Origin of the sequence: Paraburkholderia sp. RL18-085-BIA-A, assembly GCF_046027075.1 — a bacterium.
Lineage (GTDB): Bacteria > Pseudomonadota > Gammaproteobacteria > Burkholderiales > Burkholderiaceae > Paraburkholderia.
In genome coordinates this window covers 1-55,169 of record NZ_JARESU010000053.1, presented here as the reverse complement: position 1 = coordinate 55,169, position 55,169 = coordinate 1, and the positions used below count along the sequence as shown (strand labels likewise).

General features: G+C 63.3%; 58 protein-coding genes and 4 pseudogenes (1 of these 62 running past the window's edge). 34 read left to right on the top strand and 28 right to left on the bottom strand.

Annotated elements, in window-relative coordinates:
• On the top strand, positions 1-219 hold the final stretch of the coding sequence (locus P0D89_RS29050; protein ID WP_408362463.1) for a 2-aminoethylphosphonate aminotransferase. Its footprint begins 849 nt before the window's first position; only the last 219 of its 1,068 coding nucleotides appear in the window; its start codon lies beyond the left edge, outside the window; it ends in the stop codon at positions 217-219.
• Between the two features lie 44 nt (positions 220-263).
• Here the strand turns inward: P0D89_RS29050 and P0D89_RS29045 are convergent, their stop codons facing one another.
• The 7 genes from P0D89_RS29045 to P0D89_RS29015 all read right to left on the bottom strand — a co-directional run bounded on the left by P0D89_RS29045 (position 264) and on the right by P0D89_RS29015 (position 6,720).
• On the bottom strand, positions 264-404 hold the full coding sequence (locus P0D89_RS29045) for a hypothetical protein (RefSeq protein ID WP_167335679.1): 141 nt from the start codon (positions 402-404) through the stop codon (positions 264-266).
• Positions 405-519: 115 nt separating this feature from the next.
• The gene (locus P0D89_RS29040; RefSeq protein WP_408362464.1) at positions 520-1,224 is read right to left on the bottom strand and encodes a PIG-L family deacetylase; all 705 of its coding nucleotides are present in this window, start codon (positions 1,222-1,224) and stop codon (positions 520-522) included.
• A 274-nt stretch (positions 1,225-1,498) separates the two neighbouring features.
• Positions 1,499-1,798, bottom strand: coding sequence for a hypothetical protein (locus P0D89_RS29035; protein WP_408362465.1), 300 nt, complete (start codon positions 1,796-1,798; stop codon positions 1,499-1,501).
• Between the two features lie 92 nt (positions 1,799-1,890).
• Positions 1,891-2,478, bottom strand: coding sequence for a nucleotidyltransferase family protein (locus tag P0D89_RS29030; protein WP_408362466.1), 588 nt, complete (start codon positions 2,476-2,478; stop codon positions 1,891-1,893).
• A gap of 214 nt (positions 2,479-2,692) precedes the next feature.
• Complete coding sequence (locus P0D89_RS29025) at positions 2,693-4,915, bottom strand: xanthine dehydrogenase family protein molybdopterin-binding subunit (protein WP_408377562.1); 2,223 nt, start codon at positions 4,913-4,915, stop codon at positions 2,693-2,695.
• The gene (locus tag P0D89_RS29020) at positions 4,912-5,913 is read right to left on the bottom strand and encodes an FAD binding domain-containing protein (RefSeq protein WP_408362468.1); all 1,002 of its coding nucleotides are present in this window, start codon (positions 5,911-5,913) and stop codon (positions 4,912-4,914) included. Before P0D89_RS29020 ends, P0D89_RS29025 begins: the two co-directional genes overlap by 4 nt.
• A gap of 12 nt (positions 5,914-5,925) precedes the next feature.
• Entirely contained in the window at positions 5,926-6,720 is a 795-nt protein-coding gene (locus tag P0D89_RS29015; RefSeq protein ID WP_408377561.1) for a 2Fe-2S iron-sulfur cluster-binding protein, read from the bottom strand.
• Positions 6,721-6,939: 219 nt separating this feature from the next.
• On the opposite strand from P0D89_RS29015, the gene P0D89_RS29010 reads away from it, so the two are divergent.
• The 3 genes from P0D89_RS29010 to P0D89_RS29000 all read left to right on the top strand — a co-directional run bounded on the left by P0D89_RS29010 (position 6,940) and on the right by P0D89_RS29000 (position 10,194).
• Entirely contained in the window at positions 6,940-9,000 is a 2,061-nt protein-coding gene (locus P0D89_RS29010; protein WP_408362513.1) for a D-(-)-3-hydroxybutyrate oligomer hydrolase, read from the top strand.
• Positions 9,001-9,142: 142 nt separating this feature from the next.
• A complete protein-coding gene (locus P0D89_RS29005) occupies positions 9,143-9,361 on the top strand; it encodes a hypothetical protein (RefSeq protein ID WP_408362470.1) in 219 nt (72 codons plus the stop codon).
• Between the two features lie 23 nt (positions 9,362-9,384).
• The gene (locus P0D89_RS29000; protein WP_408362471.1) at positions 9,385-10,194 is read left to right on the top strand and encodes an exodeoxyribonuclease III; all 810 of its coding nucleotides are present in this window, start codon (positions 9,385-9,387) and stop codon (positions 10,192-10,194) included.
• Positions 10,195-10,347: 153 nt separating this feature from the next.
• Here the strand turns inward: P0D89_RS29000 and P0D89_RS28995 are convergent, their stop codons facing one another.
• Both P0D89_RS28995 and P0D89_RS28990 read right to left on the bottom strand, forming a co-directional pair.
• Positions 10,348-10,623, bottom strand: coding sequence for a CsbD family protein (locus P0D89_RS28995; protein WP_408362472.1), 276 nt, complete (start codon positions 10,621-10,623; stop codon positions 10,348-10,350).
• A 165-nt stretch (positions 10,624-10,788) separates the two neighbouring features.
• On the bottom strand, positions 10,789-11,481 hold the full coding sequence (locus P0D89_RS28990) for a Pr6Pr family membrane protein (protein ID WP_408362514.1): 693 nt from the start codon (positions 11,479-11,481) through the stop codon (positions 10,789-10,791).
• Positions 11,482-11,580: 99 nt separating this feature from the next.
• On the opposite strand from P0D89_RS28990, the pseudogene P0D89_RS28985 reads away from it, so the two are divergent.
• Positions 11,581-11,775 (top strand): annotated as a pseudogene (locus P0D89_RS28985) (DUF2252 domain-containing protein); the annotation flags it as partial.
• A gap of 45 nt (positions 11,776-11,820) precedes the next feature.
• On the opposite strand, the gene P0D89_RS28980 reads toward P0D89_RS28985, so the two are convergent.
• Complete coding sequence (locus tag P0D89_RS28980; protein WP_408362473.1) at positions 11,821-12,678, bottom strand: polysaccharide deacetylase family protein; 858 nt, start codon at positions 12,676-12,678, stop codon at positions 11,821-11,823.
• Between the two features lie 309 nt (positions 12,679-12,987).
• Here P0D89_RS28980 and P0D89_RS28975 point away from each other — a divergent pair, with 309 nt between their 5' ends.
• From P0D89_RS28975 to P0D89_RS28945, 7 genes are all read left to right on the top strand, one after another.
• Complete coding sequence (locus P0D89_RS28975) at positions 12,988-13,752, top strand: SDR family oxidoreductase (RefSeq protein WP_408362474.1); 765 nt, start codon at positions 12,988-12,990, stop codon at positions 13,750-13,752.
• Between the two features lie 110 nt (positions 13,753-13,862).
• A complete protein-coding gene (locus P0D89_RS28970) occupies positions 13,863-14,066 on the top strand; it encodes an oxidoreductase-like domain-containing protein (protein WP_408362475.1) in 204 nt (67 codons plus the stop codon).
• Between the two features lie 53 nt (positions 14,067-14,119).
• Complete coding sequence (locus tag P0D89_RS28965; protein ID WP_408362476.1) at positions 14,120-14,989, top strand: NAD-dependent protein deacetylase; 870 nt, start codon at positions 14,120-14,122, stop codon at positions 14,987-14,989.
• A 119-nt stretch (positions 14,990-15,108) separates the two neighbouring features.
• Positions 15,109-15,714, top strand: coding sequence for a pyridoxamine 5'-phosphate oxidase family protein (locus tag P0D89_RS28960; protein ID WP_408362477.1), 606 nt, complete (start codon positions 15,109-15,111; stop codon positions 15,712-15,714).
• Positions 15,715-15,728: 14 nt separating this feature from the next.
• Positions 15,729-16,361: a DUF938 domain-containing protein gene (locus P0D89_RS28955; RefSeq protein WP_408362478.1), complete on the top strand. Its 633-nt coding sequence runs from the start codon at positions 15,729-15,731 to the stop codon at positions 16,359-16,361.
• A gap of 246 nt (positions 16,362-16,607) precedes the next feature.
• Complete coding sequence (gene gnd / locus P0D89_RS28950; protein WP_408362479.1) at positions 16,608-18,017, top strand: NADP-dependent phosphogluconate dehydrogenase; 1,410 nt, start codon at positions 16,608-16,610, stop codon at positions 18,015-18,017.
• Between the two features lie 267 nt (positions 18,018-18,284).
• Positions 18,285-18,605 (top strand): DUF4148 domain-containing protein, encoded by a 321-nt coding sequence (locus P0D89_RS28945; protein ID WP_408362480.1) that lies wholly within the window; start codon positions 18,285-18,287, stop codon positions 18,603-18,605.
• Positions 18,606-18,728: 123 nt separating this feature from the next.
• Here P0D89_RS28945 and P0D89_RS28940 read toward each other — a convergent pair whose 3' ends face one another.
• Complete coding sequence (locus P0D89_RS28940; protein WP_408362481.1) at positions 18,729-19,049, bottom strand: hypothetical protein; 321 nt, start codon at positions 19,047-19,049, stop codon at positions 18,729-18,731.
• Positions 19,050-19,317: 268 nt separating this feature from the next.
• Here P0D89_RS28940 and P0D89_RS28935 point away from each other — a divergent pair, with 268 nt between their 5' ends.
• From P0D89_RS28935 to P0D89_RS28910, 6 genes and pseudogenes are all read left to right on the top strand, one after another.
• Positions 19,318-19,629 carry a cupin domain-containing protein gene (locus tag P0D89_RS28935; RefSeq protein WP_408362515.1) on the top strand — a complete coding sequence of 104 codons (312 nt, stop codon included), beginning with the start codon at positions 19,318-19,320 and terminating at the stop codon, positions 19,627-19,629.
• A gap of 166 nt (positions 19,630-19,795) precedes the next feature.
• Positions 19,796-20,566, top strand: coding sequence for a peptidoglycan DD-metalloendopeptidase family protein (locus tag P0D89_RS28930; RefSeq protein WP_408362482.1), 771 nt, complete (start codon positions 19,796-19,798; stop codon positions 20,564-20,566).
• 292 nt (positions 20,567-20,858) lie between these two features.
• Positions 20,859-21,392 carry a DUF4142 domain-containing protein gene (locus tag P0D89_RS28925; protein WP_408362483.1) on the top strand — a complete coding sequence of 178 codons (534 nt, stop codon included), beginning with the start codon at positions 20,859-20,861 and terminating at the stop codon, positions 21,390-21,392.
• Positions 21,385-21,762: a cupredoxin domain-containing protein gene (locus P0D89_RS28920; RefSeq protein WP_408362484.1), complete on the top strand. Its 378-nt coding sequence runs from the start codon at positions 21,385-21,387 to the stop codon at positions 21,760-21,762. The genes P0D89_RS28925 and P0D89_RS28920 overlap by 8 nt, the downstream gene beginning before the upstream one ends.
• 20 nt (positions 21,763-21,782) lie before the next feature.
• Positions 21,783-22,488, top strand: a pseudogene (locus P0D89_RS28915) (RNA polymerase sigma factor).
• Positions 22,489-22,649: 161 nt separating this feature from the next.
• Positions 22,650-22,940 (top strand): hypothetical protein, encoded by a 291-nt coding sequence (locus P0D89_RS28910; protein WP_408362485.1) that lies wholly within the window; start codon positions 22,650-22,652, stop codon positions 22,938-22,940.
• A 70-nt stretch (positions 22,941-23,010) separates the two neighbouring features.
• Here the strand turns inward: P0D89_RS28910 and P0D89_RS28905 are convergent, their stop codons facing one another.
• From P0D89_RS28905 to P0D89_RS28895, 3 genes are all read right to left on the bottom strand, one after another.
• Positions 23,011-24,810 carry a chloride channel protein gene (locus P0D89_RS28905; protein ID WP_408362486.1) on the bottom strand — a complete coding sequence of 600 codons (1,800 nt, stop codon included), beginning with the start codon at positions 24,808-24,810 and terminating at the stop codon, positions 23,011-23,013.
• Positions 24,811-24,812: 2 nt separating this feature from the next.
• Entirely contained in the window at positions 24,813-25,229 is a 417-nt protein-coding gene (locus P0D89_RS28900) for a MarR family winged helix-turn-helix transcriptional regulator (RefSeq protein WP_408362487.1), read from the bottom strand.
• An 87-nt stretch (positions 25,230-25,316) separates the two neighbouring features.
• Positions 25,317-26,483, bottom strand: a complete 1,167-nt coding sequence (locus P0D89_RS28895) for an HPP family protein (protein ID WP_408362488.1) — start codon at positions 26,481-26,483, stop codon at positions 25,317-25,319.
• A 358-nt stretch (positions 26,484-26,841) separates the two neighbouring features.
• Here P0D89_RS28895 and P0D89_RS28890 point away from each other — a divergent pair, with 358 nt between their 5' ends.
• Positions 26,842-27,159 (top strand): DUF1840 domain-containing protein, encoded by a 318-nt coding sequence (locus P0D89_RS28890; RefSeq protein ID WP_408362489.1) that lies wholly within the window; start codon positions 26,842-26,844, stop codon positions 27,157-27,159.
• A gap of 527 nt (positions 27,160-27,686) precedes the next feature.
• On the opposite strand, the gene P0D89_RS28885 is transcribed toward P0D89_RS28890, so the two are convergent.
• From P0D89_RS28885 to P0D89_RS28875, 3 genes are read right to left on the bottom strand one after another with little or no spacing between them, the layout of a single operon-like run.
• On the bottom strand, positions 27,687-27,845 hold the full coding sequence (locus P0D89_RS28885; protein WP_408362490.1) for a hypothetical protein: 159 nt from the start codon (positions 27,843-27,845) through the stop codon (positions 27,687-27,689).
• A gap of 38 nt (positions 27,846-27,883) precedes the next feature.
• Positions 27,884-28,321 (bottom strand): universal stress protein, encoded by a 438-nt coding sequence (locus P0D89_RS28880; protein WP_408362491.1) that lies wholly within the window; start codon positions 28,319-28,321, stop codon positions 27,884-27,886.
• Positions 28,322-28,371: 50 nt separating this feature from the next.
• Positions 28,372-28,557 carry a hypothetical protein gene (locus P0D89_RS28875; protein WP_408362492.1) on the bottom strand — a complete coding sequence of 62 codons (186 nt, stop codon included), beginning with the start codon at positions 28,555-28,557 and terminating at the stop codon, positions 28,372-28,374.
• A 537-nt stretch (positions 28,558-29,094) separates the two neighbouring features.
• Between P0D89_RS28875 and P0D89_RS28870 the strand changes: the two genes are divergently transcribed.
• Positions 29,095-29,586 (top strand): universal stress protein, encoded by a 492-nt coding sequence (locus P0D89_RS28870; protein ID WP_408362493.1) that lies wholly within the window; start codon positions 29,095-29,097, stop codon positions 29,584-29,586.
• Here the strand turns inward: P0D89_RS28870 and P0D89_RS28865 are convergent.
• Positions 29,563-30,072, bottom strand: a complete 510-nt coding sequence (locus tag P0D89_RS28865) for a hypothetical protein (protein ID WP_408362494.1) — start codon at positions 30,070-30,072, stop codon at positions 29,563-29,565. The two genes, P0D89_RS28870 and P0D89_RS28865, sit on opposite strands and share 24 nt — an antisense overlap.
• 162 nt (positions 30,073-30,234) lie before the next feature.
• Positions 30,235-30,579: a DUF1840 domain-containing protein gene (locus P0D89_RS28860; protein WP_408362495.1), complete on the bottom strand. Its 345-nt coding sequence runs from the start codon at positions 30,577-30,579 to the stop codon at positions 30,235-30,237.
• A 489-nt stretch (positions 30,580-31,068) separates the two neighbouring features.
• Between P0D89_RS28860 and ltaE the strand changes: the two genes are divergently transcribed.
• Complete coding sequence (ltaE, locus tag P0D89_RS28855; RefSeq protein WP_408362496.1) at positions 31,069-32,076, top strand: low-specificity L-threonine aldolase; 1,008 nt, start codon at positions 31,069-31,071, stop codon at positions 32,074-32,076.
• Positions 32,077-32,139: 63 nt separating this feature from the next.
• On the opposite strand, the gene P0D89_RS28850 is transcribed toward ltaE, so the two are convergent.
• The gene (locus tag P0D89_RS28850) at positions 32,140-33,507 is read right to left on the bottom strand and encodes an MFS transporter (protein ID WP_408362516.1); all 1,368 of its coding nucleotides are present in this window, start codon (positions 33,505-33,507) and stop codon (positions 32,140-32,142) included.
• A 778-nt stretch (positions 33,508-34,285) separates the two neighbouring features.
• Here P0D89_RS28850 and P0D89_RS28845 point away from each other — a divergent pair.
• Entirely contained in the window at positions 34,286-36,739 is a 2,454-nt protein-coding gene (locus P0D89_RS28845; protein WP_408362497.1) for a glycogen/starch/alpha-glucan phosphorylase, read from the top strand.
• A 104-nt stretch (positions 36,740-36,843) separates the two neighbouring features.
• On the opposite strand, the gene P0D89_RS28840 is transcribed toward P0D89_RS28845, so the two are convergent.
• The 7 genes from P0D89_RS28840 to P0D89_RS28810 all read right to left on the bottom strand — a co-directional run bounded on the left by P0D89_RS28840 (position 36,844) and on the right by P0D89_RS28810 (position 43,817).
• Complete coding sequence (locus P0D89_RS28840) at positions 36,844-37,971, bottom strand: hypothetical protein (protein ID WP_408362498.1); 1,128 nt, start codon at positions 37,969-37,971, stop codon at positions 36,844-36,846.
• A 285-nt stretch (positions 37,972-38,256) separates the two neighbouring features.
• Positions 38,257-38,601, bottom strand: a complete 345-nt coding sequence (locus P0D89_RS28835; RefSeq protein ID WP_408362499.1) for a hypothetical protein — start codon at positions 38,599-38,601, stop codon at positions 38,257-38,259.
• 205 nt (positions 38,602-38,806) lie between these two features.
• Positions 38,807-39,202: a DUF6232 family protein gene (locus P0D89_RS28830; protein ID WP_408362500.1), complete on the bottom strand. Its 396-nt coding sequence runs from the start codon at positions 39,200-39,202 to the stop codon at positions 38,807-38,809.
• 131 nt (positions 39,203-39,333) lie between these two features.
• Positions 39,334-39,699, bottom strand: coding sequence for a hypothetical protein (locus tag P0D89_RS28825; RefSeq protein ID WP_408362501.1), 366 nt, complete (start codon positions 39,697-39,699; stop codon positions 39,334-39,336).
• A 552-nt stretch (positions 39,700-40,251) separates the two neighbouring features.
• On the bottom strand, positions 40,252-41,244 hold the full coding sequence (locus P0D89_RS28820; protein WP_408362502.1) for an asparaginase: 993 nt from the start codon (positions 41,242-41,244) through the stop codon (positions 40,252-40,254).
• 57 nt (positions 41,245-41,301) lie between these two features.
• Positions 41,302-42,552 carry a D-amino acid dehydrogenase gene (locus tag P0D89_RS28815; protein ID WP_408362503.1) on the bottom strand — a complete coding sequence of 417 codons (1,251 nt, stop codon included), beginning with the start codon at positions 42,550-42,552 and terminating at the stop codon, positions 41,302-41,304.
• 185 nt (positions 42,553-42,737) lie between these two features.
• Positions 42,738-43,817 carry a GlxA family transcriptional regulator gene (locus P0D89_RS28810; RefSeq protein WP_408362504.1) on the bottom strand — a complete coding sequence of 360 codons (1,080 nt, stop codon included), beginning with the start codon at positions 43,815-43,817 and terminating at the stop codon, positions 42,738-42,740.
• Between the two features lie 323 nt (positions 43,818-44,140).
• Between P0D89_RS28810 and P0D89_RS28805 the strand changes: the two genes are divergently transcribed.
• From P0D89_RS28805 to P0D89_RS28750, 12 genes and pseudogenes are all read left to right on the top strand, one after another.
• Positions 44,141-45,265, top strand: coding sequence for a branched-chain amino acid ABC transporter substrate-binding protein (locus tag P0D89_RS28805; RefSeq protein WP_408362517.1), 1,125 nt, complete (start codon positions 44,141-44,143; stop codon positions 45,263-45,265).
• Positions 45,266-45,453: 188 nt separating this feature from the next.
• Positions 45,454-45,744: pseudogene (locus P0D89_RS28800) on the top strand (ATP-binding cassette domain-containing protein); the annotation flags it as partial.
• 454 nt (positions 45,745-46,198) lie between these two features.
• The gene (locus P0D89_RS28795) at positions 46,199-46,831 is read left to right on the top strand and encodes an isochorismatase family protein (protein WP_408362505.1); all 633 of its coding nucleotides are present in this window, start codon (positions 46,199-46,201) and stop codon (positions 46,829-46,831) included.
• A gap of 464 nt (positions 46,832-47,295) precedes the next feature.
• Entirely contained in the window at positions 47,296-48,018 is a 723-nt protein-coding gene (locus tag P0D89_RS28790) for a sulfite exporter TauE/SafE family protein (protein ID WP_408362506.1), read from the top strand.
• A gap of 328 nt (positions 48,019-48,346) precedes the next feature.
• Positions 48,347-48,769, top strand: coding sequence for an NUDIX hydrolase (locus P0D89_RS28785; RefSeq protein WP_408362507.1), 423 nt, complete (start codon positions 48,347-48,349; stop codon positions 48,767-48,769).
• Positions 48,766-49,029, top strand: a complete 264-nt coding sequence (locus tag P0D89_RS28780; RefSeq protein ID WP_408362508.1) for a hypothetical protein — start codon at positions 48,766-48,768, stop codon at positions 49,027-49,029. The genes P0D89_RS28785 and P0D89_RS28780 overlap by 4 nt, the downstream gene beginning before the upstream one ends.
• A 313-nt stretch (positions 49,030-49,342) precedes the next feature.
• Entirely contained in the window at positions 49,343-49,972 is a 630-nt protein-coding gene (locus P0D89_RS28775) for an MEDS domain-containing protein (RefSeq protein WP_408362509.1), read from the top strand.
• Positions 49,899-50,186 (top strand): annotated as a pseudogene (locus P0D89_RS28770) (glycerophosphodiester phosphodiesterase family protein); the annotation flags it as partial. The gene P0D89_RS28775 and the pseudogene P0D89_RS28770, both read left to right, overlap by 74 nt.
• Positions 50,187-50,290: 104 nt before the next feature.
• Entirely contained in the window at positions 50,291-51,403 is a 1,113-nt protein-coding gene (locus P0D89_RS28765) for an ABC transporter substrate-binding protein (protein WP_408362510.1), read from the top strand.
• Positions 51,404-51,539: 136 nt separating this feature from the next.
• Positions 51,540-52,478: an ABC transporter permease gene (locus tag P0D89_RS28760; RefSeq protein ID WP_408362511.1), complete on the top strand. Its 939-nt coding sequence runs from the start codon at positions 51,540-51,542 to the stop codon at positions 52,476-52,478.
• On the top strand, positions 52,475-53,266 hold the full coding sequence (locus P0D89_RS28755; protein ID WP_149676576.1) for an ABC transporter permease: 792 nt from the start codon (positions 52,475-52,477) through the stop codon (positions 53,264-53,266). The genes P0D89_RS28760 and P0D89_RS28755 overlap by 4 nt, the downstream gene beginning before the upstream one ends.
• 33 nt (positions 53,267-53,299) lie before the next feature.
• Positions 53,300-54,370, top strand: coding sequence for an ABC transporter ATP-binding protein (locus P0D89_RS28750; RefSeq protein WP_408362512.1), 1,071 nt, complete (start codon positions 53,300-53,302; stop codon positions 54,368-54,370).
• On the opposite strand, the gene P0D89_RS28745 is transcribed toward P0D89_RS28750, so the two are convergent.
• Entirely contained in the window at positions 54,367-54,570 is a 204-nt protein-coding gene (locus P0D89_RS28745) for a hypothetical protein (RefSeq protein WP_459252675.1), read from the bottom strand. The two genes, P0D89_RS28750 and P0D89_RS28745, sit on opposite strands and share 4 nt — an antisense overlap.
• Between the last annotated feature and the right edge of the window lie 599 nt (positions 54,571-55,169).

Below are 55,169 nucleotides of genomic sequence, written 5' to 3'. Positions count from 1 at the left end.
TTGCCGGCGGAGCAGTCGTCAGTGGTGCTGCGCGCCTACCGGCTGCCGGCCGGCATCGCGTATCCGCAACTGCACGACGCGCTGAAGACGCGCGGCTTCGTCATCTATGCGGGCCAAGGCGGCTTGTCGGCCGAACTGTTCCGCATCTCGACGATGGGCAATATTCACGCCGCCGATATCGACCGTCTGCTGCAGGGATTTAGCGAACTGACGCGTTGATTCACGAGTCTTCAGTGCCGGATGAACCGCTCGGCGCGAAACGCTCACACGGGGTCTTTGTCCGGCGGTCCATCGGGCCGCTGCGGCTCCTCGACGTGATGGCCCGGCGACGGCGGCACCAGCGGGTCGGCCTCCGGATCGCGGTTCGGATCGGCGTTAGGGTCGGGAATTGGACTGGTATGCATGTCGTAGCTCATCGCATCCCCCTGTAGTTGAACCGCGCCTGGTGCGGGCGATGCTGCTCGAACCGGGCGCCGGCAATTCACTTCTAGCGTAGGCGTTTCCGCCGCGCTTCGCCGCTTACTTTTTCGCGCGACGGCCCACGCTCAGCTGCCAGTAACGCTCGGTGGCGAAGACGTCGTCGTAGTTGCCCGCGCCGAACGCACGCAACTGGCTGGCATACGCATTCACCGCTTCACGCTTGAGTTGCGCGCGGCGTTGCACGTCGATCGTATGGCCCGCGCTCGGATTAGCCGGCGTCGCCACGATGCCGCGCTGCGCGAGATCGGCGAGCCGTGCCTGCACCACGCCGGGCGTGCGCCGGTGAATCGCTTCCTCGTAGCCGAACCATTCCAGATGCGAGAGCCGCGGCAGGATTTCGCAGCAGGCTTCGAAGACGCGCGCGTGATCGTCGTGATGCAGGCCGAGCGGCATCAGCAGGGTGTTCGCGGTGGTGCGATAAATCGTTTCCTCGAGCGCCGCCGCCATTTTGCTGATCGAGGGCGAATCGGCGTACTGGCTGTCGCTAAACGGCATGCGTAGCGGAATCGCGTCGAGCATCTCGAGCGCGCGGTTGTCCTCCAGCGTGCGTTCGTGGACCGCCTCGCGGGCGCTCGCGAAGCCTGATTTTGTATCCCACTCGGTATGCATTTCGTGCTCGGGCGGCGCGGCGAACACCGTGCAGACCGCCGCGTCGGGATGCGCAGCGAGCAGCGCGCCGCAACTGAATACGGCGTCGTCGAAATGGGGCGAGACAATGAACAGGCGTGGGCTGGTTTCGCTCATGGGCGTGTAGGCATTCGATGCATGGCCGGCTGCGTGGGACGCGTCGGCTCGCGTGGGAAAAACACGGCGTCACCTCAGCTTAGGCGCAATCGGGGCGGATTGCGCGCGGTTGTGGCCTGCGCAAGCGGCGTGCCTGGGGAAGGCCTCTGTTGTTCCTGTTGGCTCTGGTTGGCTCCTGTAAACCCTCACCTTCATATGGGAAAGGCTCCCGGATTGCCTCACCGTTTGCGGCACGAAGCGAAGCAGCCTCGAACGGGAGAGCAGCCGCTACTCGTTACTGACTCCCAGTCATCTTTGCCAGCGTCGCCGCACGGCCGAACGCCGTCACGAGGTTCTGGACGAGGTCCTCGCGCAGCGTGGCGTCGGCCGTTCTCAGCCCGTACGACGGATGCCGCGTGGGCACGATCAGACGTTCGCGATGAGCGATGGTCTGCCCCAAATACCCGGACAGGTTGACGTGCGCGCCGCGATCCGCGTCAGCTCCTGTTCCAGCCAGTACTGGGCCGCCTCGACTTCGCGATTCGCGGGCGCGATGGATGCACGCGGTGTGATAAGCGCCAGTCCATGCGGACAAAAGACTGTATGAATATGCAGTATTCGCCCAAACATCCGCTTCGATCAAGCCCGCGCAGCACTCCGCGGTCCCGGCGTTGCGCACCGCCGCCGTTACACCTCGCGCAGATCCTCCGGCGTATCCACATCGCGCAAAATCCCCGGATCGCGGACATCCACCCGCGTCACGGTTTGCGACATCAGCAGCGATTTCGCGCCGGTGTCGCCGTCGAGCGCCAGCAGCGCGTCGCGATGCGCGACGCCGAAGCCGACCGGATGCCCGCGCTGGCCGTCGTAATACGGCGCGACCAGCGACGCGCCGTCGTCGAGTGCGCGCGCCACCGCTTCGATCGTCGTGGTGGCGATGCGCGGCATGTCCGCGAGGGCGACGATCCAGCCTTCGGCGTCGTCGCTCGCCTCGATGCCGGCGGCGAGGCTCGCGCCCATGCCACGGTTGGCGTCGGCGGTGAACACCACGTCGCAACCGGCGTCGTTCAAAAGACGCGCGAGCGCGTCCGAGCCCGGCCGCACCACGGCCAGCACCCGCGTCACGACCCGCAGCAGCCGATGCGCGGACTCATGCGCGACCGGCGTGCCGTCAGGCATCCGCGCGAGCAGTTTGTTGTGCAGACCTTCCGGATCGAAGCGCGAACCGAAGCCGGCGGCGAGCAACACGCCAGTAGCGAGCGAGGCGTAGGGCATGGGCGGACACAGGTGGGGAACAATGAGACCGATTGTGCGATGCAACGCGGGCCCAGGCAAGTGCGAATGCAGGTGCATGACGGAGGGCGAGGTGTCGCGGTGAAAATGCGAGCGCGATGGACGACCGTCAGCGGCAGATGCCACCAACGACCGCCACCGGAAAACGCAGCCGGAAAACCGGCCCGGAAAACCCGCCCCGCAACCACCAGCCGGGTCAAACCATCGTCGCTCCCATCACCTTATCCAGCGTAAGCGGCAAATCCCGCACCCTTACCCCGGTTGCGTGATACACCGCATTCGCGATAGCCGCCGGCACGCCGGTAATCCCGATCTCCCCGATCCCCCGCACCCCCAGCGAGTTGATATACGGATCCGGCCGATCGATGAACGTAATATCGAGCGACCCAATATCCGCATTAACCGGCACGTGATACTCCGCGAGGTTCGAGTTAGTGAAGCGCCCATAACGCGTATCGAGAGAGCTCTCCTCCTGCAGCGCCGCCCCCACACCCCACACGATGCCGCCCATCATCTGGCTGCGCGCGGTCTTCTGGTTGAGCACGCGCCCCACGTCATACACGGCGACCACGCGCGGCACGCGGATCGTGCCGAGCTCGGCGTCGACATGCACTTCGACGAACACCGCGCCGAACGAGTGAAACGAGTATTTCTGTTTCTCGTCGCCGGGCTTTACCGTCGAGGTCGCCTCGATCGGCTTGCCGCCCGAGCGCGCGATGATCGCCGCGGCCGGATCACGCCTCGCCGGTTGGGTGCGGCTCACCACCCAGCCGTTATCCACGGTGATGTCGTCGAGCGCGATGCCGTGCACCGGCGAAGCCGGATCGGCGAGCGCCAGCGCGATCAACTGACTGCGCGCCTGGCTGGCCGCATCGCGCACGGCCGGCGACACGCTGGCCGCCGACTGCGATCCGCCCGACCCCGGCGCGCGCGGCAGCGTCGAATCGCCGAGCGCGAAGTGGATCTTCTCCGGCGCGAAGCCGAGCGCGTCGGCGGCCACCTGGGTCATCACGGTGTAGGTGCCGGTGCCGAGATCCTGGGTGCCCGAAGCGACCATCGCGGTGCCGTCCGGCAAAATCCGCGCGATGGCCGAGGCTTCGCTGCGATTGGCCGGATACGCGGCGGTCGCCATGCCCATGCCGATCAGCGTGCGGCCGTCGTGCATCGAACGCGGCGCGGCAGTGCGCCGCGACCAGCCGAATTTCTGCGCGCCGATCTGATAGCACTCGCGCAGCGACTTGCCCGACCACGGCTTGTTTTCCTGCGGGTCGGCCTCGGCGTAGTTCTTCAGACGCAGCGCGAGCGGGTCCATTTTCAATGCAGCCGCGAGTTCGTCCATCGCCGATTCGAGCGCGAACGAACCGGTGGTTTCGCCCGGCGCGCGCGTGAAGGTCGGCGTGCCGAGATTGAGCGGCACGAGCCGGTGCGTGGTCACCTGATTGCGCACCGCATACAGCATGCGCGTGACCATGCAGCAGGTCTCGGTCCAGTCCTCGATCGTCGACGTGTTGGAGAAGCTGTCGTGGCGCATCGCCGTCAGCGTGCCGTCATGACGGGCGGCGATCGTGAAGTGCTGCTCGGTGCGCGGACGCGCGCCGACCGGACCGAACATCTGCGGCCGTTCGAGCACGAGCCGCACCGGACGTCCGGTCTGCTTCGCCGCCATCGCGCACAGCGACACATGCGACCACGACGAGCCCTTGCAGCCAAAGCCGCCGCCGATGAACGGCGAGATCACGCGCACGTCGCCGGGCGCGATGCCGAACGTTTTGGCGACGGCCTGCGCCGCGCCGCTCACGCCTTGCGTCGAATCGTAGAGCGTGAGGTGCGGGCCGTCCCAGCGCGCCATCGTGGCGTGCGGTTCCATCGGGTTGTGATGCTCGATCGGCGTGGTGTAGGTTGCATTCACGTGGACCGTGCCGCTTTGCATGCCGTCTTCGAAGCTGCCGCGCTGCGTGTCGGTTTGTCGGCCTTGCGGCTTGTCCGGCGCGTGCGCGTTCGGTTTGGCCTGCGCGAAGTCGACGGTCGCGGCGCTGCTCTGATAGACGATGCGCAACTGACGCGCGGCATCGGTCGCATGTTCGAGCGTGTCGGCGACCACCACCGCGACCGGCTCGTTGCTGTAGTGAACCTCGTTGTCCTGTAGTAGCGACAGCCGCCTGCCCGCCGGCGGCGCCAGCGCGGGCTTGCCGCCGTTCGGCAGGCGCGGCGCGTTCTGATACGTCATCACCAGCAGCACGCCGGGCACTGCTTGCGCGCGGCTCGCGTCGATCGATGCGATGGTGCCGCACGCAATCGTGCTGGTGACGAGCACCGCATGCGCGAGACGGGCTTCGGGGAATTCGGCGGCATAGCGTGCTTCGCCGGTGACTTTGAGCAGACCGTCGATGCGGTCGACCGGTTGACCGATCAGGTTCATGCCACACCTCCATCGCGGCCGGCGGCCTGGTTGACGGCGCGCACGATCGCGCGTTGCGCGAGCTGCACCTTGAAGCGATTCTCGTGCTGCGGCCGTGCGTCGCGCAACGCGGCGGCGGCAGCGTTGTTCAGCGTCGCCTGCGAGAGCGGCTGACCGTTGAGCATCTGTTCGGCGGCGCTCGCACGCCACGGTTTGTGCGCGACGCCGCCCAGCGCGATACGCGCGGTCTGCACGCGCTCGCCGTCCATCTGCAACGCGGCGGCCACCGACACCAGCGCAAATGCGTAACTGGCGCGGTCACGCACTTTCAGATAGTGGGAGTGCGCGCTGAAGAGCGGCGGCGGCAGATCGACCGCGGTAATCAGTTCGCCGGGCTGCAAGGTGGTATCCACATCGGGCCGGTCGGCAGGCAGGCGGTGGAAGTCGGCGAACGCAATGGTGCGCTCGCCGACGGGGCCGCTCACGCGCACGACCGCGTCGAGCGCGGCGAGCGCCACGCTCATATCCGACGGATTCACGGCGATGCATTGCGGACTAGCGCCGAGAATCGCGTGCGTGCGGTTACGGCCGTCGAGCGCCGCGCAGCCGCTGCCCGGCGTGCGCTTGTTGCACTGTGTGAAGGCCGTGTCGTAGAAGTAGCCGCAGCGGGTACGTTGCAGCAGATTGCCGCCGACCGTTGCCATGTTGCGCAATTGCGCGGACGCGCCCGCCAGCAGCGCTTGCGACAGCAACGGGTATTGCTCGCGAACCAGCGCGTGATTCGCCGCATCGCTATTGCGCACCAGCGCGCCGATACGGATGCCGCCATCGGGCAGCGTCGTCACCGTGTCGAGTCCGTTGATATGCGTGATGTCGATGAGCCGCACCGGCCGCGCCACGCCGCCCTTCATCAGATCGAGCAGATTGGTGCCGCCGCCGATGAAGACGGTGCCCGGTTGCTGCGCCGCGCGCACCGCGCTGGCGATGTCGCCGGCACGTTCGTAGGAGATCGCATCCATGTTGGTCGCTCCTTATGCGATGCCGTGGCTCGCGCGGCCATCGCGAAGCTCGTCGCCACGCCCGTCGCCTATCGCACCGACACCGATCGCGTTATGCATGCCGGCGCTGCCGGTCTGGCTGCCGCCGTCGTGCACCGCGCGCACCGCGGCCACAATGTTCGCATACGCGCCGCAGCGGCAAATGTTGCCGCTCATCCGTTCGCGGATCTCGTCGTCGGAAAGTTGAGCGGGACGGGCACGCACATCGGCCGTCGCGGTGCTCGCCGCGCCATTGCGGAATTCATTGAGCAAAGCCGTCGCGGAACACAACTGGCCCGGCGTACAGTAGCCGCACTGAAACGCATCGTGCTCGATGAACGCGCGTTGCATCGGGCTCAGTGCATCGTTCGTCGCGAGCCCTTCGACGGTCGTGATGTTCTCGCCTTCGTGCATCACCGCAAGTGTCAGACACGAGTTGATGCGGCGGCCGTCGGCGAGCACCGTGCAGGCGCCGCATCGGCCGCGGTCGCAGCCTTTTTTCGTGCCCATCAAGCCGGCGTATTCGCGCAGCGCGTCGAGCAAGGTTACGCGCGGTTCGAGTTGTAGCGTATAGGCGCGGCCGTTGATGGTCAGCGTGACCGGACGCGGCGGCACGGCCTGGTCGATCGGGGCCGGCGGCGCGGCGGGCGTTTGGGTCTGCGCGCGCAGATGCGGCGCTGCGCCGACCGTTGCGGCCGCAGCCGCGGACTGCAGAAAGCGCCGACGTGAGGGTTGCTCTGGGAGGGCGGCTTCGTCCTCCGGATTCTGACATTCGTTATGCGTGGACATGACGATCTGTTGACTCCATTGAAAGGTCGATGCAGGCTAGCGATGCATCGGTATCCGAAGCGTCGCGTTCAAACAAACAATGACGCAGCAATTTCGGTGCCGTTGCAAATACAACGGTATTTAATAATAACGGAGATAGCAAAGATGACATTAGCGATCAGAGTCTGGCGGGCTACGCGTATTGCATCGGGGATTGGATGGCCACTGCGTACCGTGGCCATGGTGACGGCGGCGGCAACCGTGCTGACTGCCTGCAGCGGCAACGACGACAATCTGACTCCACCGCAAAGCAACGTGCTGCCGGGGTTTATCAAAGGCACGGTGACCACGCGGTCCTACGACGGCAACAGTGACGACCTGCTGACCGCGGGCCTCGGCAAAACCGGCCTCGCGTCGGCCACGGCTCCCGCCATTGCCAACCCCGCGCAACCCACCGCTGCCGAGTTGCGGCGGCTGGCGATCTGGTCGAACTATCGCGCGCTGGTCGACATGAGCGCGAACGGCGGCTATGGACGCTTCTGGGGTCCCAATGTCGACCTGAACGGCAACGACACGCTGGGCGAAGGCAAGATCTCGGGCAAGGAATACCTCGCCTTCGCCGACGACGGCTCTGGCGCGCAGAACGTCAGCATGCTGGTGCAGATTCCGGCGAGCTTCAATCCGGATCAGCCGTGCATCGTCACGGCGACATCGTCCGGTTCGCGCGGCGTGTACGGCGCGATTTCCGCGGCCGGCGAGTGGGGCCTCAAGCGGGGTTGTGCGGTGGCCTACACCGACAAGGGTAGCGGCAACGGCGCGCACGAACTGTCGACCAATCGGGTCACGCTGATCGACGGCACGTTGCAGGATGCGTCCGCCGCCGGTAAGGCGAGTCTTTTCACGGCGAATCTGAGCGGCGGCGCGCTCGCGTCGTTCAATACGCAGTTCCCGAATCGCTACGCGTTCAAGCACGCGCACTCGCGGCAGAATCCGGAGCAGGACTGGGGCAAGAATACGCTGCAGGCGATCCAGTTCGCATACTGGGCGCTCAACGATTCGTACGGCGCGCTGAATGGCTCGGCACGTACTGTGCGCTATGCGAGCGGCAAGATCACCACAATCGCGGCGTCCGTGAGCAATGGCGGTGGCGCGGCGCTCGCGGCGGCGGAACAGGATACGTCCGGGTTGATTACCGCGGTAGTCGTCGGCGAGCCGCAGATCAATTTGCGGCTCCCGGCACAGGTGTCGGTGGCTCAAGGCGGCGTGCCGGTCGGCGCGTTCGGCAAACCGCTTGCCGACTACACGACGCTCGCGAACCTGCTGCAGCCGTGCGCCGCGCTCGCGCCCGCCGCAACCGGCGCGCCGTATCTGACCGCGTTGCCGCTCGCGATCACCGCGGCGCTTCGCACCGCGCGATGCGCGTCGCTCGCGGCGAGCGGTGTGATCGCGGGAACGGACGTGACGACCCAGGCGGTCAACGCGCTCGCGCTGTTGCACCAGAACGGCTACCAGACCGACTCGGACCTCCTGCAAGCGCCGATGTGGGACTCGCAGGCCGTGCCGGCGGTCGCCGTGACGTATGCGAATGCGTATGCGCGCGCGAGTGTCGCTGACAACCTCTGCAATTTCAGCTTCGGCACCACGAGCGCGGCCGGTGCGGCCGGCGTGACGCCGGCGGTGTCGCCGATGCTCACGGTGTTCGGCAACGGCAACGGCGTGCCGCCGACCAACGGCATCAATCTGGTCTACAACGCGGGCGCGTTGGGCGCGTTGGATCATCGGCTGGCGACCGCCGATGCCAGTTTTGCGGGGGCCGCCTGCTTGCGCGCACTGTGGACCAACGGCACGCTGACCGCCAGCGTCGACGCGATTCGCATGAACGCGAATCTGCACGGCAAGCCGACCATCATCGTGCAGGGCCGCGCGGATGCACTAGTGCCGATCAACCACGCGTCGCGGCCGTATCTCGGGATGAATCAGGTGGCCGAGGGCGGCGCGAGCCAGCTGTCGCTTTACGAAGTGACGAACGGTCAGCACTTTGACGCGTTTCTCAGCGTGGCCGGCTTCGATACGCGCTTCGTGCCGCTGCATTACTACAATCTGCAGGCGCTCAATCTGATGTGGAGCCATCTGAAGAGCGGCACGCCGCTGCCGCCGTCACAGGTGATTCACACGACACCGCGCGGTGGGGTGCCCGGCGCCGCGCCGGCGCTGACCGTCGCGAACTTGCCGGCGATCGCGGCGAGTCCGGGGAGCAATGCGATTACGGCGGCCAATGGCGTGGTGAATGTGCCGAATTGACGGGCGGTAGTTCGGGGCAGGGGATACGCGCGCGCTCGTTGGCGTGCGTGCGCGTGTCGCTGCGCTGCGGCGTTTCGTTGCGTTGGATCAGGTATAAGCCCTGCTGCCGCCGAACAGGCATAGCGCGTTTACAGGAGAGCCCATGCAGTTCGATTACAGGCATTTCCACATCGATTGCCGCGCGCGCCATGCGGAAGACGGCCTCTATTACGCCAGAGCGAAAATCGTCCACGCGCCGCAGAATAACCGGCACCCGCAGTCGCACGATTCAGGCGACATCGATTCCTTTTCCAACGAAGCCGATGCCATTTCTTGCGCGAAGTCCTGGGCGATGGAGTGGTGCGACGCCGCGGCGGAGTAAGCCGCCTGACAGGAGGACACATCGTGACGAAGCTGCGGATTGCGACCTTCAACATCAACGGCATCCGCTCGCGGCTGCCGGCTCTGCTGCAATGGCTGGAGCGCGAAGCGCCGGATATCGTGTGTCTGCAGGAACTCAAGGCCGTGGATAGCGCCTTTCCCGTCGAGCAATTGCGCGATGCGGGCTACGGCTCGATCTGGCAAGGTCAGAGCGCATGGAACGGCGTGGCGATTCTGGCGAAGGGCGAGGCGCCGCTCGAAAGCCGCCGGGGCTTGCCCGGCTTCGAGGACGACACGCACAGCCGTTATCTCGAAGCGGCGGCGGGCGGTGTGCTGGTGGCGTGTCTGTATCTGCCGAACGGCAATCCGCAGCCGGGTCCGAAATTCGACTACAAACTCGCGTGGTTCGATCATCTGATCGCGCATGCGGCGAAGCTGTTCAAAAGTGGCCATTCGGTGGTGCTGGCGGGCGACTTCAACGTCGTGCCCACGGACGAGGATATTTACAACCCGCGTTCATGGCTGAAGGACGCCCTGTTGCAGCCTGAGAGTCGCGAGCGTTATCGGCGGCTGCTGACGCAGGGTTGGACCGACGCGCTGCGAACGCGTTTCGGCGACGAGCGGGTCTACACGTTCTGGGATTATTTCCGCCGGCATTGGGACACGAATTCCGGCTTGCGGATCGACCACCTGCTGCTGAGCGCCGATCTCGCGCCGCGCTTGCGCGATGCGGGCGTCGACCGCTGGGTGCGCGGCGAACCGCATGCAAGCGATCACGCGCCGACCTGGGTGGAACTGGATATGGGTTCGGGACGCCGGAAGAAAAACGGCTAGCGGCGACGTGTATGCAAAATAGCGGGCAACATGGCTGTATGCAAAATAGCGGGCAACATGGCTTCGGCCCAGCGCGAAACGGGCGACCGCCCTTGGCGGATCGCCCGTTAGTCTTTTTGTTCAACCCCCGTTAGCCGGCTTTTGCCCGATGCTCTAGCGCCGATCACCGCGATTCGCCGCGCCATGCGACCACAGCGCACCAGCGACAAAACCCGCCAGGGCTACCACCGCAATGGCGGTGAAAGGACTTTCGGCTGTGGTGTCGCGCACGAGGCTCGTCGTGCTCGCGCACAGCTGCTGGGCTTTGCCGCTGAGTTCTTTCGCCTTGCCGGCCAGTTGCGTGCCGGTGTCGCCCAGTGCTTCGCCAACGGCGCCTTGAACCTTGCCCGCGACTTCCTTGACCGCGCCTTCCGCTGAATTGGTGTCCATACGAATTTGCTCCCGTTGTCATATTTACGTGTGAGGGCGCCGTAGTGCCACGCCGCCACACCAAGGTGTCGCGCAGAACCCCGCATCGCGCGGTCCTGCGTCCACATACCTCGTGCAAGAAGCGCGCCCGTACCGCAGAGGGTTTTGGACAGCGGAAAGAAAGCGTCAGGAACGTCCGCGCCGGCGCCGGAAATTAATGCCGACGAACACCGCCATCAACATCAGAAAGCCGCCGAACAGCAGCGCGGAATTGATCATCACGTGCCTGAGGCCGAGCGTGTCGACGTCGATGAACGGGTACGGATAAAAGTCCGAGAGACTGCCGCGCCAGAACGTGACGCCGAGGTATGTCAACGGATAAACCAGCCACAGCAGACCGTGACGCAGCCGCAAATGAAAACGCGGCACGAACAGCACCCAATAGAGTGTGGCCAGCATCGGCAGCACGCTGTGCAGCGATTCGGTGAGCAGCCGCCTGAGCGGTGCGGGCGACCACCAGCCACGCAGCAACAGGTTATACGCGAGCCCGACGAAAACCATGTACACGACCACCGCGGTCACGACGGTAGGCTGCCGGAAAAAACGCACGAGCGGTGACCGGTGCGTGCGCAGCGCCACGCAGGTAAAGCAGATCGCGCAGCCCAGCACCGTCAGGTTGGTGAGATAGCTGCTCATGCGAGCGAGGCCGTCGAACACGGTCAGACCGCGGGCAAGCGTGCGATCGATGGTGACATCGGCTTGCGCGACGAGCGAAATCCATGCGATGACGGCGATGACCGCCGCCAGCGTCACCGACGAAACACTGGGTGTATGCAGCGGCAGCTCGGGCTCCCGCTGCTGAGGAAGGGTAGGGCGCATGCGCACGATTCTATACATACGCCATGTGCTTCGCAGCGTGTCCAATACTGACTCGACGAGCCTGCGGCTTTCGTTTCGTCAAATACCGTGCCGGCCACGAAATGTCTCGGCGTGGCATGCGAGCCGCTCACCGGCGGCAGGCGTCCGACCCAGTTCTCGGAAGCGCTGACCGGCTATACGACGAGCTACGCGGATCAGGTGGAACGCGACTATGACGTGTTTTTGAAGGCGTGCCGCACTGGTGAGCTACAAGTGCGCTCGGATGAAGATATGGCGGCGGATTTTCGGGTGTAGGGGTGGCGGAAGTGGTTGTGGCGTGGTTTGACCCGCATCCTCACCTCACACATCGACCCTTGCTTCCCGCAACGTCACGAAACGCAACTGCCGCGCACGAGCCGCCTCGATCACGCGCGGCAGCACCGCGAGAATCAACGGCTTTCCGTCGACCGTCAGCGCCGCGTTCGCGTCGTGCAACAGCAGAATATCCCGCGCCGCAAGCCCGTCGAGCAGCCGTCTCGCGACCACGTCAGGGTCGCGCTCGCGCGTGTCATAGCCGCGCCGCGTCCACGCCGCGAGCCGCAAGTCGAGCTTGCGCAGCACAGGTTCGAGAAACAGATTGCGCAGGCCCGCGGGCGCGCGGAAGAACATAGGCCGCTCACCGCTCACCTGTTCGAGCGTGCGTTGCGCGGCATCGATCTCGCGCGTGAGCGCGCCCGGCAAGGTCACCGAAAACGTATGCACGTGAACCTGCGAATGGTTTTCGAGCGCATGGCCGCGCGCGACGATCTCGCGCGCGAGCGCCGGATAGCGCTCTACGTTCGCGCCGATGCAGAAGAAGGTGGCGCGCACGTCGAAGCTGTCGAGCAGATCGAGCACTTGTGGCGTGACCACGGGGTCGGGCCCGTCGTCGATGGTCAGCGCGATGGCGTCCGCGTTGCGCGAGGCGGCGGGCAGGCGCGTCCAGTTCGGCCCCAGCAGCGAGGTGCGCGGCAACAGGCCGGCCACGGTGAAAACGGCGTGGTTCACGAAGATCGCGGCCAGCCACCACGGCCACGCGGCGGGCGCCAGCAGCCAGCCGGCCAGCACGAAGACGTGCCATGCGGCGGTCGCGGGGAGTATCGCGGGATAGCGGGTTTGCGGCCAGCGGCGCGGCGGCGCGGGCTGGGCGCGAGGCGTCGTTGTGAAGAATTCGTTCATCAAGCGTGCTTGCTGTCGGCGTTCCTTCGTCGCGGGAAGGTCATGAATCGCGCGTGATGCGCAGCAGCCGCAAAAGATACCACCGATGCACGGCTCGACGTGGCGCGATCAGGAATGGTTGCAAATGAAAGCACGCTGAAAGACGCTGGGGCGCTCAACGCGACGCCGTGCGCGGGCTTGCCCCCGGCGCATTTGTGATCGACAACCCGCTGTTGTATGGTGCTGGGGGCAAACGAAGGCGGGCGTGCATGCGTGGCGGCTGAAACCGGTACGATTGCGCGCAGCCAGTCAATCAACAGGAGAGGTGCAGTGACGGGAACGGAAATCAGAAAGGTTGCGCTTGTGACGGGCGCGGGCAGCGGCATCGGCCGCGCATGTGCACTCACGCTGCTGGAGCACGGCTACGATGTCGTGCTGGCCGGGCGTCGTCAGGCGGCGCTCGACGCGGTGGTTCAGCAGGCGCAGGGTCTGGCCGGCGGCGCGCTGGCCGTCGCGTGCGACGTGACGGACGCAGGCAGCGTCGCCGCGCTGTTCAATACGGTCCGCGAGCGCTTCGGCCGGCTCGACGTACTGTTCAACAATGCGGGGCGCAACGGCTCGCCCGTCGATATCGATGAACTCGATATCGACGAATGGCGCGCGGTGGTCGATACCAATCTCACCGGCGTGTTCCTGTGCACGCGCGCGGCCTTCGGGCTGATGAAAACGCAGAGCCCGCGTGGCGGCCGCATCATCAACAACGGCTCGATCTCGGCGCATGCGCCGCGACCCAACAGCATTGCGTACACGGCGACCAAGCACGCGATCACCGGCCTCACGAAAGCCGTGTCGCTCGACGGCCGCAAATACGACATCGTGTGCGGACAGATCGACATCGGCAATGCGGAAACGGAAATGGCAGCGCGGATGGCGCGCGGCGTGCGGCAGGCCAACGGCGAGATCGCAGTCGAACCGCTGATGGACGTGCAGCACGTCGCCGACGCGGTGCTGCATATGGCCGGCCTGCCGCTGTCGGCGAACGTGCAGTTCATGACCATCATGGCGAGCAAGATGCCGTTCGTCGGCCGAGGCTAGTCGGCGCGCGCGGCACGGCGGACCGACGCACACTCGCGGCACCGCGCAGCACGCCGCGCGCGATCAACTTATACTGAGCGCTTCCCGCCTTTACGGAACGCGTTTTCGCCGTGCCCCGAGCTACACCCAGCGACGACCCGCAGCCGCAGCCGCCCGTGCAGCCCGATCTCGACGACTGTTGTCATAGCGGCTGCAATCCCTGTGTTTTCGATCTCTATGACGAAGCGCTCGAGCGTTATCAGACCGCGCTCGCCGAATGGCAGGCGCGGCACGTGGCGCACACGCGGCGGAGCAAACCGCGCGCGCGTCGTTGAACGGCGTTCGAGGTTGTACGTTCAGGCCGCGCAGTTTTTACCCCGTGCCAGTCATGACCGACCTTCAGTCCGCGCCTCTTGACCCCTTGCTCGAATCGCACACGCTCGACGACCTGCATCGCTTCGTGCAGCGCTATCCGCGTCTGTTCGTGCTGACCGGCGCGGGCATCAGCACCGACTCGGGCATTCCCGGTTATCGCGACGACAACGGCGCATGGAAGCGCTCGCCGCCGATCACCTTGCAGGAGTTTCTCGGCACGCTCGCGATGCGTCAGCGCTACTGGGCGCGCAGCATGGTCGGCTGGCCGGTGGTCGCGCACGCGCAGCCGAACGCCGCGCATACCGCGCTCGCCAGGCTCGAAGCGGCGGGCCATGCGCCGACGCTGGTGACGCAGAACGTCGATGGCCTGCATCAGCGAGCCGGCAGTCGCGAGGTGATCGAGCTGCATGGCGGCATTGATGGCGTGACGTGTCTTGATTGCGGAATGCAGCATGCGCGCGCGTCGATTCAGGAAACGCTGGAGGCGAACAATCCCGCGCTGCTGGACGTAACCGCCGAAGCCGCCGCCGATGGCGACGCGCATCTGGAGTGGCACGATCTCGGCGGCTTTCGCATTCCGTCGTGTTCGAATTGCGGCGGCCTGTTGAAGCCCGCAGTCGTGTTCTTCGGCGAAAGCGTGCCGAAGGAGCGCGTCGAAGCGGCCTCGCATGCGCTCGACGCAGCGGACGCGGTGCTGGTGGTCGGCTCGTCGCTGATGGTCTATTCCGGTTATCGCTTTTGCGTGTGGGCGCACAAGCAGGCTAAGCCGATCGCCGCGATCAATCTGGGGCGCACGCGCGCCGATCCGTTGCTGTCGCTGAAGATCGCGGCGCCATGCGCCGACACGCTGAGCGCGCTGGCCGGGCGCCTCGCGCTGGATTGAGCGAGGCATTCACGAACCGCCGGCGCGCACTATGATTCGCCGATTGTGATTCACCAATCAGCAGGCCCGCTCACGCTGCGCGCCGCTCGAACAAAGAACGCACCTCGAAAGGAACACCGATGTTGACGACCATCGAACAGCTCGAAGCGCACTACAGTCAGCCGCACGAGCGTGCGCTGCGCAAGGAGATTCCGTACATCAACGTGGACTATCGCGCGTTCATCGAAGTCTCGCCGTTCGTCGTGCTGGCCACCGCCGGGCCGGAAGGCCTCGACTGTTCGCCGCGCGGCGACGCGCCTGGCTTCGTGCGGATCGTCGACGAACGCACGCTCGCGTTGCCGGACCGCATCGGCAACAATCGGCTAGACAGTCTGCGCAATATCATCGTCGAGCCGCGTCTCGCGCTGCTGTTCATGATCCCCGGCGTCGGCGAAAGTTTGCGCGTGAACGGCCGTGGCCGGATCACCAACGACCCGCAATGGCTGGACAGTTTCGCCGTCGAAGGTAAACTGCCGCGCACCGTGCTGCTGATCGACGTCGACTCGGTGTATTTCCACTGCTCGAAGGCGCTGGTGCGTTCGAAACTGTGGGACCCGGCGCAACACGTCGAACGGTCGCGGCTGCCGAGCGCGGGCGAGATCCATCGGCGCATCAACGGCACCGGCTTCGACGCCGCCACCTACGACCGTGAACTCGCCGAACGCGTGCGCACGACCCTGTACTGACCCAGAAGCTCAACATGACTGAATCCCATCCGGCGTTGCGGCAACATTCGCCTTCCGCGGAGCGCAACCGCGAACCGATCCTCGCCGTGCTGCGCGACGCGCTACCCGCAACTGGCCGCGTGCTCGAAATCGCGAGCGGCACCGGCCAGCACGCGATGTGCTTCGCCGGCGCGCTTCCCGGACTCGACTGGCAACCGAGCGACGCGGATGCCGACGCGCGCGCGTCGATTGCCGCGTGGATCGCGCACGACGGCCTGCCGAACGTGCGCGCGCCGCTCGCCCTCGACGTGCATCAGCCGGACTGGGGCGTCGATTCGCTCGACGCGGTGGTCTGCATCAACATGATTCACATCTCGCCTTGGAGCGCGGCCGAGGCGCTTTTCGCCGGCGCGAGCCGCCGTCTCGCCGATGGCGGTGTACTGTATCTGTACGGTCCGTATAAACGCGGCGGCGCGCATACGTCGCCCAGCAACGACGCGTTCGATCAGCAGTTGCGCAGCCGCGACCCGGCGTGGGGTGTGCGCGACATGGAAGCAGTCATCGCGCTCGGTGCGTCGGTCGGGTTCGTGTGCGACGAGCCGATCGCGATGCCGGCCAACAATTTCAGCCTGGTGTTCAGGAAACGTCCGGGCGCGGCACAGGTCTGACAGACGGTTTTTGAGGACGCAAGCCGGCATGTTTCATGGGTTGCCGCGCACATGGAGCGCGTTATAGAACGCGTCGCCGGGCGCGCGATGAAGCAACGCCGCCCCGCCCGCACGCAGTGAAACGGTCCGCCCGTTGCCCGCCAGCGAGCGGCAAGCGCGCATTTCTTTTATTCTTTCACCCTCGACGTCCCGCCGACGTTCCTTCCGGCGCGGCGTCACGACATTTTTGGACTCTGGAGAATTCACATGGGCAAACAGGCAATCGGCGTGGTGGGGCTGGCAGTCATGGGCCGCAATCTGGCGCTCAACATCGAGAGCCGCGGCCACGCGGTGTCGGTGTACAACCGAAGCCGCGTGAAAACCGACGAACTCATCGCCGAATATCCGGACCGGAAGCTGGTGCCGGCCTTCACGCTGGAAGAGTTCGTGGAGTCGCTGGAAAAGCCGCGCCGCATTCTGCTGATGGTCAAGGCCGGCGAGCCGACCGACGCCACCATCGCGCAACTCAAGCCGCTGCTGGACAAGGGCGACATTCTGATCGACGGCGGCAACACGCATTTCACCGACACGATCCGCCGCAACCAGGAACTGGCGAAGGCAGGTTTGCATTTCATCGGCACGGGCGTGTCGGGCGGTGAAGAGGGCGCGTTGAAAGGCCCGTCGATCATGCCCGGCGGCCAGCGCGACGCGTACGACCTCGTTGCGCCGATTCTTACCGAGATCGCCGCCAAGGCGCCGGACGGCGAGCCGTGCGTCGCGTACATGGGACCGGACGGCGCGGGCCACTTCGTGAAGATGGTGCACAACGGCATCGAATACGGCGACATGCAACTGATCGCGGAAAGCTACGCGGTGCTCAAGCAGGTCGCCGGGCTGTCGAACGCAGAACTGGGCAAGGTCTACACCGAGTGGAATCAGGGCGAGCTCGACAGCTATCTGATCGAAATCACCTCGAAGATCTTCAGCAAGAAGGACGAGGAAACCGGCAAGGACCTGGTCGACGTGATTCTCGACCGCGCCGCGCAGAAGGGCACCGGCAAGTGGACCAGCCAGAATGCGCTCGATCTCGGCGCACCGCTGCCGCTGATCACCGAAGCTGTGTTCGCGCGCGTGCTTTCGTCGCTGAAGGACCAACGCGTGGCCGCCAGCAAGGTGCTCGACGGGCCGCAGGCCAAGCCGCTCGGCCAGGCGCGCGACGCGTTCATCGAATCGGTGCGTCGCGCGCTGTACTTCAGCAAGGTGATTTCGTACGCGCAAGGCTTCGCGCAACTGCGCGCCGCGTCGCAAGAGTACAAGTGGGATCTGGATTTCGGCACGATCGCGAAGATTTTCCGCGCCGGCTGTATCATCCGCGCCCGCTTCCTGCAGAAGATCACGGACGCCTACACGAAGGACAAGGCGATCGCGAACCTGCTGCTCGATCCGTATTTCCGCGACATCGCGAAGAATTACCAGACTGCGTTGCGCGAGGTCGTGGTGGCCGCGATCAATGCGGGCGTGCCGGTGCCGGCTTTCGCGTCGGCGGTCGCGTATTTCGACGCATATCGCTCGGAACGTCTGCCGGCGAACCTGGTGCAGGCGCAGCGCGACTTCTTCGGCGCGCATACGTTCGAACGCACCGACAAGCCGGGCAGCTTCCACGCGAACTGGAGCTGAGTGTTTGAATGACGACCCGTCACGCGCTTCCCATAAGGCGTGGCGGACTGTCCCCCTGTTTGAAAACCGGGTGTGGCAATTGTTGCCGAATTATGTATTTTTAGTTGCCTTGACGGCTGATCGAGCCGCCGGCTGTTGCGAAAATCGAAATAGAGTTTCGTTGTTTTAAGTATTTACCCTAGATGTCGACGCTCCTAAACTTCTCATCAAGCGCTACGGAGAACCAACCCAAAGCGCACTACAAAGCAAGTTATGGAGGTTTACATCATGAAGACCCTGATCTCTGCAATTGTCGTCGCCGCCGCCCTGGTTGCTCCGGTCGCTTCGTTTGCTCAATCGAATCAGCCGGTGACCCGCGCTCAAGTGCGCGCTGAACTGGTCCAGCTGGAAAAAGCTGGTTACAACCCCGAGGGCGATCATGTCGATTACCCGGCGAATCTTCAGGCTGCGCAAGCGCGTGTCGATGCTCAAACCGGCACCACCGCTCAAGCCGTGAATAGCGGTTATGGCGCACCGATCGCCGGCAGCTCGCAAGCTGGCCGTCCGATCACCGGTAACGACCGTAACTCGGTCTACTTCGGTAACTAAGTCCCACCGAAGCTGCTGAAAGCGCCGCCTGGCCGACAGGCGGCGAGCAAGAAAAAACGCCATCCGGTTTCCCGGGTGGCGTTTTGTCGTTTACGGCGCCGCGGTAATCCGCAAGCGCAATGGCTAATGCAGCGTGCGGTGCCGGCGGCTGATGTCGTCGAAGAGCGCGCGGCTCGGTTCGAGCGCGAGCAGCCAGGATTCGTCGTAGCCGCTCAGATTGTCCAGCGCTTCGCGCAGCCGCTCGATCGCCAGCGCGGGAATCTCCACGCTCGCCTCGACACCGCTCGACAGCCCCGCGATGCTGGCCAGTTGCACCAGTGCGTCGGCTGCTTCGGCCACGTCGGCGGCGAAAACGAGGTGCGTGTTCAGCAACTCGACCAGACCGGGTGACGCCGCAATGTCGTCGACATTGAGTTGCACAGCCAGAAAGGTGGCTTTGTTCATGCCCAAACTCCTCGCAGGATCCAGCGTTTTCGGACGCGCTTCGGACGCGTTTTCAGACGGTACGTTCCGCGCAGCATGCCTGAGTATAGGCGAGGCCTCAAAGGTTTCAATAATCACACAAATCATTCCTGCTGCCCCTTTTTGCGGAAGGCGCGCGGCCCTGCAGACCTATAATGGGGCCAGCCGGAATGCCGGTCGCGCCCGCTGGCGCGGCCCGCGCGTGATGCAAATGGCCCGACGGCTCTGTGTTTTCCAACTGCCTTTCACCATGAAGATCATTCGCAGCAAGACTTTTACCGCGACGCATCCCTGGGGCGCGCTCGATATCGCCAACATGGGTGGCATCACCACGCGTTTGCATTGGACCGATCAGCCGTACAAGTGGCACGTCAACGACGGCGAGGAAGTGTTCGCGGTCCTCGATGGCCGTGTCGAGATGCGCTATCGAGAGGACGGTGTCGAACGGTCGGCGGTTCTTGAAACAGGCGATGTGTTCTACGCTTCGGTGGGCACCGAGCATGTGGCTCATCCGATCGGCGCGGCGCGCATTCTTGTGGTCGAAGCGCAGGGCAGCGTCTGAGCGGCTTCGCCAGCTTTGATGCCGGGCCAACGTCGATGCCCGCGCGCGTGGCGGCATAATGGAGAACGCTATTGCCACGCCCGCGACGGCGCTCGCGAGACCGGTGGCACGGCGAATGCTTGGGCATCGAGTGAATCCGATTGAAACAAGTGTCGAGGACAATCACATGACAAGACGATGGCAATTGACGGGGACGCGGCTTCTGACAGCCGCCGCGCTCGGCGTGATGTTCAGTGGCTGCACGACGATGCCTTGGGAGAGCACGCCGTTCTACAGCAATGCGCCGTCTAGCCCGACCACTCTCAGCACGGTCCCGGTTCCCGCCGGTTACTATCGGGTCAATCCGGGCGACACGCTCGGCGGGATAGCCTCCGCGTATGGCCGCAAGCCGCAGGAAATCGCCACGTGGAATGCCCTCGCGGTGAACTCGCCGGTCAATCCAGGTCAGGTGCTGCGGGTGTCTCCGCCGATGGCCTCCGGCAGCGTGGTGACGCCGCCCGTCAACGTCGCGCCGGGCGCGCCAGGCGCGGCACCCGCTGCGCCGACGGCGTCCACCGGCCCGCAGCAAGGCGTGCTGCAATGGCCGTTACGCGGACCGATCCTGAAAACGTTCGCGCCCGGCAAGTCGAACGGCATCGTGATCGGCGGCCGGCCGGGCGATCCGGTCAAGGCCGCGGCAACCGGCCGCGTAGTCTACGCGGGCTCCGGTATCGAAGCGTATGGTCCGCTCATCATCATCAAGCACGACGACTCGTTGATCACCGCTTACGGCCAGAACAGCACACTGCTCGTGAAGGAAGGCGACGCGGTCGCGCAAGGGCAAACCATCGGCGAGGTCGGGGTGGATAGCCGCGGCGTGGCTTCAATCCAGTTCGAAGTCCGCCAGAACGGCCAGCCGGTCGACCCGCTCGCGTGGCTGCCGAAGACGGGCGGCTGAGCCGTCAGTGAGTCTTCTCGCGTGCCGGTTCTCTTCCGGCACGCCGCGAATGGATGCGCCGGACCCTGCGGCCGTCCAGTCAACGCAAATAACGTCCGCTGCCGGAGCTCGTAGTGGACGGCCGCGCATCCGCCGCCATTCATACGAATTTCCACGAATCCAACCGAATCGGCGCCGCGAGTGGAAACAGGGCTCTTCCCGGTGACATCTAAGTCCATATCAACGGTCGTATCGGATCTGGACTGCGTCGGCGCGGCCATGCGCGCGACGACGATAAATCGGGAGACATCTCATGAAATGGATCAACCTTACGTTGTTCGGGGTACTGACTGTTGCCAGTTTCACCGGCTACGCACAGAGCGGCGGTCCCACCGATCCCCAGATCGCGGCGATCGTGGTAACCGCCAATCAGGTCGATATCGATGCGGGCAAGCTGGCGGAGTCGAAGACCCGGTCGAAGGAAGTCAAGGCGTTTGCGCAGCAAATGGTCACCGACCACAGCGGCGTCAACAAGGCCGCCACCGATCTCGTGCACAAACTGGGCGTGACGCCGGAGCCCAATTCGACGAGTCGAAGCCTCAAGCAAGGCGGCGACGCAAACCTCGCCAACCTGAAGACGCTCAAGGGCATGGCTTTCGATCGGGCGTATATCGATCACGAGGTGGCCTATCACGAGAGCGTGCTGGATGCGCTCGACAAGACCTTGATCCCGAGTGCTCAAAACGAAGAGTTGAAAGCGCTTCTGGTCAAGGTGCGGCCGGCCTTTGTCGCGCATCTCGAACATGCGAAGCATCTGCAGGCGGACCTGGGCAAGAGCAATGGCTGAGATTCGACGCGGCATGGGTGCAATGCCCTGGAGTAACGTGCGCGCGCAAGGCTGCTCGCTGGCCGTGGTGCTCGGTGCGGCGCTCGGGGCGCTGCTGCCCGCCCATGCCTGCGCTGCGCCGCTCACGTACCAGGTGGTCATCGAGCAGATGCGCTTCAATCCGCCGACGCTGACGGTGAAACGGGGCGATCGCGTCGAGTGGGTGAACAAGGATCTGTTTGCTCACACGGCGAGTTCGAGCGCGAAGTCGTTCGACTCGGGCAGCATCGCGCCGAACGCGTCCTGGAGTTTTGTCGCCGGCAGAGCGGGGAGCTATCCTTATCTATGCAACTTCCACCCGACGATGCGCGGCACACTGAATGTCCGGTGACACAACTTGACGAGCGCTCCATGACGCACAGCGCTGTAACACAGTCGGCACCTGCCACGGTCGATGACCTGGCGATCGTGCGCCGCGTCGCTGCGGGAGACCGAAGCGCATTCGAACTGTTGATGCGCCGGCACAACCGGCGCCTGTATCGTCTCGCGCGCGCTACGCTGCACAACGACGCCGAGGCGGAAGACGCGTTGCAGGAAGCGTATCTGTCCGCGTATCGATCAATCAGCCAGTTCCGCGGCGACTCCGCGCTGCTCACCTGGCTGTCGCGGCTGGTGCTCAATGAATGCTTCGCCCGTTTGCGCCGCGAGACACGGCGCCAGAACGTGATTCCAATGGTCGACTCGGTTACTCATGTCGATATCGACGCCATGAACGCAGACGATTCGAATTCTCCTGACAGGGCAGCCGCGCGCGCGGAATTGCGTGCATTGCTCGAACGCAAGCTCGACGAACTACCCGATGTTTTTCGTGTCGTCTTCGTGCTGCGTTCGGTCGAGGAAATGAGCATCGAGGAAACCGCGCAGTGTCTCGCGATTCCGGAGGCCACCGTGCGTAGCCGGCATTTTCGCGCGAGGAATCTGTTGCGCGAGGCGCTGGCTCAGGGAAGTGGATCTGATCGAGCGGGACCTGTTCGAGTTCGGCGGCGCGCAGTGCGATCGGGTGGTCGCCGGTGTGCTGGCGCGCATCGCTGGCGAGCAGGAGAGCGGCTGCCGTTAGTGCGTTAGCAGGTTTGATTCGCTACGTGAATGGAAGGAGGCACTGTGACTGAAGCGCCTGCTCATTGGAGTGCAAGACCGGCTCTTGTTAGCGGAAGCACTCGCTGCGTATCGGCGATGCTGGCCGGCTTCGTTCTGGCGGCGAATGCGGGAGCGTCGGAAGTGCAAGTGCGAACGATCCAGATCGTCTCGGGCAGTTACGGCCAGAACTGTGGAGCGCCGCACGGCAACGAAACGCGTGACGTCGCGCGCCGGTGCAATGGCCTGATGACCTGCGAGTACGCGCCGCGCGAGTCGCTCAGGAGTCGGGCGGCAGCGAAGTGCAGAAGCGGCTTTGTTGCCGAATGGCGTTGCGATGACACGGACTTTCACACCGCCGCTCTGAGCCCCGAAGCCGGGCGGGGCGACACGCTCGTGCTGAGTTGCGTCATCGAGCGCGGCGCGGGCAAATAGCGCGCGCTGCGCAAAACCGACGAGGTGGAAACGGCAATCGGATTCTGCGACCGAGACCGCCTCGTTCTGTTCAGCCGGTCTTGCGAGCCGGCGCAAAGCGCCGCTTGCCGAGCGATGGCGCCAAACGCCGGAAGCGCTCGCGCTTGTGTTCTTCTTCGAAGTGGCTGAGCGACGGTTTCACCAGATCGCTGCGCGACACGATCCCGACGAGACGCATGGTCTTGCGGTCGGCCACCACGGGCAAGCGTTCGAGATTGTGCACCGCCAATCTCGTCGCGACGAGCCGGCACGTTTCGGTCGGCAACGCGTAGGCCGGCGCGGTCTGGCCGACCACGTCGGCCAGATGCGCGCTGCGTTTGTCGGCTCCGTCCGCGCTACAGAAGCGTTCGAGCAACGCGCGGTCGGCCACGCCGAGCACCGCGCCGTCGCGGACCACGGGATAGGCGCGGCGCACCTGGTTCACGCCGAAAAACGTGCGCTGAGCCTCGCCGACCGTCAACCCGGCGTCGATCGATTCGACCGGGGCCGTCATCACTTCGTCGACGTAATGACGTTCGAGCGGATCGACGCCGTACTCGCGATAGATGTGGTAGCCGCGGCGCGCGATTTTCTCGGTCATGATCGACCGGCGCATCACCACCGTCGAGAAGCCGTGAGCGATCAGCGTCGCGGTGAGCAGCGGCAGCAGCGCATTGCTGTCGTGGGTCAGGCCGAAAGCGAACACGATGGCGGTCAACGGTGCGCCGAGTGTCGCGCCGAGCGTGGCGGCCATGCACACGAGCGGCCACAAGGCCGGCTGATTGCCCGGCAGCCAGTGCGCGAGAACGGTGCCGAGCCCGGCGCCGAGCATCAGCAGCGGCGCGAGAACGCCGCCGGAGGTGCCGGAGCCGAGCGCGACGACCCACATGACGGCCTTCACGGCCAGCAGCAGAAGTGCGATCTGCAACGCGATGTGCTGATGCAGCAGATCGCCGATCACGTCGTAACCAACGCCGAGTGCGCGCGGTTCGAGCCAGCCGCCGATGCCGACCACGATGCCGCCCAGCGCGGGCCACCACATCCAGTGAATCGGCAGTTTGCCGAACAGGTCTTCCGTTTTGTACAGCGCCGCGGAAAGTCCAGACGCGAGCGCACCCGACAACAACCCGGCGATTACGCAAGAAATCAGCGACCAGCCATCGGGCGCGGCGGTTTCGAGCGGGAACAGCGGGCCTGTGCCGAAGAACAGCGCGCGAGAGAAACCGGCGACCGCGCAGGCCACCGCGACCGGCAGGAAACTGCGCGGCCGCCACTCGAACAGCAACAGTTCGACCGCCAGCAGCACCGCCGCCACCGGCGTGCCGAACACCGCAGTCATACCCGCGGCGGCGCCTGCCACCAGCAACGTCTTGCGTTCCGCCGACGTGACCTTCACGCATTGCGCGATCAACGAGCCGAGTGCGCCGCCGGTCATGATGATCGGGCCTTCCGCGCCGAATGGTCCGCCGCTGCCGATCACGATGCCGGACGACAGCGGCTTGAGGATCGCGACCTTCGGCGACATTTTGCTTTTACCGAACAGGATGGCTTCGATCGCCTCGGGAATGCCGTGTCCGCGAATTTTCTCGGAACCGTAGCGCGCCATCAGGCCGACGATCAGCCCGCCGATCACCGGCACACCGATGACCCACAGGCCGAGCGTGTTGCCGGCGGGCGAGCGGTCGGCAAACGACAGCGCGCCGAAGAAGAACAGATTGGTGAACAGACGGATCAGGTTCAGCAATACGAATGCGGCAAGCGTGCTGACCACCCCGATGCACGCAGCGAGCGCAATAATGCCGGGCAACCGGGCGTTGGCCGAAAAATCGCGCTTATGTGAATTCATGCTCATGGTTAGTCGAAGTCGATCTGTGGAATCTGGAAAGCGCCCTCGAGCGATTTCAATTCGGCGCGGTGCAATTCCGCCAGTCTCGCAAGCACGCGCTCGCCGGCTTTTTCGAGGTGGACTTCCACCTGGCGGCGATCGGTTTCGCTGACCTGGCGGCGCACGAGACTGAGTGCTTCGCAGCGCGACACCAGCGCGACGACGCCGTGATGCTGGGACTGAAGCCGCTCCGCCAACTCGCCGACGGTGGCCCAGTCGCGCTCCGGATATCCCTTGATGTGCAGCAGCAGCAGATACTGCAACGGCGTAATGCCTTCGCTCTGCGCGGCCTGCTCGGAGAACCGTTCGAAGCGCCGCATCTGGTAGCGAAACTCCGACAGTTGCGCGAAGTCGGCTTTGGTCAGTCCACGAGTCCGTACTTTCATTGGGTACCTGCCAATGCGAATAAACGATTAATATATCACATAATGATGTATTTTACTCGTCTCGCCGGGCAGGCGATGTTGGTGTCGCTACGCCGCCTTTTGCGCTTTGAGCACGGTCTGCCGGTAGAGGCCGGCGATCAGGTCCACCTGCGTGATCATGCCGATCAGATGCCCGGCTGCGTCGAGCACCGGGATATGGTGGTGGCCGTGATGCGCGAACAGCGGCACGAGGTCGGTGATCGGCGCGGTGGCGCTGGTGGTGCAAACCTCGGTGTTCATCACACTGCCGACGGTTGGCGTGCGCAGCGCATCGCCGCGAAGCCAGCCGTCCAGGCGGGTGGCGAACGGCAGGAACTGGCCGAAAACCCGCTTGTCGACGAGGTCGGCCCGCGTCACGATGCCGATCAGATTCCGGTCGGTGTCCGTGACGGGGAGCGCCTTCACCTTGTTGCGCTTGAGCAGGCCCCACGCAACCGTTGCACGCGTGGTCGCGGAGACCGACACCACGTGGCGGGACATGATGTCCTCGCAACTCAGTTCGTTGAAGCTTCGCGAGAAGGCCTGAAGCTGCGTCTCACGCAGCAGCGATTCGAGGTCGTCCGGGTCGATGTCCAGCATTTCGCTGCGGCGCTTCAGAACGGCTTCGAGATCCGCGCGAGTGAAGCCTGCGCGCGACGCGTCGTCGGCCGCATTGCCGCCTGTGCCGCGGGTCAGGCGCCCGCTGTGCGGGTAGCGGTGGCCGGTGGCGGCGTGATAGGCGAGCGCCGCGGCAAGCAGCGCGGCCGACTGGATCGCAATCGGCTCCAGCACGAACCGGTAGCCCAGCGCATGGATGGCGGGGCCGCCCAGCACCGCTGTCAATGCCACGGCGCCCGAAGGCGGATGAACGCAGCGAAGCGCGAACATTCCGCAGATCGATAGCGCGACCGCCAACGCAGCCGCGAGGGTCGGATCGGCGATGACACTGGCACAGGTCACGCCGATCGTCGCAGACACGAGATTGCCGCCAATTATCGACCACGGCTGCGCCAGGGGGCTCGCGGGCACGGCAAACAGCAGGACGGCGGAGGCGCCCATTGGCGCGACCAGCAGCGGAATGTTCGCCGACGGCCCGAGCAGCAGAAACATGGAGCCGCCGGTGAAGGCGATCCCCAGCAGCGCGCCAAGACACGAGCGCGCGCGCTCCTGCCATTTCACGGTGACCGGTGCGGGAATAAAGCTGGCAAGCCAGCGAAGGACAATGGAGCGGAACAAGATAGGACGGGGGCAGTAGTCGATTATGCGGGGACATTACCGGGGAAACCCTGGTAGTGCGAATACACTGTGGTCGTGATTATATTTCAATATGATATAAATCGCGAAATTCGGCTGTTGCGGTGCGGAACTGCCGGGGTGCGATCCTGCTGCTTGTCTCCTCGCTGAAGACAACCCCGCCGACGCGCGCCGCCATTGGCCGGATGAGCGCTCCGTTTTCATTTAATCACGTTGTGATATAAAATGGTCGTAGGCGGATCGATGAAAATGCAATCGCGCGTGAGCTATCACGCCGGTCGATATGCATAGGAATCCGATCGACAAGTGGCTTGCCACGCGCTCTTCCAAAGGAGTTGTCATGCTCATTACTTTTCAATCGACGGCATCGCCGGATGTCGTGATGCTCCGGGACCTTGCGCAATATCTGTTGGGCTTGATCGGCAAGCGTCTCGAGGACCGTGGCGTCATCGTGCATGATGAACTGCCGGTCGCGATTGACCGGCTCGAAGCCGCGATTTCGGACGATGCGACGGCGGAAGCGACCGTCGAACCCCTGCACTGTTCGGCCGGCAACCACCGCGAATCGCGTAACAGGCTGTCTCAACGCGCATGGCCGTTTCTGGACATGATGCGCGCGGCGCGCAAGAGCGATGCGGACATCATCTGGGGGCTTTAGCCGTTCGGCGCGGCCGCCGATATTTCGCGGCCGGGTAGTTCGACAAAAGATCGAGCGATGAAACGGCGTCTTTCGCAACGGCGGTGGGTGGCCGTCCTCGCGGCCTGCGTTATTCCGGTCGTCCACTGTGCCGCCACGACGCGAGCGGCCGACCTGTACGGCGAACATAGCAGCGCGGCAAGCGCGTGGGCAAACAACGCAACGCGCAACTCGTTACAACGCCCTCGATCCGCCGTTGTGCCTGCGGGGCAAACCGCTGCGTACTTCGGTGACGTGCCGTTTACCGTGGTCGGCGTATACGGCGCGACCATGCTCGACATGTTGTCGGGTGGTCCATTGGTCCTCGTGAGATGGCCGGACGACTGCTGCTCGGCAAGGCGGAGGTGGCACACGGGGCATCCGATGGACAACATGCCCGCTGACGCGGGCGGCGCTCATATCTTCTTTCTTTGGCCCGAGTCGTAGTGGGGTGCGCATGCCGTGGCGACGCCGCGAAGGAAGCGGCTGGCTCGGAGGCTTTAATGTCTTCAATGCCCGTTGCGCGGCCGATTCCACCAATGGCGACGCACACCGGAGCGGAGAAGCCGCTCGCGGAGGGTCGCTCGTCGCTCCTGTGTGACGATCAGAAGAATGACCATTGCAAGCACCGCGCCGCACACTGCAAGCTGCACCAGAAAATCCATCATGGCCGGTCTCCACGATTAGCTATGTATCAATCAACGAGTCAATCCGCGACTTCGAACAGAACGCGGCACGACACCCGGTCGAGCAGGCTTGCATGGTTTTCGCCGCTCCACCAGCGCGCAAACACGCCTTGCGGCTGATGGCCCACGACGATCAGAACGGCATGTATCGACTGAGCCCACCGCGCGATATGTTCGACGGCGTTCCCCACTTCCACGTGACCGGTTGCGACGAGGCCCCACGTGCGCAACTTGTCGATGCCTTCCGCGAGCGTCTTACTCGCCTCTTCTTCGTCGATTTGGAAATTCATCGACGCGAGCACGGCGAGTCCGCTCGACCAGCAGGTCGTGTCCAGGATCGAGAGCAGATGCGTTTCAGCCTGCAATTGCCGTGCATGCATCGCGCCGCAGCTTAGCGCTCGCTGTCCTTCCGGCGTGCCGTCACAGCACAGAAGAATGCGTGAAAACGGCGCTAGCATTCGGTGCCTCCGTGATTGCGAAGCGCTCTGCGCCCACCGTCAACGTATCCTCAGGTGAATAGCGGCACCGCTTCGATCAACGCAAAGCCCAGCAGCGCGCCAAGCGTTGCGCCAACCAGCCGCGGATGGAGCTTCTGGAGGTGCAGCGTATCGAGCAGACTGCCGATCAGAATGGCGCCGAGCAGCGCAAACGCCACCACCAGATAACTGATTTCGAAGTCGTCGGCGATAACCATTTGATCTTCCCGCTCGAAACGCGATTGCTTACCAATCAGTATATATCACGTTATGATCTAATAGCGCAGGCAGCAGAGCTGAATGCGAGCGCTGGCGTCCCGTGTCGTTTCTATACTGCCGCGCTTGCAGGCATGCGTTGTTAGCCGTGCTTTACGTCACAAAATGATGCAGACGTGACGGGGGGCAGGATGCAGCGGCGTTTTGCGAAAGTCTTTCGCGCTTCCACTCGACGGTCAGGAATCGCCGCGTACACGAATGCCAAAAGGCGACTTCGGCAACGGGGCGTGACGCCGGTGTCGCGATGCGCGGCGGCGGGCTTTGTCGAGCGGCGACAGAGTACAAGTGATAGGCGGCCAGTCCGAACGACGAGCGCGGGGCAGCGGGGCTGAGTGCTGTGCGTATCACGAAGCGACATATAATGAATTGATGATGTGCCGGCTCGGCGGCGATGCCGCGTTTGTCTCCGAGCGGGCGCATCGGTGCATTGCGAAGCGGATTATTGCGCTGCCGCGAAGCGAAAGACAGGGAGACACGAGATGCCGACTTTTACCCGCATTCTTCTCTGCTACGACGGAACACGCGAAGGGCAGCACGCATTGAAGGACGGCGCCTGTCTGGCGCAGGATCTCAAGGCGGAAGTGCACGTGCTTTCCGTGCTCAACAATTCTTCCTGGGTGCAAGGGGCCGACATCATCTCGGCCATCCCGGTCGATCTCATCACCGACTCGGCCAGAAGTTTGCTCGACGAAGGTTTGAAAAAACTCGCTGCGCGCGGAATCTGGGCGCGCGGGCATTTCGCCATCGGTGATCCGTTGGAGGAGATTCCGTTGTTCGCGAGCGATCTGAAGGTCGATCTGATCGTCGTAGGGCACCGTCATACGAGCCGGATGACGCGCTGGTGGGGCGGCAGGAACGATGGCCTGCTGCTGGACCGGGTCAGTTGCAGCGTGCTGGTCACCATGGGGCCGGAAACGGGTGCGGAAACTCCGGGCGCCGGTGAGAACTCACGCTCGGTCGAACAGCTTTAGGGGGCCTGCGATGAGAGGACGCAACGCTCGCAGTACAGCGGGCCGTTGATGGCAACTCATCGCACGTGCGCTGTCCGTTGGCTCGACGGGTGAACATTGCGTATACATGTACGCGCGATTGAACGGATAGTCGCGTTGCTCGATGCCCAGGCGGCCCATAGCGTGATCGCGCCGTTCAGTCACGTCGGCCGGGCGCGACGCCAGAATCTGGAATAACGAGCTCCACCCTCGCTCGAATCCCATAGCCGACCCCGCCAGATAGAGGCTGTAGGCGCGGATGATTTTTTCCGCGTTGCCGCCGAGTATTCGCTGCTCTTCATCGCCATGATCGTTTTCTCGCTTGTCGGACTGGGGCTGTCTTTGCTGATTCCCGACGACGACCCTACGGATCGGCCATCCGTTGTTCAGCGTGGCGAGCCTGCCCCGACCGTCATGGCCAGGGCGCCGTCCTGCCGATACCGTGGGCAGACCGGTCGACGAGGCCATTTCCCCGATGCCACGGGACAGAGAAGCAGGATGAAAAAGATCTGATCGCGATGCTGATAATTGCGTGACGCGGCAAAGGTCTGAAGGCAGCCACGAAGGGAAACAGCAGCCTACAAAATAGCGCTAGATACCGCGCCCCACCCCGGATCGAGCGGCCGATACTCAACCGTAATTACCAGTGCCGACCTGGAAACCCCAGATGATGTCGGCCTGCTGCCGATTGGCCCGCCGCATCATGTCGAGCAGCGGCCAGACCCGTTGCGCGAATCCACTGCCGCGCTCCCGAAGATGGTTCAGCGCGGCGCAGTTCAGCGCATCTTCCACGATTTCCGCTTTCTCTTCGTTGGATATCGCCCGCTCAATGCGGCTGATTGCGCGCGGCAATTCGCCATGCTCGATGACACCTGGGTGGTCAAGCCGCTTGCCGGCGATGCCCAGCAGATACTGCGCAAGTTCCCTGATCATCAGGACATCGGGCGTGGCGCTCGATTGAAACGTGACCAGCATGGCAGCTCCTTTTCCTTCTCTGGATTGCGGTGCAGGCCTCGGCAACGCCTTGCACGCGACGGGATTGTCGAACCCGGAGCGGGACGCGACTGCCCCAGGGGCGCGCGCGATCCGTATGAATCATTCTTGTATTCGTCAGCGGACTTGCTTTGAATGGGTACTCCGCCACGTGAAGGCTTAGTTACATGGTATGTGATGACGTGACGTATGCAAGCCGCTGCTCGTATGATTGGCTTTTGCCGCTCAATAATATATCACAATATGATATATTATTGATTCCGCACGCTCCCGTGCTAACCACGTCGCGGATTCGTTTGTCAGAAAAGGGCAGCAATGGTGCAACGCACCAATGACAAAACATAAACCAAAAAGCACAATGCGTGACTGAACCGCCGACGCCGCATCCTTCCGTCAGTACAAGCAGCATCGCGCTGGCCGGCACTCTCAGGCTGTCATCCATAGACGCACAAGGACATACAGGGACACACAATGATCGATTTGCGCAGCGATACCGTAACCCGTCCAACTCCGCCGATGCTCGCGGCCATGTCGGCCGCCGAAGTGGGGGACGACGTTTGGGGCGACGACCCCACCGTGCTGCGTCTGCAAGCCGCCGTCGCCGAACGCACCGGCAAGCAAGCGGGCCTGTTCTTCCCGAGTGGCACGCAAAGCAACCTCGCGGCACTGATGGCGCACTGCGCACGCGGCGACGAGTACATCGTCGGCCAGCTCGCACACACGTACAAGTACGAAGGCGGCGGCGCGGCGGTGCTCGGCAGCATCCAGCCACAGCCGCTCGAAAATGCCGCCGACGGCTCGATCCCGCTCGACAAGATCGCCGCCGCGATCAAGCCCATCGACAACCACTTCGCGCGCACGCGGCTGCTGGCGCTCGAAAACACCATCGGCGGCAAGGTGCTGCCGGCCGGATATGTCGCCGAGGCGGTGCAGCTCGCGCGTCAGAGCGGCCTGTCGACCCACCTCGACGGCGCGCGCGTCTATAACGCGGCAGTCGCGTCGGGCAAGCCGGTCGCAGCTCTATGCGAGCCGTTCGATTCCGTGTCGATCTGTTTTTCGAAGGGGCTGGGCGCGCCGGTGGGCTCGGTGCTGGTCGGCAGCCAGGCGCTGATCGACGTGGCGCACCGTTGGCGCAAGGTGCTGGGCGGCGGCATGCGCCAGGCAGGCGTGCTGGCGGCGGCCTGCCTGTACGCGCTGGATCACAACGTCGAGCGCCTCGCGGACGACCACGCGAATGCCGCGCATCTGGCGGCGGGTCTCGAAGCGATCGAGCAGGTCAAGGTGCAGTCGGTCGCCACCAACATGGTGTTCGCGCAGTTTCCGCAGCAGGATTGCGCGCCGCTCGAAGCGTGGCTCAAAGAGCGCGGCATTCTCACGCAGATGCTGTACGCGTCGCGTTTCGTCACGCATAAGGACGTGTCGCGTGAGGACATCAATACGTTCATCGCCGCAGTGAAGGGGTATTTCGCGGCGCGTTGACCGGCACTCGATCAGCGGTCGATTCGTAAAGCGGGCGCGCTGTCGCCGCAGCGCGCCCGCTTTTCATTTCGCCGACGCTTTCACGTGTCCACCCGCGCGATGCGAAGGCGCCAGCAGTCGCAGTCCGCTCGCAAGGCTCGCCGCGCCGGCGAAGAACGCGCCCGTGCCGAGCGCAAGCGTCGGGCCATGGCGGCCGGCAATTCCGAAGCTCAACGCAACCAGCGCCGCGCCGGTGGTCTGCCCCAGCAGCCGCGCGGTCGCGACGATGCCGCTTGCGCCGCCGCTGCGTTCGGGCGGCGCGCTCGCCATCAGCGCCTTCAGATTGGGCGACTGGAAGAAGCCGAAGCCCGCGCCGCAAATCGCCATCCGGATGCCGATGTCGAGCACGTGCGGATGCACCGGCAACAGCGCCAGCGACGCCATCCCCGCCGACATCACCGCGAGCCCGATCGCGCCGAGCAGGCCGGGCGGATAGCGGTCCGACAGACTGCCCGCGAGCGGCGCGGCCAGCGCCACCACCACCGGCCACGGCGTCATCAGAAAGCCGGTTTCGACCTGGCTGCGATGCAGGACGTCCTCGAAATAAAACGGCAGTGACACGAACGCGAGTCCTTGCGCGGCGAACGAACACACCGCCGTCACCGCCGACAGCGCGAACACTGGCCGCTTGAACAGATCGACGGGCAGCATCGGCGCCGGATGGCCCGCTTCACGGCGGATCAGCAGCAGTCCGAACACCACCGCGATCGCCGCCGCGCTCAGCACGAGTTGCGTCGGCGATCGCTGGGCCGCCTCACCGAGCGCGAAGATCAGCGCGGCGAAGGTGATCACGTTGAGCAGCGCCGCGACCGGATCGAAATTGTGCTTGCCGCGTTCGGTTTGCGGCAGCGCCGGCCATGCAAAGCCCAATGCGAGCAGGCCGAGCGGCACGTTGACCGCGAACAGCCAGGGCCACGCGGCAACCGACAGGATCAGCGACGCCACCGTCGGCCCGACCGCGAACGACACGCCGACCACCAGCGCGTTGGTGCCGAGCCCGCGTCCGAGCCTGTGCGGCGGATAGAGAAAGCGGATCAGCGCGGTATTCACGCTCATGATCGCGCTCGCGCCGAGGCCTTGCATCACGCGCGCGGCGGCGAGTAACGGCAGCGTCGAAGCCATCGAGCACGCGAGCGAGGCCAGCGTGAACAACGCAATGCCGCCGATGTAAATCCGCCGGTGCCCGACGATATCGCCGAGCGCGGCGAGCGGCAGCAGTGTCGCCACCATCGCGAGCTGATACGCGTTGATGATCCACACCGACGCCGCGGGCGCCGCATGCAGATCCGCCGCAATGGCGGGCAGGGCGGTGTTGGCGATCGCGGTGTCGAGCGTGGCGAGGGCGACGGCGAGCATGATCGCGGCCATCGCGCGGCGGTTGGCGGCGGACATCGGGCCGTCGGCCGGGAAAGGCTGCGCGGCGGTGGCGCTGAGTTTGTCGGACAAGGCGTGGCTCGTCGGGTTATGCATGCCGATGCGGCGGCCGGTCCAAAGACGCGGCGTGCAAGCGGCGGGGTTGCGTGGCGAGAGGCGCGCGCCGTCTGGTGCAGGCGATCAAGGCGGGCAGCGCGCAGCGGAATGTAGCGATTGTTACAGAGACGCGGAAATCCTGCTGGGACGCGGGCAGGACTGGACCGGTGTGCGAATCGGCTTGACCCAACGTACGTGACCTTACTTGCATGACGCAACTAACGGTCAAGTCCGCGCAATCTCTTCGAACTGATCCGCGCACACTCTGTCACACGCGATCCGGCACAAACAGTTCAGCAGACGAGGCGGCCCGATTTGATCACATACCGAAGTGTTCGACCGAATTCATCCACGCGTCACGCGGTGAAAAAATAATGGCGCTATGCATGATCCGATGCGCGTGGCGCATCTCGCCAGCGTTGATTTCGCCGTGGCCTCGCTATGACCTCTTTCATGCCGCTCGATGCACGCGCGCAGTGCCGCTTACGTGCTGCTTGCACCGTGTCCGTGCGAAAAGCCGCGATGCTCGCGCGTCGCGGCGGGCATGGCATGTGCATGAACCCCCTGCTCGCGCTCGCCGGTGTGCGGCAGCCGTAAAATGTTCTACTCTGTTTTTTAACCCGCCTGAACGGCACGCGCCTCCCGTCCGTCACCCATGCGGTTCGCGTATGCCGCGGCGCTTTTACCTCCGGAGGCTTCGATGACAGCCGTCGATCTGGAATTCGACCAGCTCAACAGTACCGTCGACGCGCTACGGCGCTCCATTTCAAACCGCATGATGTACGGCGTCGGCAAGGACGCTGTCACCGCGCATCCCCATGACTGGCTGCATGCCGCGGCGCTCGCCGTGCGCGACCGGCTGGTGGCGCGCTGGATGAAAACCACGCGCCTGCAATACGAACAGGACGTGAAGCGCGTCTATTACCTGTCGATGGAATTCCTGATCGGCCGGACCTTTACGAACGCATTACTGGCGCTCGGCATTCACGATCAGATGAAGGAAGCGCTCGCGAGTCTCGGCGTCGACATGGAGACGCTGATCAATATCGAGCCGGACGCCGCGCTCGGCAACGGGGGTCTCGGCCGGCTCGCCGCCTGCTTTCTCGATTCCATGGCGACGCTCGGCATTCCGGGCTTCGGCTACGGCATCCGCTACGAATACGGCATGTTCCGTCAGGAGATCGTCAACGGCGAGCAGGTCGAAGCGCCGGACTACTGGTTGCGCGCGGGCAATCCATGGGAGTTTCCACGGCCCGAAATCAAGTACATGGTCCACTTCGGCGGGCGCACGGTGCAGCGTGGCGAACTGGTCGAATGGATCGACACGGAGCATGTGAACGCCACCGCGTACGACACCGTGATTCCCGGCTACGCGACGGACGCGACCAACACGCTGCGGCTATGGTCGGCGCGCGCCACCGATGAGATCGACCTCAGCGCGTTCAATCGTGGCGACTACCGCAATGCGGTCGACACGAAGAACATGTCGGAGAACGTCTCGCGCCTGCTGTATCCGGACGACTCGACGCCCGCCGGCCGCGAACTGCGGCTGCGCCAGGAGTACTTCTTCGTGTCCGCGACGATGCAGGATCTGATCCGCCGCTATCAGCGCACGCACAGCACGTTCGGGCGCTTCTCCGAAAAGGTCGCGGTGCATCTGAACGACACGCACCCCGTGCTGGCGATTCCCGAGCTGATGCGTCTGCTGGTCGACGTTCATCATCTGCCGTGGGACAAGGCGTGGAAACACGTCACGCAGATCTTCTCGTACACCAACCACACGCTGATGCCCGAAGCGCTCGAAACATGGGACGTCGAGATGCTCTCGCGTTTGTTGCCGCGGCATCTCGAGATCATCTTCGAGATCAACGCGCAGTTTCTCAAGCATGTGAGCGAGCATTCGGGTCATGACGCCGAGATGATTCGCCGCATTTCGCTGGTCGACGAATATGGGCAGCGGCGCGTGCGCATGGCGTATCTGGCGATCGTCGCAAGCCAGAAGGTGAACGGCGTGTCGAAGCTGCATTCGCAACTGATGACCCGCGACATCTTCGCCGACTTCGCGCGCATCTATCCGGACCGCTTCACCAACGTGACCAACGGCATCACGCCGCGCCGCTGGCTCGCGCAAGCGAGCCCTTCGCTGTCGTCGCTGATCGATCAGCGGATCGGCAAGCATTGGCGCAGCAATCTGTTCGAGCTGGAGCAGTTGCGCAACCTGCGCACCGACAGCGGCTTTATCGACGCGTTCCGCGACGCGAAGCGGCAAAGCAAATTGCGGCTCGTGCAGCGCCTCGCGCAGCACACGAAACTGCACTTCAATCCAGATGCGCTGTTCGATCTGCAGGTCAAGCGTATTCACGAATACAAGCGCCAACTGCTGAACGTGCTGCACGTGATCGTGCGCTACAACCAGATTCGCGAGAACCCCGAGCGCGACTGGGTGCCGCGCGTCGTGCTGTTCGCCGGCAAGGCCGCGTCCGCGTACCGGATGGCGAAGACGATCATCAGGCTGATCGGCGACGTCAGCGAGAAGGTCAATCACGATCCGCTGATCGGCGACCGGCTGAAAGTGGTGTTCGTGCCGAACTACGGCGTGAGCGTGGCCGAGATGATCATTCCGGCGGCCGACCTGTCGGAGCAGATTTCGATGGCCGGCACCGAAGCGTCCGGCACCGGCAACATGAAGCTCGCGCTCAACGGCGCGTTGACGATCGGCACGATGGACGGCGCGAACATCGAGATCTGCGACGCGGTGGGGCGCGAGAACATCTTCATCTTCGGCCATACCGCCGACGAGGTGGACGACCTGCGCGCGAGCGGTTACCGGCCGCGCCACGTCTACGAAGAGAACGCGGACCTGCACATGGCGCTCGACCAGATCCGCTCAGGCTTCTTTTCGCCGGACGATCCGTTGCGCTTCTCGGATATTTTCCACACGCTGGTCGACTGGGGCGACCATTACATGGTGCTGGCCGACTTCGCCGCGTTCGCGAAGGCACAGGAGGAGGTGGATGCGCGCTTCGTCGACAAACGTGCGTGGGCCGAAAGCGCGATCGAGAATGTCGCGGGGATGGGGCAGTTTTCGTCGGACCGCACGATCGGCGAATACGCGCGCGATATCTGGCATGTGAATCCGCTTAGTCTGGAGTGACGGCGGTATGCGTGTGCTTGCGTTTCGCGTGAGCGCCTGACAGATGACAAGGCCGTGCGTTTCATTGCTTGAATCGCACGGCATTTTTAATCGCGAGCGCAACGTCACGGCGCGAAGCTTTCGCTCGCGTTCGCCGCATGCAAACCCAACTGGCCGCGCTGGAAATCGAACAGCACGTCGATGTTCTGCATCGCCATCAGACCGACCACGATGCGGTTCGCGTCCGGCTTCGCTTTCACGATCGTGACCTGCGCGTTCTCGTAGCGATGCACCCACGATCCCACGCCGATCGCCGCTTCATAGTTGCCCTGATTGAGGGTCTTGCCGATATCGTCGTCGCCGGTCCAGTTCGGCGCCTTGTCGGTTTCGATGCGGATCATGCCCGAGCTGCCCGTGGCGAACACCAGCGGCGCGCAGAACGTCATCTTGTCGGCGACCCGCACGCAGCCTCTGGGCCACTGTGTCGCACCGTCGTTCGACGCGGTCATCGGCAGCATCGTGTAACCCTTCGTCAGCGCGCCCGACGGACTCAGTACAAGGTAGGGTTTCGTGACGTTCGAGCGCACCAGATAGCGTTGCCCAATGTTGCCCGGCAACGCGCGCAGCGGCTGCGTGCAGCAGTCCTCGCCAGGCAGCTCGGCGCCGATGCCGGCGATGCCCGAGAAGGCCCAACCGAATTCGCCGGTGTAGCCGTCCATCGCAACGCAACGCTTCGCTGTCGGCAGGCAGCGCACCACATCGACCGCTTGCGCGGCGATCGGCGCCGGCTTCGTGCCACCCACGCTGAACGGCAACGTCACCGCCGCGCCTACCACTTCAGCGCCGTTCGCGAACGACAACGACGTCACGTCGCCGGCGCGCGCGTAGTTCGAACCCGGCAGCGTCGACTTCAGAATGCGCACTCCTTGCGTGCCCGTGTCCAACGCGACGTAGAGCGGCTTGCCGTCGAGCTCGATCGGCAGGCCGAGGCGCGCGTGATCCTGGTCGGCACGCTCTACGTGCAGCGGAATCAGCAGGCCGTCGTTGCCGCCGTTGATCAGCGCGGCATTCTGCGCCGGCGGCGTGGGGACCGGGAAGGTGGTGGAGCAGGCGGACAAGGCGGCGAGCGCGACGCCTGCAAACAGCACTGTCGCAGTGAGACGGCGCCAATGAGCATGCAAGCGGGCATGCAAACGCGCACGCCAATTCGGGCGAATGTGCCGGCGCGCGGCATCGGGAGACGACAGGGACATAGATCACGCTTCGCAAGAAAGGCGCGGTCCCAGGACGAGGCATCACAGCGGGAGCCGTGGGCGGACAGCGCGCGCGGCCATTTCACGGGCATGCCCGCGGCGGCAGGAGCGGGGAAGCCACATGCTCGCGAATGCTTGCGCAGGCCTGCGGAAGGGAACACGCGATAACAGGAGCGGCGACTCTACATGGCCGCTCGCGTGTGATTGCAAAGATGTGTAAAGGCTGCGCGCGCGACGAGCGGACTGCGCGCACAAACGTCGATCGGCGTTCGTATCGTCGGTCAATCAGTAGTCGCGTGGGCGGCGGATTACCGTGGTCTGCGCGCGGCCCAGCGTGGCGCGATCGAGCGCGGCGGTCAGCACGCCGATCACGTCGTCGAGAGTGCGCGAGGTGACTTCGACGCGGAAGGTCACGCGCTCTTGCTGCCGGTCGATGGTGACGACGTACAGACGCAGATCGTCGCCGAGTGCTGCATGCAGCGCGCGCCGTCCGTTGGCCGACGAAATGCCGGGTATCGTGACATCGATGATGACGAGCGGCACGGCGCGATGTGTGGGGCGGCCGATGCGTGATGCGGGAGCCGCGAGCGGTGCGGGGATTGCGGACGTTGCGATGGGCGTGAGCATCATGGGAGCGCCAATCTTCTGAGACGGCGCGCATTGTTGACACCTGATCACTCTAGCCGGGCTTGGCTCAACGGCACGCAAAAGCTGCCTTGGCTGTCATCAAAATCTTGTTAACGCGGACGATATGGAGGCGTCTGTGGGTGGCCGCGTCGGCGCGCGAGGGCAGACCTGTGCCGGGCGCCGACGCAGCGTCCGGCGCCCAGCCGTTTCAAGCCTTTTGGATTGGAGCTGCCGCCGTTGCTTTCGCTTCATTCACAGCCGCGCTGACACGCTCGACGAATTCGCGATCGGTGCTCATCAACGCCTCGCGTTCACCACCGGCTGTCTGCACCATCAGACGGTGAGTGATGTCCTGCGTCACCCAAGTGAGCCAGCCGACCACGATCAGCATGACGCCACACACGATGCCCACCGGCGAGCGGAAGATTGCGCCGACAATTGCGCCGACGAGGCCGAGCAGCGAAATCGTCAGCGGCAGGACCTTGTTCTTCTGCACGGTGACGACCTGCACGCCGACGATGTCGCGCAGCGGAAAAACCTGGCCAGCCGACGAGAGGGCATTGCGCGTGACCGACACGCCACGATCATTGAAAGGGGTTTCCATCGAGTTGAATGCTAAGGGGTGGTGAAGCGGCGAGGGTAGCAGACTTCAATTGCCTAAAGTTACAGGATTTTTGCGTTGCCCGGGAGCCGCTTGTTTTCAGGGAATAGCCGAAGCTGACTAAATATATCGTGTTACGGGTTTTTGTTTCTATCTTTTGATCGTCGTTTTGGGGTCTCGTTGCGGTCGATCGCATCTCGAGCAAGAGTTCGGTTCTCGACCTTGGCGAGCTTCATCAGAGTGTTGACCGTTAGAGGACGATCCTCTGCACGGATTTTCGCAATTGCCCATTCCAAACGTCGATGCGGCATTTCCTGTCTAGCTTGGAGAAGAGCGCTCTTGAGCTTGTTGTCGCATTCTATCAAGTAGCCGGTAACGTGAAAGTTGAGACCGGCACGCTCCGCGATGACGGGTATTGTCGGCCGAATTGGGAAACCTGTTTGCTTGATGCAGGCCTCCAATGCGTTCTTTATCGCTAGACTTCTGTCTCGGTCGGCCATTGGTGCTCGACTGTCGTTGCACGTTTCCTGGCGGCGTTTGCGGACGATGTGCGACGTCGAAGCCTCATGTATCGGCTCCTCGCTTCGCGGAGCCATGCTGCGTCTCGAATCCTGGCTCGGAAAACAGGCGCCGATTGTCTCGCGTCATCCCATCGATTCACTTCCTTGCCATCGACCGTCGGTCCCGCCGACAGTTTTTGACGAATTGCCAAAGCAACTCTACTGCGCTACTGTAAGGCCAGACCTTCAAGTCGGCGACTCGAGTACTGGACACTTAGGTTAAAGGACCGCTTTCACGATAACTTCAAAATTGAAGCTCTTTGCAAGATAGCGCCGCGTGCGAGTTACGCGCGGATACACTTCAGCCTCTTGAAGTGCGTCTGACAAAGAAGTTCCCATAGCCGCGAGAGCGACGCAGAATGCCGGCGCCCTCAATGCATGTCGTCGACCCCAAGATTCAAGCGGTGCGAGCCGTTCCATCGCACGTCGGGGTCGGTAATGAAATGCATGATTTGTGCTTTTGGTGGGGGCGGTTGTGAAGGAGCGCGCGCTTCAGTAGCGCTCGAAGACAGCTTGCAACGCTTGCAAGTCGCGGGCTTGTGTCAGTGCCAGCATCAGAAGGATGCGGGCTTTTGAGGGAACCTGATCCTCGACGGTGAGCCAGCCGTAGGCGTCGTCGGGTTGCGCGCCGTTACGCAACACGATTCCGCTGCCGGTGCGCGATGCGCGCACCACATGAACGCCTCGCCGGACAGCATCGCGCAGCGGCTCGATAAGATGCGCTGCGACGTTGCCGTTGCCGGTGCCCGCATAGATCAAACCTTGCGCGCGGGCGGTGATCGCGCTCACTGCTTCCGGTTCAAGCGCGCCGTAGGCGTAGACGATGTCGACCTGGGGCAATGGCCCGAGCGTCTCGATCGACCACGGTGTCGCGAGCGTATGGGCACGCGATGGATGACGGTAGTAGCGTGGCTGACCTTCGATCACGTAACCAAGCGGGCCGTACGGTGAGCGGAACGCCTCGATCTTGAAGCTGTTGCTCTTCGCAACGTCTCGTGCGGTGTGGATTTCGTCGTTGGCGAACACGAGTGTGCCGAGGCCAACCGACGATGGGTGTGCAGCGACCGCGATCGCATCGTAGAGGTTCAGCGCCGCGTCGGAACTCATTGCCGACGGCGGGCGCATTGAGCCAACCACCACAACCGGTTTGGAGCTCTTGAGCGTGAGATGAAGGAAGTACGCGGTCTCCTCGATCGTGTCGGTTCCGTGCGCGATCACAGCGCCATCGACGTCGTGTTGCGCGAGCAGTGTGGACACGCGCTTACCGATCGCGAGCAGATGCTCGTTACTGAAATTCTCGGAGCCGTTTTGCAGCAACTGCTCCGTGCGCAGATTCGCCAGCGCGCATGCATGGGGAATTGTGCTGAGAATGTCATCGATGCCACGCACCGAACACACGTATGCGGACGTGTTGTTGGCGGCTTTGCCCTGACCGGCAATCGTGCCGCCTGTGCCGATAACGATGATGTTGGCCTTTTCTGTCATGCGATGTCGATGATGTTGGGAGAGTGGTCACGTCACGAAGCGCATCGCCTCGCGGGTTCAATGCGAAAGCGCAAATGTGCTGCGCAGTTCCTGGCCGTTGCTGCTTGCCAGCCACTGCGCGAGCAGTGCCGCTGAACCCGTCGCAAGCGTGAAGCCGAGCGCGCCATGGCCGACGTTGAGCCACAAATTGTGGTAGCGCGTCGGTCCGACGATCGGCGTGCCACGCGGCGTCGCGGGGCGCAACCCGATCCATTCGCTACCCGGACAAGATCTGACGATGTCGGGATACATTGCAGCCGCCTCTGCCCGCAGCGTCACAAGGCGTGTGGGATCGGGTTCGAGCGAATAACCGTCGATATCGGCGATGCCCGCGACGCGCAGCCGTTTGCCAAGCCGCGCATACACTACTTTGCGGGTGAAGTCGGTGATGCTTATGTGGGGCGCAGCCGTCTGCGGTTGCAGGTCGAACGTCAGGCTGTAGCCTTTGAGCGGATAGACCGGCACACGGATGGAAACAGACTTCAGTAACCGGGCCGCAGCCGCGCCTGAGGCGACGACGACATGATCGGATGCGAGCGGCGCACCGCCGCTCCAGGCTTCGACACGGCCGCCCGATTCAGCCCTCAGACAATCGATCGATGTGTTCATCAGGAACTGCACGCCGCGAGCGCGCAGCAACGCTTCGAGGCTCTTGCAGAAGCGTTGGCAATCGGCCGTGTCCTCGCTCGGCGTATAGATGCCGCCCGCGAGAGAAGGCCGCAGGTGCGCGAGCGTGGGTTCGAGTTCGATGCACGCGTTGGCGCTCAATGCCTGCTGTTCGCAGCCGAGCGTACGCTGGAATTCAAGCTGTTTGACTGCGCTCTGCATCGCACCCGCATCACGATGCAGCACGAGCTTGCCGGAGCGGACGAAATCGAAGTCGAGTGAGGGCTCGGCGGCGATCAGTTCGTGAAGCAGCGTCCGGCTCAGGAACGACAGTGACAGCAGCTTGCGTGTCGTGAGTTCGCTCTGTTCGCGCGTGCATGCTGACAGAAACTGAAAGCACCAGCGCCACTGTTCGGTGCTCAGTTTCGGGCGAAAGCGCACCGGCGAGTCGCTGCGCGTGAGCCAGCGTGGCAGCTTCGAGACCACACCGGGGCCGGCTAGCGGCGCAACATAGCTATACGATAGCTGGCCGCCGTTGCCGGAGCTGGTCTCGCTCGCCACCTCCGGATGCCGGTCTGCGATCGTGACTTCGTGGCCCGCCCGGCTCAGGTAATACGCGCTGGACAGACCAATGACGCCTGCACCGAGGATCAATATCCGCATACTGCCGCACTCGCTTTTCTTCGTGTGTTTGCATGGAGGCCGTTTGCCGCAGATGCGTCATCAACCCGTCGACCGGACTGTACGGGGCCGTCGACGTGCCGGATTGCATCGATCTGCCGGAAAGTAGAAGAATCGCGACAGGCACGTGCGAAACATGACGGTCGGCGTTGAGCCGACCCGATGGATCATGCGGCGGCAGCGCCCCGCGATGTGCGCAGCTTGCCGGGTGTCACGCCGTACGCCTCGCGAAACACGCGGATGAAATGCGCGGCGTCCGCGAATCCGCATTCGTAGGCGATGTCGGTGATCTTGCGGGTTGTATTGACGAGCATCCAGCGCGCGTAACGCAGGCGCGTGCGCCGGTAGAATTCGTTCGGTGATGCGTTCATCTCGGCCATGAACGCGCGCTCGAGATTGCGTACGCTGGTGCCGATCATCTTTGCGATGACGGCGATATTTAGCGGCGCCTCGAGGTTTTCTTCCATCAGCAGCACCGCGTGGCGCACGGTTGCATCTTCGACCGACAGGTAACCGAGCGCCGCGCGCCGCTCGACGAACGACGAGCCGCCCTGGCGGCTTACCGTCATCTGATGAATCACTTTCGATGCACGGTCGGGCCCACAGTGCAGACTGATCAGGCGCGCGGCCATTTCCACCACGGAAATGCCGCCCGCGCAGGTGATGCGGGCGCCGTCCATGAGGTAATCAGCATGCGTCATTACGCGCAGCAAGGGAAACATACGCCGGTAATCGTCGAGGTGGAAGCTGTGCACGCAGGCAACGTGGTCTTCCATCAGACCCGCGCGCGCCAGCACGAAACTACCGGTGCACACGCCGACGAGCGGAATGCCCGCGTCGGCAGCCTGTTTCAGGTAGTCCCAGTAGCGCCGGTCGACCTGATCGAGATGTGGCAGCAGGCCGCCGACCACAACGAGATAGTCGAATTGCGCGACCTCTGGAAACGTGGACTGCGCCTTTACCACAATGCCGCAGCTCGCTTCGATCAATTCGCCCTCTGTGCCGACAATCGTCCAGAGACACCGTAGCTGACGGCTCTGATCGCCACGATCGGCTGCGTGACGCAGCGCATCACACAGGCCGCCCAGCGACAGCATCGGAAAGCGCGGCCACAACAGGATGCCGACACTCAGTTCCGCGCCCGAACGGCTCGGGCGAGCCTCAAGGGTACGCGGCAACGCATCCAGTTGTTCGACCAGTTGGTGAGCGGTATCGGTCACTCGGGTGGGATCGGCGGCAGTCGGCATGCGAAAACTCGTGAGCGGGTAGCATGGATTATACGGTGGCGCATTGCGAATCGCTGCCATGTAGCCTTGCCGCAATTCTTCTATTTTCCGGCAGATCGATGCAATCCCAACGTATTGTGGCTGCATAAATTCAACCCCGCTAACGACCGGCGCCGCATTGTGAGACACAAACGATCCGACGATGGCAGGAACACTGCCGGGCATTGCAGCGGCAGACGGCCGAGTGTTTCCGATCGGCGGACGGCCATGGCCGTCCGCCCCCGGCCAACCACAACTCTTTTTTTGGGTGAAGCATGAGCAAAAGCACAAGCTTGGGTCGCGGCATGGCGACCGTCGGCATTCTGGGGACATTGGCGGCCGCTGCAGTGGGCGTCGCCCGTGCCGACGAGATGGTGAAGATCGGCGAGGCCGCGCCCGTGACGGGGCCGGCCTCATATCTCGGCAAAGACACCGAGAACGGCGCCCGCCTTGCGATTGAGGAGATCAACCAGACGGGCCTCGTGATCGGCGGAAAGAAGGTGACGTTGGTCTTCGACGCGCAGGACGATGCGGGCGACCCGCGTCAGGCCACCCAGGTCGCGCAGAAGCTGGTGGATGACAAGGTCGTTGCGGTGGTCGGCCACATGCAGTCCGGCTCGACGATTCCGGCGTCGAAGATCTACAGCGATGCAGGCATCGCGCAAGTGTCACCGTCGGCGACGAATCCGGCTTATACGCAGCAGGGCTTCAAAACCACGTATCGCGTAGTCGCCACCGATGCACAGCAAGGGCCGACGCTCGCCGACTACGCAGCGAAAACACTGAAAGTAAAGAAGGTCGCCATCGTCGACGACTCGACCGCATACGGCCAGGGTCTTGCGGTCGAATTCGAAAAGCAGGCAAAAGCCAACGGCATCACGGTCCTGTCGCACGACGCGAGCACCGACAAGGCCGTCGATTTCCGCGCGATTCTCACGAAGATCAAGGGCGAAAAGCCGGACGTGATCATGTATGGCGGGCTCGATGGCACGGGTGGCCCGTTCGCGAAACAGGCGAAGCAACTGGGCATCGCGGTGAAAGTGCTGGCCGGAGACGGCCTGTGCGCCGACGACCTCGCGAAACTCGCCGGCGATGCGGCCGATAACGTAATCTGCTCGATCGCTGGCGCGCCACTGCTGAAGATGGCCGAAGGTCCGGCGTTCGTCGAGCGCTACAAGAAACGCTTCGGTTACGCACCGGTTCTGAACTCACCGTTTGCATACGACGCGGTGGGTGTCATCGTCGATGCGATGAAGCGCGCGCAATCAACCGAGCCAGCGAAAATCCTGGCCGCGATGCCTGCGACCAATCATCAGGGGGTGCTCGGCGAGACGCAGTTCGATTCGAAGGGCGATCTGCGGCACGGCGTGATTTCGCTGTACAGGTACGTCGGCGGCAAGCAGGCGCTGCTCGACGTCGTGGAGAAATAGACAGGTCTTGGCGGTAGTTGTTGTTGTACCCGTATCAATCTGTTTCCAGTCTTGTCGTTGCTGAGCGGCACGGGAGCGTGATCCCTGTGCCGCTTTTTTATGACGTCGTGATTCCGAGGCGCACATGAAACCCGTTTGCACCGCCGCGCATTAGCGGGAACGGAGGTTCACAGAGATATAAGGAGAAGGAGGCATGGATGCTGGCGATGGCGCGCGCGATCATCTCGCGCCCCAAATTGCTGCTGCTGGACGAACCGTCGATGGGCCTGTCGCCGATCATGGTCGAGAAGATCTTCGAAGTGGTGCGGGCGATCTCGGGCGAAGGCATGACCGTGCTGCTGGTCGAGCAGAACGCGCGTCTCGCATTGCAAGCGGCGAACCGCGGCTACGTGATGGATTCGGGTCTGGTCACGATGTCCGGCGACGCGAAGCAGATGCTGGATGATCCGAAGGTGCGCGCGGCATATCTGGGTGAATAGCATGTGCGCGCGCCCTGCGGGACGCCATCTCGGCAAACTTGAAGAGGTGGGTGATTCATTGTCGAGTGTTGTACGAGCGACAGGCCGGTAGGAACTACAAATCGGACATCCACCTCCGCAACCTGAGGGTCCGTGAAGTGTCGGTCAGCGCCCGCCGACCTACACCCCGATGTCGCCTTGGTGCAGCGCGAACGCGATCTGCCTTTCGGTGACTTTGACTTCTTCAAGACCAGCGGCCCTTCTTGGGCACGAGTGTCGCCGGAAACTCTCTAGCTCAAAACTATCCGGTTTCTTTGGAGCAGGTCGTGTTCAATCTTCGCAAGCGGCCGCATCGGCTATTCTGAGATGCGATGGTCTTTTGCAATCGGAGTTGTCGTAGTATCCAGCATCGTCGTAGCTTCGTTTCAACGGAAACTGAGCCACCATCGTTTTGGTTCATATAGAAGGAGGTTCCATGCATTGCTCTCGTATCCTGCGCTATGCGGTCGCGCTTGTCCCACTGTTCGGCGGCCTGGCACAGGCGGATGACATTGTTACATCCTGGAATTCGGTGCATCTTCCGCCGTCGCCGCCTCTGACCTCGGTAACGGTCGATCCCGCCCATACCGCGCTGCTCGTGCTCGATTTCGACACTGGAAATTGCACGACGACGCAGCGGCCGACTTGTTTCGCTTCGTTACCGAAGGTCGCCGCATTGCTCGACGCTGCGCGCCGGCACAAGATGATGGTCGTCTACAGCACGACACCGACGGGGTCGATCAAGTCGGTGCCTCCAATGCTTGCGCCCAAGGGTGAGGAGACGGTAGTGCACTCGGGCGTCGACAAGTTTCTTGGCACCAACTTGGAAGCTGCACTGAAGGCGAAACACATCCATACCGTAATCGTCACCGGAACCGTCGCACAGGGCGCGGTTCTTTACACCGCAAGCGCCGCATCATTGCGCGGCTTCAAAGTGGCGGTGCCGGTCGACACGCTCTCGGCCCCGGACCCGTTCGCCGAATTGTCCGCGACATGGATTCTGTCAAACGCACCGGCCAGCGTGGCGAAGAATATGAATGTGACGCGCTCCGACATGGTCCAGTTTTGATTGATGATCGTGCTGCGGCGCGATCCGCATCCGGGACGCCCGGCACGCTCGCACACGAATGGTGACGAGGTGCGCCCCCTCCGTCGCTTCGCGAGCAGACGACCCAGCGGATCGGCCGGATGGGGCGCGACAATCTCCCCGTTCATCGAGCACCTCGAGCTCGATGAACGGCGTTTGTCGAGGACGTCAAGGGGCAAACGTTTGCCGCGATCACACGCTCATCTCAATGTAGATCGCAACTGACATCATGGACTCGCATCAACCTGCATGAAGAGACGCGTGAGGGCGGAAGACGGCCCTTAAGCGGCCAAACGTCCTTCCCAACAGCGGACATGCGCGCTTCGATTTGTTCAAGAAGACTTCGCCCCAAAACCTGATCAGGCTCAGAAGCCCGGGCTAAATAGAGAAACCTGCCGAAGGAGTCAGCCAACGATTAATATCAGTCAATTTTTACGGAGGCTCCATTGGGATATCTCGTTGTTCTTGGCATAGGACTATTGGCCGGCGTCCTGAGCGGTGTAATCGGCACGGGTTCTTCAATGATGCTCATGCCCGTACTGGTGATCCTGTACGGGCCAAAACAGGCTGTGCCCATCATGGCTGTTGCCGCCATCATGGGAAACCTTGGTAAGGTCCTTTCCTGGTGGCGCGAGATCGACTGGCGAGCCTGCTTCGCTTACTGCATCACGGCCGTGCCGGGCGCAATGCTTGGCGTGCGTACGTTGCTCGCACTGCCACCACATGCCGTTGCGATTGCGTTGGGGATCTTCTTCATTGCCATGGTGCCCATGCGTCGTTGGCTTTCTCGCCGATCGATCCGATTTTCCCTCGGGCAGCTGTCGATGATAGGCGCGGTCGTTGGCTTTTTGACAGGTATTGTTGTTTCAACCGGACCGATCACCGTGCCGGTGTTTATGGGTTACGGGCTCGTGAAAGGCGCATTCCTCGCGACCGAGGCCGCCGGTTCTTTGGCAGTGTATGGCGCCAAGGTCACAGTGTTTCAATATTTTGGCGTTCTTCCCGAGCGCGTCATTGCTGATGGACTGCTCGTGGGCGCCTCGCTGATGCTCGGAACCTTTGCTGCGCGGCGCATCGTTGCGCAGATGTCTGCGAGTACCTTCAGGCTCGTGGTTGACGGGTTGATGCTCTCGTCGGGCTTGTCGTTGCTTTGGTCAGCCGGGCGGTGATACACGCGACGATGTCAAGCCGCGCGATATTGTCGGCGATCCAAGCGTTTGCAAGGAATGCCCGAAATTGGCCGGACCCGGAAGTTCGAAGAGAAGCAGCGCACCGGCACCACCGAGTCAGCCCTGAATTTCCGTGATCGCCCCGTTCCTGTCACACAAGACGGATTTTCGCACGTCGGGTTTCGGATCGATCTGCGATGTCCGCCGATGCGCCCGCCAATCCCGCGCAGCATTCAAACAACGATTAAAATACGCGCGTCGTCAGTGGGCTGTGCTGGATCAATGCTGGCCTGAGTAGGGCTCATACAAGCTAACGGGCAGGGAGAGGATGAAAGACAGGGCAACCGTTCTGTGTGTTCGGGATGACCGTATTTTGCTGGTTGCCAGGGAAAGGTCGAGATGGGCGCTGCCGGGCGGAAGAATTCGTCGAGACGAGGCGCCCCATGAAGCCGCGCTGCGGGAGCTGGAAGAAGAGACCACGCTCGTCGCGGATGAGCTAATGTATCTTTTCCAGTTTAACGGCTTCAACACGCAGCACCAGGTATTCTTCGCTGAGGTGGCATCTGACCTAACTGCACAGCCTCGCAACGAAATCGCGAGGTGCACGTGGTTCGCCCCGGTCAAAATAGCGACGCTCTCCGCCAGTGTGCCTACCCGTGGCATCGTGGAGCTATTCTTCCGACACATCGGCGTTCCGGAACCGGACGACACCCGGCGGATGTCACGGCATGTGGGCGGGGTGACGCCATGAGCCGCACTTATCACTATCACGGGTTCGACATTGAAGTGGCCGTTGAGACGGACTTCAGTTGGAAGGCCGAACGCAGCACGACAACCACCGTCGGATTTGTGGCGGTCGTGAGGATCACCAAGGCCAGTGCCTCTGTCGCGGTGTTCTCCCCGCTGCGTTTTGGCGAATCCAAGGGCAAGCCATTTATCAGTGAAGCCGATGCGCTCATGGGCGGCTATAGTGCCGGACGACGTATCGTTGATGACTTGTTCAATTCGTAACCCTGTGCCCTGATGGTTGTGAGTGAGTGGTCAACACGCGGCCATTGCCACCATTACATGCGTGTCACGAATGCGCTTTTTCAACACCCAAAAAGCCGCTAGGGGAAACCACTATTCTTCCAAAAATGCCCGTCACGTATTTTATTCTGCTGTTGATTCCGGCATAACCAATCGACCGCGGCTGTTCCGCTTCCTGCCCTCAGTTCAGGACTGGCGGATATGAGTGCCATGTACGGTTACATTCACTTCGAACGCGCAACCGCTTTCGTCGACTCGCGCGGTGGTTCTTGGTCCACGTATTTTCAGGGAAACGATGACCACCGGAACTCGTAAAAGCGGTTTTTCCTCGCTTGGGCCCATCTCCTGGGGCACCCATCTGTGTCACTTCTACGAATCACGAGGCGAATTACTCAGTGTCACGGCGGAATTCCTGCACGCCGGACTCGCCAATCGCGAAGCCGGCGTATGGGTCGCGCCGGCGTTACTGGGACCGGACAAAGCTCGCCATATGCTCACGCGGGCGGTGCCCGCACTCGCTGAATACGCCGACTCCGGCCAGTTGCAGATTCTCGATGGCGCGCAGCTGTATGCACCGCCTAAAGCCGGCTTCAACGGCGGCGCCACAGTGAGCTTGTGGTCGGCGGCGATCAACGACGCGTTGGGGCGCGGCTTCGAAGGGCTGCGGGTCGCTGGCGACGCCGTCTGCAACGAAAACCCCGATTGGGCCGCTGTGGTCGACTATGAAGCGACGCTGAAGCAGCAGCTCGCCGCGCGTCCGATCATCGGTTTATGCACGTACGGCGTGCAGCAGTCAGGCCGTGCAAGTGCAGTCGCGCTCGAACGCCAAGGCTGCCGCTTCCGTGTCCACCTCTGCCGCGCCGTCGCTGCAACGCGGCATGCTGTTCGAAGAGGTGCCAGCGGACCGGCTGCGCATCGTGCGTGAACTGGACTGCGTGTCGCTGCACGCGAGCCACCGGTATCTGAGCGAGCCGCTGGTCGCGCAGATTCGCGCGGCCGGGCTGCGCGTGCTGGCCTACACGGTGAACGATTCCGCGCGTGCACAACTGCTCGCGCAAGGGGGCGTCGACATGACTTGCACGGATCGCATCGACAGACTGCAACACGACATGTTGCCCATGCCGGCGAACCTGGCCTGAGAACGACGCGGGTGCGCGAGTGCGGCACTGCGCTGGCGCGTGCCCTGGAGCTCAAATCAGAAAGTTTCCAAACGTAGCAATTTCGGCAGAGGATGGGGAAGACTATGAACCGCACCGCGTTAGCTCGTTTACTTTCGATGTCAGCCGTCGCGGGTGTCGCCGCCGCGGGCGTCGGCAGCGCTTCGGCCGCGCCACTCGACGCACTGATCGCCGCTGCGAAGCAGGAAGGCCAGCTTACCGTGATCGCATTGCCGCACGACTGGTGCAACTACGGGCAACTGGTCGCGGGCTTCCAGAAGAAGTACGGCATCAAGATCAACGAGCTGAATCCGGATGCGGGCTCGGGCGACGAAATCGAATCCATCAAGGCGAACAAGGGCAACAAAGGTCCGCAAGCGCCGGACGTAATCGACGTGGGCCTGTCGTTCGGTCCGTCCGCGAAGGCTGCGGGATTGCTGCAGCCGTATAAGGTCGCAACGTGGAACGCGATCCCCGCGGAGTCGAAAGATGCCGACGGCTACTGGTACGGCGATTACTATGGCGTGCTGTCGTTTGAAGTGAACGCCGACATGATCGACAAGGCGCCGTCTGACTGGAGCGATCTGCTCAAGTCCGACTATAAGAACGCCGTCTCGCTGGCGGGCGACCCGCGCTCGGCCAATCAGGCGATCCAGGCCGTGTATGCAGCCGGCTTGTCGCAAAGCAAGGGCGACGCCAGCAAGGCCGACCAGGCCGGCCTCAAATTCTTCGCCGACCTGAACAGGAACGGCAACTTCGTGCCGGTGATCGGCAAGGCCGCGTCGCTCGCGCAAGGCACTACGCCGATCATCGTGCGCTGGGACTACAACGCGCTCGCCGACCGCGACACGCTGAAGGGCAATCCGAAGGTGCAGGTGGTGATTCCGAAAACAGGCGTAGTCGCCGGCGTGTATGTTCAGGCAATCAGCGCGTACGCGCCGCATCCGAACGCGGCCAAGCTGTGGATGGAATATCTGTACTCGGACGAAGGCCAGATCGGCTGGCTGACGGGCTACTGCCACCCGATGCGCTACAACGAGCTGGTGGCCGCGAAGAAAGTGCCGCAAGCGCTGCTCGACAAGCTGCCGCCGCCGTCGTCGTATAAGAACGTGGTGTTCCCGACGCTGCCCCAACAGGACGCCTCCAAAGACACCATCACGAAGCACTGGAACGACGCGGTCGGCGCGAACGTCAAGTAAGTGGCGTGGCTGAAGTCGTCGCGGCTCTGGAGCGTATGCACCGCGACGTCGAACCGTAGCGAAAAGTTGTGCCGTCGCGCGCCGCTCATTCCGGGTGGCGCGCGTTGCGTTAGCCAGAAAGCCCCAAGGGTGAGCTATGAGCGCTTCATCGGATGCCGGGTCTGTGCAGCCGGAATTGCTGGTTCCACCAGCGCTAACGCCAACGCCTCGCGTCGACGGTCCGGGCCGCGCGTCGCAGTGGCTCGCGTGGATCGGCGTGATGCCGTTCTTCACGTTTGCGCTGATGTTCCTGATTCTGCCGACCGGCTTTCTGATGATCGGCGCGTTCCAGGACTCGCAAGGCCACTTCACGCTCGCCAATTTCCGCGAGCTGTTCCAGCCGACCGTGATGGACGCTTACTGGATCAGCTTCAAGGTGAGCGCCGCGTCCGCGCTCGGCGGCGCGTTGATCGGTTCGCTGCTCGCGTGGGCGGCGGTGCAGGGCAAACTGCCGGGCTGGATTCGTCCGACCTTGATGACGTTTTCCGGCGTCGCGTCGAACTTTGCCGGCGTGCCACTCGCGTTCGCGTTCATCTGCACGCTGGGACGGGTCGGGCTCGTCACGGTACTGCTGAAGAAGTACCTCGGCTTCAATCTGTACGCGACGGGATTCAGCATTCTGAGTTTCTCCGGCCTGACGCTGACCTACCTGTACTTCCAGGTTCCGTTGATGGTGCTGATCGTCACGCCCGCGCTCGACGGCCTGAGGCGCGAATGGCGCGAGGCCTGCGATTGCCTCGGCGGTACTCCGTATCAATACTGGCGCTACGTCGCGCTGCCAGTGTTGTGGCCGAGCGTGCTCGGCGCGACGCTGCTGCTGTTCGCCAATGCGTTCGGCGCGGTCGCCACGGCTTACGCGCTGACCGGCAGCTCGCTGAATATCGTCACGATCCTGCTGTTCGCACAGATTCGCGGCGACGTGATGCACAACCAGAACCTCGGCTACGCGCTCGCGCTAGGGATGGTGCTCGTGACTGGTCTGTCGAATGGCGGCTACATCTGGCTGCGTTCGCACGCTGAAAGGGGGCGTCGATGAAAAGCCAGTCGCGGGTGGGAGCATGGACCGCGGTGATCGTCGGTTCGCTGTACTTTCTGATTCCGTTGATCGCGACGTTCGAGTTCAGCTTGCGGATGAAGCGCGGCACGTACAGCTTCGAGGCGTATCGCGTCGTGCTGGCCGATCCGCATTTTCAGGCTTCGTTCGGCTACTCGATTCTGATGGCAATCCTGACGATCGTCGTCGGCGTGTTGCTGGTGGTGCCGACCGCTTACTGGGTCCAGTTGCGTTTGCCGAAGCTGCGGCCGGTGGTCGAATTCATCACGCTGTTGCCGCTGGTGGTGCCGGCGATCGTGATCGTGTTCGGCTATCTGCGCATCTATAACAGCAGTTCGATTCTGCCGTTCACCGGGAACGAGCGCGCGACCGATCTGCTGCTGGTGTTCGGCTACGTGACGCTGTCGCTGCCATATATGTACCGCGCGGTCGACGCCGGCCTGCGCGCAGTCGACGTGCGCTCGCTCACCGAAGCGGCGGAGTGCCTCGGCGCGAACTGGCCAACCATTCTGTTCAAGGTGATTTTCCCGAATATCCGCTCGGGCATTCTGTCAGGCGCGTTTCTCACCTTTGCCGTGGTGATCGGCGAGTTCACGTTGGCGAGCCTGCTCGACCGGCCTGCGTTCGGCCCGTATCTGCAATTGATCGGTGCGAACCGCGCCTATGAACCGTCGGCGCTCGCGATCATCGCGTTCGCGATCACGTGGGCGTCGATGGGTTTGATTCAGGTATTCGGCTCGGCCCGCGCGTTGAGCGGCCAGAACATTTGACGCACTGAGTTTGACGCACTGAGGCAGCGAATCATGGCATTCCTTGAGATCGAAAACCTGCACAAGTCGTTCGGGGCGAACACGGCGCTGCATCACTTCGACATGCAGATCGAACGCGGCGAGTTCGTCACGTTCCTCGGGCCGTCCGGTTGCGGCAAGACCACCGTGCTGCGGATGATCGCCGGCTTCGAAACGCCGACACGCGGCATCATCCGGATGGACGACCAGGACGTCACGCACCTTCGCACGCGGCAGCGCAAAGTCGGCATGGTGTTTCAGGCGTATGCGCTGTTTCCGAACATGACCGTCGCCGACAACATCGGCTTCGGGCTGAAGATTGCGCATCGGCCGCAGGCGGAGATCAGCAAGCGCGTCCACGAGATGCTGGAACTGATCAAACTGCCGCAGCTCGGTGAACGTTATCCGTGGCAGCTGTCGGGCGGCCAGCAGCAGCGCGTGGCATTGGCGCGCGCGCTGGCCGGCAGGCCGCAAGTGCTGCTGCTCGACGAACCGCTGTCGGCGCTCGACGCGAAGATTCGCATTTCGTTGCGTCAGGACATTCGCGCGTTGCAGCGCGAACTCGGCATCACGTCGATTTTCGTCACGCACGATCAGGAAGAGGCGCTGTCGATTTCCGACCGCATCGTCGTGATGAACGAGGGCCGCGTCGAACAGATCGGCTCGCCGTCCGAGATCTACAACTATCCGCGCACGCGCTTTGTCGCGTCGTTCGTCGGCACGCTGAACATTCTGGCCGGGCACGTGGTCGATCCGGCGACCGGCAGGATGGCGGTGGACGGTCAGGAGTTGACCACCACCCAGGCACTGCCGGCGGACGACGCGGGCAAGCGGCGTCTGCTCGCGCTGCGGCCCGAGGCGATCGTGCTGGAGCCGGCCTCGCCCGGCCGCAACACGCTGAACGCGACCGTCGAAGAGGTGAATTTCCTCGGCGCGGTTGTGCGCATCAGAACGCGCGTGAAAGACGCGGTGATTTCGCTCGACGTGTTCAACGACCCGAATCGCGGTTTGCCCGAACGGGGGCAGCCCGTCTCGCTGGGTTTCTCGCACGAGAATCTGCTGGTGCTGGAGGAGGGCGGCGTCTAGGAACCGGCGGGTCGACTAGTACGACCGTACAAAGGTTCGTTTCGTCGACCGCATCGCGGGCTGATTCGCTCCAGCGTATGGGCGCGCACCGCATCGAGCACTGCCTGATCCGACCACGGCGCGTCGGCTACGAAGTGATGCAGGCGCTGATGCTCCGAGCGCACCCGGGTGGGTGCCAGTTGCACTGCCATGCGCTCCACGCTTTTACGCTTGACCGGCAGCGGCAACCCCGTGCAGAACCACGAAACGGTTCGACACGATCGGCGTGCCCAAGCGTCAGTGCAATCAGCGACACGTATTCTTCAAACCGTTCCGTTGAGATTCCCACCGCATTCCTCACAGGCCACTTGAAGAAAAGCGAAGAGTGCTTATTTTTAGCACAGTCGTACTAGGGCTCAGTGCGGCCACGAGCCGTCATTCGCTTACTCGATTGCCCGGACATTCAAGCGGCGGCTCCGCTCGGAAAACTGCCAGACAGCCTGTGAGTGCATTCCGGCCTTTGTGCCGACATTCGGGTTTGGGCGTCGGTGATGCGGCTACAGGTTGGCGGACATTCGGCGCTCCGCAGTCGCGAATGGCCTGTGTCAATGCCAGCGGATGCGTACCGTCGTCTGCCCGTGCCTCATGCAAGCATGGATGAATCCATCGGACCGCCGCGCCGCATAGCGCCCCCCGAACTCGCCGAGCTCGCGCTGGCCGGCATCATCCGTGACGTCGCGCGCAGGCGTCCTCCCTTCAAGCGGGCGTTCGCCCATACGACGCCTGCTGCTGCCGAAAATCGCGCGGACTCACCCGCTCA

What these genes read in the sequence shown, in the direction of transcription:
- P0D89_RS29045 (WP_167335679.1), bottom strand. Translation starts at nt 404, where the DNA reads ATGCATACCAGTCCAATTCCCGACCCTAACGCCGATCCGAACCGCGAT.
- P0D89_RS29040 (WP_408362464.1), bottom strand. Translation starts at nt 1,224, where the DNA reads ATGAGCGAAACCAGCCCACGCCTGTTCATTGTCTCGCCCCATTTCGAC.
- P0D89_RS29030 (WP_408362466.1), bottom strand. Translation starts at nt 2,478, where the DNA reads ATGCCCTACGCCTCGCTCGCTACTGGCGTGTTGCTCGCCGCCGGCTTC.
- P0D89_RS29025 (WP_408377562.1), bottom strand. Translation starts at nt 4,915, where the DNA reads ATGAACCTGATCGGTCAACCGGTCGACCGCATCGACGGTCTGCTCAAA.
- P0D89_RS29020 (WP_408362468.1), bottom strand. Translation starts at nt 5,913, where the DNA reads ATGGATGCGATCTCCTACGAACGTGCCGGCGACATCGCCAGCGCGGTG.
- P0D89_RS29015 (WP_408377561.1), bottom strand. Translation starts at nt 6,720, where the DNA reads ATGTCCACGCATAACGAATGTCAGAATCCGGAGGACGAAGCCGCCCTC.
- P0D89_RS29010 (WP_408362513.1), top strand. Translation starts at nt 6,940, where the DNA reads ATGGTGACGGCGGCGGCAACCGTGCTGACTGCCTGCAGCGGCAACGAC.
- P0D89_RS29005 (WP_408362470.1), top strand. Translation starts at nt 9,143, where the DNA reads ATGCAGTTCGATTACAGGCATTTCCACATCGATTGCCGCGCGCGCCAT.
- P0D89_RS28995 (WP_408362472.1), bottom strand. Translation starts at nt 10,623, where the DNA reads ATGGACACCAATTCAGCGGAAGGCGCGGTCAAGGAAGTCGCGGGCAAG.
- P0D89_RS28990 (WP_408362514.1), bottom strand. Translation starts at nt 11,481, where the DNA reads ATGCGCCCTACCCTTCCTCAGCAGCGGGAGCCCGAGCTGCCGCTGCAT.
- P0D89_RS28980 (WP_408362473.1), bottom strand. Translation starts at nt 12,678, where the DNA reads ATGAACGAATTCTTCACAACGACGCCTCGCGCCCAGCCCGCGCCGCCG.
- P0D89_RS28965 (WP_408362476.1), top strand. Translation starts at nt 14,120, where the DNA reads ATGACCGACCTTCAGTCCGCGCCTCTTGACCCCTTGCTCGAATCGCAC.
- P0D89_RS28960 (WP_408362477.1), top strand. Translation starts at nt 15,109, where the DNA reads ATGTTGACGACCATCGAACAGCTCGAAGCGCACTACAGTCAGCCGCAC.
- P0D89_RS28955 (WP_408362478.1), top strand. Translation starts at nt 15,729, where the DNA reads ATGACTGAATCCCATCCGGCGTTGCGGCAACATTCGCCTTCCGCGGAG.
- gnd (WP_408362479.1), top strand. Translation starts at nt 16,608, where the DNA reads ATGGGCAAACAGGCAATCGGCGTGGTGGGGCTGGCAGTCATGGGCCGC.
- P0D89_RS28945 (WP_408362480.1), top strand. Translation starts at nt 18,285, where the DNA reads ATGAAGACCCTGATCTCTGCAATTGTCGTCGCCGCCGCCCTGGTTGCT.
- P0D89_RS28940 (WP_408362481.1), bottom strand. Translation starts at nt 19,049, where the DNA reads ATGAACAAAGCCACCTTTCTGGCTGTGCAACTCAATGTCGACGACATT.
- P0D89_RS28935 (WP_408362515.1), top strand. Translation starts at nt 19,318, where the DNA reads ATGAAGATCATTCGCAGCAAGACTTTTACCGCGACGCATCCCTGGGGC.
- P0D89_RS28930 (WP_408362482.1), top strand. Translation starts at nt 19,796, where the DNA reads ATGACAAGACGATGGCAATTGACGGGGACGCGGCTTCTGACAGCCGCC.
- P0D89_RS28925 (WP_408362483.1), top strand. Translation starts at nt 20,859, where the DNA reads ATGAAATGGATCAACCTTACGTTGTTCGGGGTACTGACTGTTGCCAGT.
- P0D89_RS28920 (WP_408362484.1), top strand. Translation starts at nt 21,385, where the DNA reads ATGGCTGAGATTCGACGCGGCATGGGTGCAATGCCCTGGAGTAACGTG.
- P0D89_RS28905 (WP_408362486.1), bottom strand. Translation starts at nt 24,810, where the DNA reads ATGAGCATGAATTCACATAAGCGCGATTTTTCGGCCAACGCCCGGTTG.
- P0D89_RS28900 (WP_408362487.1), bottom strand. Translation starts at nt 25,229, where the DNA reads ATGAAAGTACGGACTCGTGGACTGACCAAAGCCGACTTCGCGCAACTG.
- P0D89_RS28890 (WP_408362489.1), top strand. Translation starts at nt 26,842, where the DNA reads ATGCTCATTACTTTTCAATCGACGGCATCGCCGGATGTCGTGATGCTC.
- P0D89_RS28885 (WP_408362490.1), bottom strand. Translation starts at nt 27,845, where the DNA reads ATGATGGATTTTCTGGTGCAGCTTGCAGTGTGCGGCGCGGTGCTTGCA.
- P0D89_RS28880 (WP_408362491.1), bottom strand. Translation starts at nt 28,321, where the DNA reads ATGCTAGCGCCGTTTTCACGCATTCTTCTGTGCTGTGACGGCACGCCG.
- P0D89_RS28875 (WP_408362492.1), bottom strand. Translation starts at nt 28,557, where the DNA reads ATGGTTATCGCCGACGACTTCGAAATCAGTTATCTGGTGGTGGCGTTT.
- P0D89_RS28870 (WP_408362493.1), top strand. Translation starts at nt 29,095, where the DNA reads ATGCCGACTTTTACCCGCATTCTTCTCTGCTACGACGGAACACGCGAA.
- P0D89_RS28865 (WP_408362494.1), bottom strand. Translation starts at nt 30,072, where the DNA reads ATGGCCTCGTCGACCGGTCTGCCCACGGTATCGGCAGGACGGCGCCCT.
- P0D89_RS28860 (WP_408362495.1), bottom strand. Translation starts at nt 30,579, where the DNA reads ATGCTGGTCACGTTTCAATCGAGCGCCACGCCCGATGTCCTGATGATC.
- ltaE (WP_408362496.1), top strand. Translation starts at nt 31,069, where the DNA reads ATGATCGATTTGCGCAGCGATACCGTAACCCGTCCAACTCCGCCGATG.
- P0D89_RS28850 (WP_408362516.1), bottom strand. Translation starts at nt 33,507, where the DNA reads ATGTCCGCCGCCAACCGCCGCGCGATGGCCGCGATCATGCTCGCCGTC.
- P0D89_RS28845 (WP_408362497.1), top strand. Translation starts at nt 34,286, where the DNA reads ATGACAGCCGTCGATCTGGAATTCGACCAGCTCAACAGTACCGTCGAC.
- P0D89_RS28840 (WP_408362498.1), bottom strand. Translation starts at nt 37,971, where the DNA reads ATGTCCCTGTCGTCTCCCGATGCCGCGCGCCGGCACATTCGCCCGAAT.
- P0D89_RS28835 (WP_408362499.1), bottom strand. Translation starts at nt 38,601, where the DNA reads ATGATGCTCACGCCCATCGCAACGTCCGCAATCCCCGCACCGCTCGCG.
- P0D89_RS28830 (WP_408362500.1), bottom strand. Translation starts at nt 39,202, where the DNA reads ATGGAAACCCCTTTCAATGATCGTGGCGTGTCGGTCACGCGCAATGCC.
- P0D89_RS28825 (WP_408362501.1), bottom strand. Translation starts at nt 39,699, where the DNA reads ATGGCCGACCGAGACAGAAGTCTAGCGATAAAGAACGCATTGGAGGCC.
- P0D89_RS28820 (WP_408362502.1), bottom strand. Translation starts at nt 41,244, where the DNA reads ATGACAGAAAAGGCCAACATCATCGTTATCGGCACAGGCGGCACGATT.
- P0D89_RS28815 (WP_408362503.1), bottom strand. Translation starts at nt 42,552, where the DNA reads ATGCGGATATTGATCCTCGGTGCAGGCGTCATTGGTCTGTCCAGCGCG.
- P0D89_RS28810 (WP_408362504.1), bottom strand. Translation starts at nt 43,817, where the DNA reads ATGCCGACTGCCGCCGATCCCACCCGAGTGACCGATACCGCTCACCAA.
- P0D89_RS28805 (WP_408362517.1), top strand. Translation starts at nt 44,141, where the DNA reads ATGGCGACCGTCGGCATTCTGGGGACATTGGCGGCCGCTGCAGTGGGC.
- P0D89_RS28795 (WP_408362505.1), top strand. Translation starts at nt 46,199, where the DNA reads ATGCATTGCTCTCGTATCCTGCGCTATGCGGTCGCGCTTGTCCCACTG.
- P0D89_RS28785 (WP_408362507.1), top strand. Translation starts at nt 48,347, where the DNA reads ATGAAAGACAGGGCAACCGTTCTGTGTGTTCGGGATGACCGTATTTTG.
- P0D89_RS28780 (WP_408362508.1), top strand. Translation starts at nt 48,766, where the DNA reads ATGAGCCGCACTTATCACTATCACGGGTTCGACATTGAAGTGGCCGTT.
- P0D89_RS28775 (WP_408362509.1), top strand. Translation starts at nt 49,343, where the DNA reads ATGACCACCGGAACTCGTAAAAGCGGTTTTTCCTCGCTTGGGCCCATC.
- P0D89_RS28765 (WP_408362510.1), top strand. Translation starts at nt 50,291, where the DNA reads ATGAACCGCACCGCGTTAGCTCGTTTACTTTCGATGTCAGCCGTCGCG.
- P0D89_RS28760 (WP_408362511.1), top strand. Translation starts at nt 51,540, where the DNA reads ATGAGCGCTTCATCGGATGCCGGGTCTGTGCAGCCGGAATTGCTGGTT.
- P0D89_RS28755 (WP_149676576.1), top strand. Translation starts at nt 52,475, where the DNA reads ATGAAAAGCCAGTCGCGGGTGGGAGCATGGACCGCGGTGATCGTCGGT.
- P0D89_RS28750 (WP_408362512.1), top strand. Translation starts at nt 53,300, where the DNA reads ATGGCATTCCTTGAGATCGAAAACCTGCACAAGTCGTTCGGGGCGAAC.